Source organism: Halomonas eurihalina, from assembly GCF_008274785.1.
Classification (GTDB): domain Bacteria; phylum Pseudomonadota; class Gammaproteobacteria; order Pseudomonadales; family Halomonadaceae; genus Halomonas; species Halomonas eurihalina.
Genome location: NZ_VTPU01000009.1, coordinates 115344 through 166938 on the forward strand (window position 1 = coordinate 115344; position 51595 = coordinate 166938).

The 51595-nt window shown below is 64.4% G+C and carries 53 protein-coding genes, 1 tRNA gene and 2 riboswitches (1 of these 56 running past the window's edge); of the genes, 16 read left to right on the forward strand and 38 right to left on the reverse strand.

The window, feature by feature from the left end:
• Positions 1-780, reverse strand: partial view of an AAA family ATPase gene (locus tag FZZ93_RS10710; RefSeq protein ID WP_149322315.1) — the start only. Its footprint begins 975 nt before the window's first position; the window shows 780 of its 1755 coding nt (coding positions 1-780); its start codon is at positions 778-780; its stop codon lies off the left edge, out of view.
• A 124-nt stretch (positions 781-904) separates the two neighbouring features.
• Positions 905-1112, reverse strand: a riboswitch (cobalamin riboswitch).
• Positions 1113-1459: 347 nt separating this feature from the next.
• Between FZZ93_RS10710 and FZZ93_RS10715 the strand changes: the two genes are divergently transcribed.
• The 3 genes from FZZ93_RS10715 to FZZ93_RS10725 are packed head-to-tail and all read left to right on the forward strand — an operon-like array spanning position 1460 to position 4301.
• Positions 1460-2476 carry an ABC transporter substrate-binding protein gene (locus FZZ93_RS10715; protein WP_149322316.1) on the forward strand — a complete coding sequence of 339 codons (1017 nt, stop codon included), beginning with the start codon at positions 1460-1462 and terminating at the stop codon, positions 2474-2476.
• Complete coding sequence (locus FZZ93_RS10720) at positions 2473-3540, forward strand: FecCD family ABC transporter permease (protein WP_149322317.1); 1068 nt, start codon at positions 2473-2475, stop codon at positions 3538-3540. Before FZZ93_RS10715 ends, FZZ93_RS10720 begins: the two co-directional genes overlap by 4 nt.
• Entirely contained in the window at positions 3537-4301 is a 765-nt protein-coding gene (locus FZZ93_RS10725; RefSeq protein ID WP_149322318.1) for an ABC transporter ATP-binding protein, read from the forward strand. Before FZZ93_RS10720 ends, FZZ93_RS10725 begins: the two co-directional genes overlap by 4 nt.
• Before the next feature lie 25 nt (positions 4302-4326).
• Here the strand turns inward: FZZ93_RS10725 and FZZ93_RS10730 are convergent, their stop codons facing one another.
• The 12 genes from FZZ93_RS10730 to FZZ93_RS10785 form a co-directional block, all read right to left on the reverse strand.
• Positions 4327-5094: an ABC transporter ATP-binding protein gene (locus tag FZZ93_RS10730; protein ID WP_149322319.1), complete on the reverse strand. Its 768-nt coding sequence runs from the start codon at positions 5092-5094 to the stop codon at positions 4327-4329.
• Positions 5094-6089, reverse strand: coding sequence for a FecCD family ABC transporter permease (locus FZZ93_RS10735; RefSeq protein WP_187774511.1), 996 nt, complete (start codon positions 6087-6089; stop codon positions 5094-5096). The genes FZZ93_RS10730 and FZZ93_RS10735 overlap by 1 nt, the downstream gene beginning before the upstream one ends.
• Complete coding sequence (locus tag FZZ93_RS10740) at positions 6076-6957, reverse strand: cobalamin-binding protein (RefSeq protein ID WP_484103620.1); 882 nt, start codon at positions 6955-6957, stop codon at positions 6076-6078. Before FZZ93_RS10740 ends, FZZ93_RS10735 begins: the two co-directional genes overlap by 14 nt.
• A gap of 66 nt (positions 6958-7023) precedes the next feature.
• The gene (locus tag FZZ93_RS10745) at positions 7024-8847 is read right to left on the reverse strand and encodes a TonB-dependent receptor domain-containing protein (protein WP_149322321.1); all 1824 of its coding nucleotides are present in this window, start codon (positions 8845-8847) and stop codon (positions 7024-7026) included.
• Between the two features lie 122 nt (positions 8848-8969).
• A riboswitch (cobalamin riboswitch) is annotated at positions 8970-9333 on the reverse strand.
• A 20-nt stretch (positions 9334-9353) separates the two neighbouring features.
• Positions 9354-9797, reverse strand: coding sequence for a bifunctional adenosylcobinamide kinase/adenosylcobinamide-phosphate guanylyltransferase (locus tag FZZ93_RS10750; RefSeq protein WP_149322322.1), 444 nt, complete (start codon positions 9795-9797; stop codon positions 9354-9356).
• Positions 9749-10387, reverse strand: coding sequence for a histidine phosphatase family protein (locus FZZ93_RS10755; RefSeq protein ID WP_149322323.1), 639 nt, complete (start codon positions 10385-10387; stop codon positions 9749-9751). The genes FZZ93_RS10750 and FZZ93_RS10755 overlap by 49 nt, the downstream gene beginning before the upstream one ends.
• Positions 10339-11097, reverse strand: coding sequence for an adenosylcobinamide-GDP ribazoletransferase (cobS, locus tag FZZ93_RS10760; protein WP_149322324.1), 759 nt, complete (start codon positions 11095-11097; stop codon positions 10339-10341). Before cobS ends, FZZ93_RS10755 begins: the two co-directional genes overlap by 49 nt.
• The gene (locus FZZ93_RS10765) at positions 11094-11630 is read right to left on the reverse strand and encodes a bifunctional adenosylcobinamide kinase/adenosylcobinamide-phosphate guanylyltransferase (protein ID WP_149322325.1); all 537 of its coding nucleotides are present in this window, start codon (positions 11628-11630) and stop codon (positions 11094-11096) included. The genes cobS and FZZ93_RS10765 overlap by 4 nt, the downstream gene beginning before the upstream one ends.
• A complete protein-coding gene (cobD, locus tag FZZ93_RS10770; protein ID WP_149322326.1) occupies positions 11627-12712 on the reverse strand; it encodes a threonine-phosphate decarboxylase CobD in 1086 nt (361 codons plus the stop codon). Before cobD ends, FZZ93_RS10765 begins: the two co-directional genes overlap by 4 nt.
• Positions 12709-13716, reverse strand: coding sequence for an adenosylcobinamide-phosphate synthase CbiB (gene cbiB, locus FZZ93_RS10775; RefSeq protein WP_149322327.1), 1008 nt, complete (start codon positions 13714-13716; stop codon positions 12709-12711). Before cbiB ends, cobD begins: the two co-directional genes overlap by 4 nt.
• Positions 13679-14737: a nicotinate-nucleotide--dimethylbenzimidazole phosphoribosyltransferase gene (gene cobT / locus FZZ93_RS10780; RefSeq protein ID WP_187774512.1), complete on the reverse strand. Its 1059-nt coding sequence runs from the start codon at positions 14735-14737 to the stop codon at positions 13679-13681. The genes cbiB and cobT overlap by 38 nt, the downstream gene beginning before the upstream one ends.
• An 81-nt stretch (positions 14738-14818) precedes the next feature.
• Positions 14819-16429, reverse strand: coding sequence for an OpgD/OpgG family glucan biosynthesis protein (locus FZZ93_RS10785; RefSeq protein ID WP_149322329.1), 1611 nt, complete (start codon positions 16427-16429; stop codon positions 14819-14821).
• A 118-nt stretch (positions 16430-16547) separates the two neighbouring features.
• Between FZZ93_RS10785 and FZZ93_RS10790 the strand changes: the two genes are divergently transcribed.
• Positions 16548-17624 carry a PA0069 family radical SAM protein gene (locus tag FZZ93_RS10790; RefSeq protein WP_149322330.1) on the forward strand — a complete coding sequence of 359 codons (1077 nt, stop codon included), beginning with the start codon at positions 16548-16550 and terminating at the stop codon, positions 17622-17624.
• Between the two features lie 48 nt (positions 17625-17672).
• Here the strand turns inward: FZZ93_RS10790 and FZZ93_RS10795 are convergent, their stop codons facing one another.
• The 9 genes from FZZ93_RS10795 to FZZ93_RS10835 all read right to left on the reverse strand — a co-directional run bounded on the left by FZZ93_RS10795 (position 17673) and on the right by FZZ93_RS10835 (position 25066).
• On the reverse strand, positions 17673-18566 hold the full coding sequence (locus FZZ93_RS10795) for a hypothetical protein (RefSeq protein ID WP_149322331.1): 894 nt from the start codon (positions 18564-18566) through the stop codon (positions 17673-17675).
• Positions 18567-18596: 30 nt separating this feature from the next.
• Positions 18597-19283, reverse strand: a complete 687-nt coding sequence (locus FZZ93_RS10800) for a glutathione S-transferase family protein (protein WP_149322332.1) — start codon at positions 19281-19283, stop codon at positions 18597-18599.
• 55 nt (positions 19284-19338) lie between these two features.
• A complete protein-coding gene (locus tag FZZ93_RS10805) occupies positions 19339-20139 on the reverse strand; it encodes a DUF2797 domain-containing protein (protein WP_149322374.1) in 801 nt (266 codons plus the stop codon).
• 28 nt (positions 20140-20167) lie between these two features.
• Complete coding sequence (locus tag FZZ93_RS10810) at positions 20168-20452, reverse strand: YeaC family protein (RefSeq protein ID WP_149322333.1); 285 nt, start codon at positions 20450-20452, stop codon at positions 20168-20170.
• Positions 20453-20479: 27 nt separating this feature from the next.
• Positions 20480-21331, reverse strand: a complete 852-nt coding sequence (locus FZZ93_RS10815; RefSeq protein WP_149322334.1) for a rhomboid family intramembrane serine protease — start codon at positions 21329-21331, stop codon at positions 20480-20482.
• 177 nt (positions 21332-21508) lie between these two features.
• Positions 21509-22513, reverse strand: a complete 1005-nt coding sequence (locus tag FZZ93_RS10820) for a metallophosphoesterase (protein ID WP_149322335.1) — start codon at positions 22511-22513, stop codon at positions 21509-21511.
• A gap of 1 nt (position 22514) precedes the next feature.
• The gene (locus tag FZZ93_RS10825) at positions 22515-23396 is read right to left on the reverse strand and encodes an NAD(+) kinase (RefSeq protein WP_149322336.1); all 882 of its coding nucleotides are present in this window, start codon (positions 23394-23396) and stop codon (positions 22515-22517) included.
• 85 nt (positions 23397-23481) lie between these two features.
• Positions 23482-24348: a carboxylate/amino acid/amine transporter gene (locus tag FZZ93_RS10830; RefSeq protein ID WP_149322337.1), complete on the reverse strand. Its 867-nt coding sequence runs from the start codon at positions 24346-24348 to the stop codon at positions 23482-23484.
• A gap of 115 nt (positions 24349-24463) precedes the next feature.
• Complete coding sequence (locus FZZ93_RS10835; RefSeq protein WP_149322338.1) at positions 24464-25066, reverse strand: YqaE/Pmp3 family membrane protein; 603 nt, start codon at positions 25064-25066, stop codon at positions 24464-24466.
• Between the two features lie 240 nt (positions 25067-25306).
• Between FZZ93_RS10835 and FZZ93_RS10840 the strand changes: the two genes are divergently transcribed.
• The 6 genes from FZZ93_RS10840 (at position 25307) to putP (ending at position 32815) form a co-directional block, all read left to right on the forward strand.
• Entirely contained in the window at positions 25307-25714 is a 408-nt protein-coding gene (locus FZZ93_RS10840; protein WP_149322339.1) for a CBS domain-containing protein, read from the forward strand.
• A 276-nt stretch (positions 25715-25990) separates the two neighbouring features.
• Positions 25991-26064: transfer RNA gene (locus FZZ93_RS10845), tRNA-Gly, on the forward strand.
• Between the two features lie 40 nt (positions 26065-26104).
• Positions 26105-26476: a hypothetical protein gene (locus tag FZZ93_RS10850; RefSeq protein WP_149322340.1), complete on the forward strand. Its 372-nt coding sequence runs from the start codon at positions 26105-26107 to the stop codon at positions 26474-26476.
• Between the two features lie 66 nt (positions 26477-26542).
• Entirely contained in the window at positions 26543-27358 is an 816-nt protein-coding gene (locus FZZ93_RS10855; protein WP_149322341.1) for a helix-turn-helix domain-containing protein, read from the forward strand.
• Positions 27359-27545: 187 nt separating this feature from the next.
• Positions 27546-30737, forward strand: a complete 3192-nt coding sequence (gene putA / locus FZZ93_RS10860; RefSeq protein ID WP_149322342.1) for a bifunctional proline dehydrogenase/L-glutamate gamma-semialdehyde dehydrogenase PutA — start codon at positions 27546-27548, stop codon at positions 30735-30737.
• Positions 30738-31324: 587 nt separating this feature from the next.
• On the forward strand, positions 31325-32815 hold the full coding sequence (gene putP / locus FZZ93_RS10865) for a sodium/proline symporter PutP (protein ID WP_149322343.1): 1491 nt from the start codon (positions 31325-31327) through the stop codon (positions 32813-32815).
• A gap of 104 nt (positions 32816-32919) precedes the next feature.
• Here the strand turns inward: putP and FZZ93_RS10870 are convergent, their stop codons facing one another.
• Positions 32920-33213, reverse strand: a complete 294-nt coding sequence (locus tag FZZ93_RS10870) for a hypothetical protein (RefSeq protein ID WP_149322344.1) — start codon at positions 33211-33213, stop codon at positions 32920-32922.
• A 279-nt stretch (positions 33214-33492) separates the two neighbouring features.
• Here FZZ93_RS10870 and FZZ93_RS10875 point away from each other — a divergent pair, with 279 nt between their 5' ends.
• Positions 33493-34086 (forward strand): OmpW/AlkL family protein, encoded by a 594-nt coding sequence (locus FZZ93_RS10875; protein WP_149322345.1) that lies wholly within the window; start codon positions 33493-33495, stop codon positions 34084-34086.
• Positions 34087-34197: 111 nt separating this feature from the next.
• Here the strand turns inward: FZZ93_RS10875 and FZZ93_RS10880 are convergent, their stop codons facing one another.
• The 5 genes from FZZ93_RS10880 to FZZ93_RS10900 all read right to left on the reverse strand — a co-directional run bounded on the left by FZZ93_RS10880 (position 34198) and on the right by FZZ93_RS10900 (position 37386).
• Positions 34198-34698, reverse strand: a complete 501-nt coding sequence (locus tag FZZ93_RS10880; protein ID WP_149322346.1) for a gamma-glutamylcyclotransferase family protein — start codon at positions 34696-34698, stop codon at positions 34198-34200.
• Positions 34699-34761: 63 nt separating this feature from the next.
• A complete protein-coding gene (locus tag FZZ93_RS10885; RefSeq protein ID WP_149322347.1) occupies positions 34762-35094 on the reverse strand; it encodes a YqcC family protein in 333 nt (110 codons plus the stop codon).
• 67 nt (positions 35095-35161) lie between these two features.
• Entirely contained in the window at positions 35162-35920 is a 759-nt protein-coding gene (locus FZZ93_RS10890) for an amino acid ABC transporter ATP-binding protein (RefSeq protein WP_149322348.1), read from the reverse strand.
• A complete protein-coding gene (locus tag FZZ93_RS10895; RefSeq protein ID WP_149322349.1) occupies positions 35917-36591 on the reverse strand; it encodes an amino acid ABC transporter permease in 675 nt (224 codons plus the stop codon). The genes FZZ93_RS10890 and FZZ93_RS10895 overlap by 4 nt, the downstream gene beginning before the upstream one ends.
• An 18-nt stretch (positions 36592-36609) precedes the next feature.
• Positions 36610-37386 carry an amino acid ABC transporter substrate-binding protein gene (locus tag FZZ93_RS10900; protein WP_149322350.1) on the reverse strand — a complete coding sequence of 259 codons (777 nt, stop codon included), beginning with the start codon at positions 37384-37386 and terminating at the stop codon, positions 36610-36612.
• A 332-nt stretch (positions 37387-37718) separates the two neighbouring features.
• Between FZZ93_RS10900 and FZZ93_RS10905 the strand changes: the two genes are divergently transcribed.
• From FZZ93_RS10905 to FZZ93_RS10920, 4 genes are all read left to right on the forward strand, one after another.
• On the forward strand, positions 37719-38744 hold the full coding sequence (locus FZZ93_RS10905; RefSeq protein WP_149322351.1) for a DUF3549 family protein: 1026 nt from the start codon (positions 37719-37721) through the stop codon (positions 38742-38744).
• Between the two features lie 22 nt (positions 38745-38766).
• Complete coding sequence (locus FZZ93_RS10910; RefSeq protein ID WP_149322352.1) at positions 38767-39204, forward strand: ATP-dependent zinc protease family protein; 438 nt, start codon at positions 38767-38769, stop codon at positions 39202-39204.
• A 40-nt stretch (positions 39205-39244) separates the two neighbouring features.
• On the forward strand, positions 39245-40153 hold the full coding sequence (gene rimK, locus FZZ93_RS10915) for a 30S ribosomal protein S6--L-glutamate ligase (RefSeq protein WP_149322353.1): 909 nt from the start codon (positions 39245-39247) through the stop codon (positions 40151-40153).
• Positions 40154-40241: 88 nt separating this feature from the next.
• Positions 40242-40688: a hypothetical protein gene (locus FZZ93_RS10920; RefSeq protein ID WP_149322354.1), complete on the forward strand. Its 447-nt coding sequence runs from the start codon at positions 40242-40244 to the stop codon at positions 40686-40688.
• Here FZZ93_RS10920 and FZZ93_RS10925 read toward each other — a convergent pair.
• The 7 genes from FZZ93_RS10925 to FZZ93_RS10955 all read right to left on the reverse strand — a co-directional run bounded on the left by FZZ93_RS10925 (position 40609) and on the right by FZZ93_RS10955 (position 47623).
• On the reverse strand, positions 40609-41376 hold the full coding sequence (locus tag FZZ93_RS10925; RefSeq protein ID WP_149322355.1) for a SanA/YdcF family protein: 768 nt from the start codon (positions 41374-41376) through the stop codon (positions 40609-40611). The genes FZZ93_RS10920 and FZZ93_RS10925 overlap by 80 nt on opposite strands.
• Before the next feature lie 89 nt (positions 41377-41465).
• Positions 41466-42038: a putative Fe-S cluster assembly protein SufT gene (sufT, locus tag FZZ93_RS10930; RefSeq protein ID WP_149322356.1), complete on the reverse strand. Its 573-nt coding sequence runs from the start codon at positions 42036-42038 to the stop codon at positions 41466-41468.
• Between the two features lie 18 nt (positions 42039-42056).
• A complete protein-coding gene (locus FZZ93_RS10935) occupies positions 42057-43298 on the reverse strand; it encodes an aminotransferase class V-fold PLP-dependent enzyme (protein ID WP_149322357.1) in 1242 nt (413 codons plus the stop codon).
• Positions 43299-43301: 3 nt separating this feature from the next.
• The gene (sufD, locus tag FZZ93_RS10940) at positions 43302-44648 is read right to left on the reverse strand and encodes a Fe-S cluster assembly protein SufD (protein ID WP_149322358.1); all 1347 of its coding nucleotides are present in this window, start codon (positions 44646-44648) and stop codon (positions 43302-43304) included.
• A complete protein-coding gene (gene sufC, locus FZZ93_RS10945; protein WP_149322359.1) occupies positions 44645-45397 on the reverse strand; it encodes a Fe-S cluster assembly ATPase SufC in 753 nt (250 codons plus the stop codon). Before sufC ends, sufD begins: the two co-directional genes overlap by 4 nt.
• Positions 45398-45648: 251 nt before the next feature.
• On the reverse strand, positions 45649-47091 hold the full coding sequence (sufB, locus tag FZZ93_RS10950; protein WP_149322360.1) for a Fe-S cluster assembly protein SufB: 1443 nt from the start codon (positions 47089-47091) through the stop codon (positions 45649-45651).
• Between the two features lie 70 nt (positions 47092-47161).
• Positions 47162-47623: an SUF system Fe-S cluster assembly regulator gene (locus FZZ93_RS10955; protein ID WP_149322361.1), complete on the reverse strand. Its 462-nt coding sequence runs from the start codon at positions 47621-47623 to the stop codon at positions 47162-47164.
• 395 nt (positions 47624-48018) lie between these two features.
• Between FZZ93_RS10955 and FZZ93_RS10960 the strand changes: the two genes are divergently transcribed.
• The gene (locus FZZ93_RS10960; protein ID WP_149322362.1) at positions 48019-48537 is read left to right on the forward strand and encodes a gluconokinase; all 519 of its coding nucleotides are present in this window, start codon (positions 48019-48021) and stop codon (positions 48535-48537) included.
• 119 nt (positions 48538-48656) lie between these two features.
• Here FZZ93_RS10960 and FZZ93_RS10965 read toward each other — a convergent pair whose 3' ends face one another.
• The 3 genes from FZZ93_RS10965 to dgoD are packed head-to-tail and all read right to left on the reverse strand — an operon-like array spanning position 48657 to position 51393.
• The gene (locus FZZ93_RS10965) at positions 48657-49562 is read right to left on the reverse strand and encodes a 2-dehydro-3-deoxygalactonokinase (RefSeq protein ID WP_149322363.1); all 906 of its coding nucleotides are present in this window, start codon (positions 49560-49562) and stop codon (positions 48657-48659) included.
• The gene (locus FZZ93_RS10970; RefSeq protein WP_149322364.1) at positions 49559-50212 is read right to left on the reverse strand and encodes a 2-dehydro-3-deoxy-6-phosphogalactonate aldolase; all 654 of its coding nucleotides are present in this window, start codon (positions 50210-50212) and stop codon (positions 49559-49561) included. The genes FZZ93_RS10965 and FZZ93_RS10970 overlap by 4 nt, the downstream gene beginning before the upstream one ends.
• Before the next feature lie 32 nt (positions 50213-50244).
• A complete protein-coding gene (gene dgoD, locus FZZ93_RS10975; RefSeq protein ID WP_149322365.1) occupies positions 50245-51393 on the reverse strand; it encodes a galactonate dehydratase in 1149 nt (382 codons plus the stop codon).
• Between the last annotated feature and the right edge of the window lie 202 nt (positions 51394-51595).

Sequence of the window (51595 nt, forward strand, 5' to 3'; positions counted from 1 at the left end):
GGCCCGGGCCGCGCGGTGCCAGGTAACGTCGGCCCGCAGCCCCTCTACTCCGGCGGCCCGGCTGTGCGTGGCGATGTGCTCGTAGACCCAGGGTTCGACCGAGATCTCGGACAGCCGCTTGCGGGCCTCGACCAGACGCCGTGTCAGCGTCACCTGCTCGGCCTCGTGCGCCGCGGCAAAGGCTCGGGGGTCGCGGTCGAAGGCTTCGCACTGTCGCACGATGGCCACTCGCTCCGTCACGTCGGCCGCCACCTGCTGCTCGACGCAGAGGCCGAAACGATCAAGCAACTGGGGCCGCAGTTCGCCCTCGTCTGGATTCATGGTGCCGATCAGACCGAAATCCGCCGGGTGGGAATGGCTGATACCGTCACGCTCGACAAGATTGACGCCGCTGGCCGCCACGTCGAGCAGCAGGTCCACCAGCGAATCCGGCAGCAGGTTGACCTCATCGACGTACAGCAGGCCGCCGTGGGCCCTGGCCAGCAATCCCGGTTGGAAGCGCGTCTCACCCTCGGCCAGCACCCGTTGCAGATCCAGGCTGCCGGTCAGGCGCTCCTCGCTGGCACCCAGCGGCAAGGTGACCAGCGGCGGTCGACGGCCTTCGGCGTCGTCCGGCAGGATCGCCGCCAGCGCTCTGGCCAGGGTCGACTTGGCACTGCCCTTGGGGCCGCTGATCAGCACGCCACCGATGCGGGGATCGATGACGTTGAGCAACAGCGCGGTCTTGAGCGCCTGTTGGCCGACGACGGCGACGAAGGGGTACGCGGTCTCGTCGGTCATGTCGCCGCGATCCGCCGGGAGCGGACGGACGCAAGACAGGCACCACGGCGGACGCCCCGCCGGGATGGGAAATCGGAAATCGCAGGCATGTTGAATCCTCTCGGTGCCCACCGCACCGCCTTGGGATGACACGAAACGACGGGCCGGTCTCCGGGCTCGAAGGGGGCGTGTGCCAAAGCCTCACGCCTGACCTGCACCTTCCCGGCGGATGCCAGTGGTCTTCGCAGGTCGCTCTTCATTACCGTTGCGGGGGCAGCGATGGAATCGGCCGGGGCCTCACCATACTTCCCGATTATCCCCTAGTGTCAGGGGCACCCATCTTCGAATGAAGCATCGTAAAGTAACTGGTGTGACCGGCGCAAACGTCGACAAAAAGTCTCGCCTCGCCCGACGCTTCGAATCGCGCTTTCTCCGTCGGCAAGGTCGTATTCTCGGCCGGTGGCGGTCGTCATGGAACGATATGGGGACGACCATGGCCCTGCCGCGAGGGCTCATTTCCGGCAGCGATGGGCTTGCCATCCTTTAAAGTTATGATATAACATAACACAAAATTCCCGAACGCAAAACTCGGAATACAGGCGGTGGAAATCGGAGCAGAGGACGTGGAGAATGCAGCGAATTTCTCGACACTCCCGGGTGTCATCCAGCAGTTCCATACCTAACATCCGGACATAGGCGCATGAATTCCGTTCGCAAGGCACTGGCAACATTATCGCTCATCCCCGCCTCATTCGCCGTGGGTGATACCACAGAATATCCGCTGTCGATCACCAATTGCGGCCAAGAAATACCGTTCTCTTCCGCACCAAAACGCGCCGTCACCATTGGTCAGTCGGCCACCGAAATTCTCTATGCACTGGGGGTCGGCGACCGGCTCGAAGGCACATCGGTATGGTTCAATCCAGTGCTGCCGGAATTCCAGGAAATCAATGCGGGTGTCGAGCGTATCGCCGACAATGATCCCAGCTTCGAGGCCGTGGTTAACAAGCACCCCGATCTGGTTGCCGCCCAGTATGAATGGCATGTCGGCCCCACCGGCAGCGTGGCGACACGCGACCAGTTCCACGACCTGGGCATCGCCACCTATATCATGCCCGCCGATTGCGATACCAAGGAGAATGCGACCGGAGGAGATGGCACTCGAACCGCCGCCTTTTCCATCGATTCGATCTACAAGGGCATCACCGAACTGGCCACCATATTCGATGTAAAAGATGCTGGAAAAAGCCTGGTCACCGAGCTGGAATCACGTGAACAAAATGCCATCACTGAGGCTAAAAAGCTCGATCTTCCAGATGATCTTTCGGCGGTATTCTGGTTCTCGTCTCCCGATGGTTCAGCCGATCCCTATGTTGCCGGCCGGCTCGGCGCGCCGGGCTACATGATGGACAAGCTAGGTATCCGCAACGTGATCCAGTCCGATGAGGAATGGCCCGTCGTCGGCTGGGAATCGATCGCCCGTTCCGATCCCGACATCATCGTGGTGGCGCGCATGGATCGGCGCCGCTATGCGGCCGACAGTGTCGAGACCAAGCTGGAGTTTCTTCACCATGATCCCGTGGCCCGCGAAATGTCGGCGGTGAAGAACGACCGCATCATCGAGATGGATGCTCACGCGATGAGCGCCACGATGCGCACGATCTTCGGTCTCGAGACACTGGTCGATGCCCTGTCGACCCTGTCCTTCGAACGATGATACCAACCGTGGCAAGCGCCGCACCCGCGCGCTCGGGATGGCACTGGATATGGCTGACGCCGCTGGCGCTGTTCGTCGCGATAATGGCTGGCACTGCCATCGGCGAAACGTCGATCCCCATGGACACCATCCTCAAGGTACTGGCCAACCGGTTCGGGGGAATGTCATTCGCCGTCGACCGGATCGAGGCCGGCATCATCTGGGATTACCGGCTCAGCCGCGCGATTCTCGCGGCTTGCTGCGGTACCGGGCTGGCCCTTGCTGGCGTTGTTCTCCAGGCTCTGCTGCGCAACCCGCTCGCCGATCCCTTCCTGATGGGAATCTCCGCCGGTGCCTCGACCGGCGCCGTCACGGTCACCATTGCCGGTGTCGGCAGCGGCGTTTTGACGCTGTCGCTCGGGGCCTTCGCCGGCGCCGGCCTGGCCTTTGGCCTGGTCGTGGCTCTCTCCCATGCCGCCGGCAGCGGTACCGGCGGCGGTCGTGGCACCCAGGCGGCCGGGGCCATCATCCTCGCCGGCATTGCCGGATCTCAGCTCTTCAATGCCCTCACGGCCTTCATCATTGCCAAGTCGGCGAGTGCCGAGCAGGCCCGCGGCATCATGTTCTGGCTGATGGGCAACCTTTCCGGCGTGCGCTGGGAAGATGTCTTCCTGGGGTTGCCCGCCGCCTTGACGGGCCTGGTGATCTGCCTCTGGCACCGACGCGCACTGGATGCCTTTACCTTCGGCACCGACAGCGCCGCCTCGCTCGGCATTCCCGTGCGCCGGGTGCGAGGCGTGCTGATCGCTGCCATGGCGCTGGTGACCGCCGTGATGGTCTCCATGGTCGGCGCCATCGGCTTCGTGGGCCTGGTGATTCCCCACGCCATGCGTTTCCTCGTCGGCAGCCGCCACACCCGCCTGGTGCCGGCCTCGGCACTGGCGGGCGCGATCTTCCTGATCGCTTCGGACATCCTCTCGCGCACCCTGGTGCCGGGGCAGGTGCTGCCGATCGGCGTGGTCACGGCATTGATCGGGGCGCCGGCATTCGCCTTGATTCTGATTCGCGGAGCGAAGAGACGATGAGACTGACCGCCGAACACATCGACTGGAAGGTTCACGGGCACAGGCTACTGGACGACGTCAGCCTCACGGTGGAATCCGGCGAGACCTTCGGCCTGATCGGCCCCAATGGCTCCGGCAAGACCACCCTGCTGCGCATGCTTGCCGGACTGCGCAAGCCGAAGGCCGGTCGCGTGCTGGTCGACGGCCAGCCCATGAGCGCAATGCGGCGACCCGACATCGCCCGTGCCATCGCCTTCGTCGAGCAACAGGCGGACACCCTCGATCGGCTCGTGGCACGCGAGGCGGTCGCCCTGGGCCGGACGCCCTTTCTCTCCCCGTTGCGGCCATGGTCCGAGCAGGATGATGCCATCGTCTCCCGTGCCCTCGAGGATGTCGGCATGCGTCACCTGGAGAATCGCCTCTGGCATACGCTGTCCGGCGGCGAACGCCAGCGCGTGCACATCGCGCGGGCCCTGGCTCAGCAACCTCGCGCCCTGCTGCTCGACGAGCCCACCAACCACCTGGACGTGCGCCACCAGTTATCGATCCTGCAACTGGTCAAGCAACTACCGATCACGGTGGTCCTCGCCCTGCACGACCTCGGCCAAGCCATGGATTGCGACCGCATCGGCGTGATGGAAGGCGGACGCCTGATCGATATCGGCCCGCCCCGGCAGGTGCTGACCCTGGATCGACTGCGACATACCTTCAGTGTGCATGCCGACCTCATCGACGATCCGCAGGATGGTCGCACCATCCTGCGCTTTCGCCACGCGCTGTAGCTCTCCCACGGGTCCGGCCCCTCCCTTACCGCACGGGCACGAAGACCGGCGCGCCGTCGACGTCCACGGTGGTCAGGGCTTGATTATAGAGCCGTTCCAGGGCCTCGGGCACCAGCATGTCGCGAGCCGCCCCCCAGCAGGCCTCGCCATCGGGATACAGCAACAGCAGATGGCTGCACCAGCGCGCCGCCAGGTTGAGGTCATGCAGGCACATCACCACGCCGCATCCCTGCCGTGCCTGCTGCTCGAGCAACGCCATGGTCGCCACCTGATGGTGGAGATCGAGATGATTGGTCGGCTCATCGACGAGCCACCAGCACGGCGCCTGGGTCAGGACCGTGGCCAGGCTGACCCTCTGGCGTTCGCCGCCGGAGAGGCTCGACACCAGCCGGTCTTCCAGGTGCTCGAGTTCGAGATGCCGGAGCGCTTCCCGGGCTCGCGCGATATCCGTCTCCCCCTCCCGTTGCCAGGGCGACAGATAGGGATGCCGGCCGATCAACGCGGTTTCCAGCACGCTGGCGGGAAACTCATCGTGGCGTTCCTGGAACACCACGCCCAGCCGCCTGGCCACCTCCCGACGACGCCAGCGCGACAGCGCCCTCCCTTCGAGATGTACCTCCCCGCCGCGCGGCACCCTCAGGCCCGCCAGGGTATGCAGCAAGGTGGTCTTGCCGGCCCCATTGGGGCCCAGCACGCCCCATCGCTCGCCCGGCGCCATGCGCAGGTCGAGGGGACGCCCCGAGGCACGCCCCGGCACATCGACAATCAAGCCATGCGCTTCGAGGCTCGTCATCAGCGACTCCGATAGAGCAGGTAGAGAAAGCTCGGTACGCCCAGCAACGCAGTGATCACGCCCACCGGCAATTGCTGCGGCGCGATCAGGGTGCGTGCCAGAGTATCGGCGAGCGTCAGCAGGGTGCCGCCGGCCAGCAGGCTGGCCGGCAGGATCAGCCGTTGGTCGTTGCCCAGTTGCAGGCGCAGCATGTGCGGCACCATCAACCCCACGAAGCCGATGCTGCCGGCGGTGGTCACCGCCACGGCGGTGAGCAGGCTGGCGACCAGATACAGCGTCCACTCCAGGGGACGCACCGCCACGCCGAGGGCGGCGGCCTGCATCCCGCCTCGCGCCAGCACATTGAGGGTACGCCCCAGCGGCGCCATCACCACCAGGCTGAGCGCGGCCACGCCCAGCACCAGCCAGGGCGAGCCCGCATAGCTCAGGTCTCCCATCAGCCAGTAGAGCATGCCGGGCAACTGCTCGACCGGACTCACCGCCAGCAGAAAGCTGATCAGGGCACTCCAGCCGGCCGCCATCACTACGCCGGTGAGCAGCATGCGGGTCGGCGTCCAGCTCCCCGTGCCATGCGCCAGGCCGAAGACGATCAGCGTCGAAGCCAGGGCGCCGCCGAAGGCCGCCCCGGCGACCAGCCCCCCCCCCAGGCCGGCCAGCATGGCCAGCAGGGCACTCACCGAGGCGCCGCCGGAGAGTCCCAGCACATAGGGATCGGCCAGGGGGTTGCGCAGCAGCACCTGCATCAAGGCGCCGGCCAGGGCCAGCAGCGCGCCGGTACCGAAGGCCGCCAACGCCCGGGGAAGCCGCAGGTCGAGGACCAGGGTGCGATGCAGCGATTCGCCACCGCCCCCGAGCACGGCGAGCAGTGCGTCCGGCGACAGCGACACGCTGCCCAGCGCCAGGGCCAGCCCCTGTGACAGGAGTGCCGCCAGCGCCAGCAGCACCAGCGGCCAGGTACCCGTCGGTATCCCGCGCCGGGTTTCAGCGTCGCTCACGTACCACCTCCAGGTGATGGCAGATCTGGCGGGTTCCCTCCAGCAGCCTGGGGGTCGCGCGCTGCACCAGGTCCGGATTGACGAAGAAGAGGTTGTCGCGACGTACCGCCGTCATGTCCGGAAAATCGCGCCAGGCCTCGAGCCAGGTGGAATCGGCCTTGCCCATCCCGCCGGTGATGATCGCTTCCGGGTCTCGAGCCAGTACCGCCTCAACGCCGATGCGCGGCACCAGCGACGACTGCTCGGCGAAGAGATTGACGCCTCCGCACAATGCCAGCGTCTGACTGATCCAGTGCTCGCCGTTGATCGTCATCAGCGGTGATTCCCAGATCTGATAGAAGACATCGACCGGTGCGCTGTCGGCATGGCGTGCCCGCAGTTCAGCCACTTCCCCGCGCAGATGCTCGGCAGCCTCGTGCCCCTCGGCCTCGCTGCCGGCAAGCGCGGCGAGGCGCTCCAGGCTTGACGCGATGGCGTCGAAGTCGGCGGCATCGGAGAAGAACACCGGCGCACCGAGTTCCGGCAACCGCTCGAGCTGTTGCTCGGGATTGCCACCGGCCCAGGCCACCACCAGATCCGGCGACAAGGCCAGCAGCGCCTCGAGATCGAGGCGATCGTAGCTGCCCACCCGCGGCAGGTCGGCGGCCTCGGGAGGATAGTCGCTGAAGCTGACCGCCCCCACCAGCCGATCACCGGCACCCGCCGCGTAGAGCAGTTCGGTAACACCGGGCGAGAGCGCCACGATGCGCTCGGCCGGCGCCGGCAGGCAAACCTCGCGGCCCATATCATCGGTGACGCAGGGCACCGCCCACACGGGGCCGGCGAGTGCCAGCAGCCCGATGCCATACAGCAGGTATTTCAAGCGCACCTCGTCTCTTCGAACATGCGGACCAAGCTATCGGCAAGCCGCCGCTGGGCGTTTTGTCAGCTTCCCTTACTGTGCGCCGAAGCTCACGCTCAGAAAGGCCGCCCTTCCGGCGTCAATGTAATCGCGGCCCAGATAATCCCGGGCGGTGGCGTACTCGCGATCGAAGACGTTCTCCAGCGTCAGGCGTGCCGACCATTGCGGCGCGAAGCGCCAGCCGGCCCGCAGGTTGACGATGCCGTAACCGGACAGCCGCTGGTCATTGTCGGCGTCGCTGTAACGATGATCCTGGGCGATGACGGAACCGCCCAGCGTCCAGTCGCCCAGTTCGCGGTCGGCGTCGAAGCGCAGGCTCTTCGTGGCCTGACGCGCCAGCTGATTGCCGGTTTCGCGATCCTCGGGATCGGTATAGGTCAGGGCGGCACGCAGGCTCCAGTCCAGCACTTCCGCGCCGGTGGAGAGCTCTACGCCGCGAATGCGCGCTTCGTCGACGTTGTAGGGTGCGCTGACGCCATCGAAGACGGCATTGGCGATCATGTCCTCGATATCGGTCTGGTAGAGCGCCAGGTCCCAGAAGCCGCGTGCGAACTGGCCACGCAGGCCGAGCTCGACGGTTTCGGATGTCTCCGGATCGAGGTCGGGGTTGCCGTACCCGGGATAATAGAGTTCGTTGAAGGTCGGCGCGCGGAAGGCCGTGCCATAACTGGCGCGCAGGGTGTGATGGTCATCCAGTGCATAACCCAGTGCCAGGTTGCCGGTGACTTCTTCATCGAAGGCGTCGTTGTCGTCGTAGCGCAGGCCGGCCTGGACGGTCAGCGGTGAGAAATCGAGCAGCGCCTGGCTGAAGACGGCGACGTTGTCGCGGCTATCCTCATCGTAGGCAGTGGTGCTCGAGACCTCGTCGCGGCTGGCCTCGGCACCGGCGATCCACTCATGCGGCCCGACAGCCACGGTGTTCTCCCAGCGAGCGGTACGCGTACGGGTATCGAAGATGGAATCGCCGAAGCTTTCATGACTCTCGGCTTCGTCGCGCGCTTCGCTCAGCGTCAGTTGGCTGCGCCAGTCGTCGGTGACGGGCAGTTCGCCATAGACGCCGGCCACCTGCTGCACGAAGTTGGTGTCGCCACCGACGAACTCGGTATTGCCCCGGGCGCGCAAGGCCAGCAGGCCGACTTCCGCGCCTCCATCGAAGGTATGCGAAAGCCGCGCGAAACCGGTGGTGTTGTCGTAGCCCTTGTCGCCCTCGCCTTCGGTGATCTCGGCGCCATCGGTGCCGAAATGACTGGCCGAGACGGCATAGCGGGTGCCATCGGCGCCGCCGGTCAAGCTCGCGGCCACGCGTCGACTACCATGCGAGCCGCCGCCCAGGGTGACGCTGGGCTCGGGATCGCCAAGCTCGCCCTCCGGCGTGAACAGCTGAACCACGCCACCCACCGCATCGGCGCCATAGAGGGTACTTCGCGGGCCGCGAACCACTTCGACGCGCTCGAACATGCGCGGGTCGAGAAACTGCCAGGCAGGGCCGCCCACCGTCGCCGAACGCAGGCGGATGCCGTCGATCATCATCAGCGTCGATTCGCTGCCGGCACCACGCAGGTAGACACTGCTGTTCTTGCCGAAGCTGCCGTTGGAGGAAACATCCACGCCGGGCTGGGCGCGCAACACATCGGTGATGTCGGTGGGATCCTGGCGGCGCAGCGTCGCCTCGTCGATGACCGAGACAGAGGACAGCGATTGGCTGGCCGTGCGCGGCGCCAGGGTGGCGGTTACCACCATCGGGTCGAGCTGTTGCTCGGTATCGGCGTCGGTGTCGTTCGGGGCGGCGTTGGCCAGCGGCGTGGCGCCCAGGCAGAGGGAAGCCAGGCCCCAGCGGAAATAGCGAGAAGTCGTCATGATATTCGTCCCGGAGCCACACGCACCCGTGCGGCATGAACCCTTGAATGGTCGGACACGGGGCGGGTCGGGACACGGCATCTAGCGGTTGGCGGGCCCTGCCCATGGACCGCCCACCGCGTCCAGGCATGCGTTCCCAGGCCGGTCTCCGGGCTGACGAGCAAGCATTGATGCTTGGGCTGTGTCCGAAGAGTCGACGTGCAATGGTTAGACAAGGCAAAAATCCGTGAGATAGCGGAATTTACGCAAGGGTAAATGAGCATCTCGAGCTGATTTTTAACGCCGTATAACCGAGCGCAGACACGTTTCGGACATTGCCCAGGGTCGCCGCCTTCCCATGTCGGGCACAGTGGCTTATGGCGAACCCTCGACTCGATCACCGTTGCGGGGGCAGCGTCGGACTGGCTCCAGCCGGAGCGCACCGACTTCCCGTTTCATCCTGGCCCATCTGCGCGGGCCTCGGACACCTGAGAGTGCGCGTAAGCTAGCAACCGAACGTGGGGGCGTCAACGCGCCGAGCGGGCGGCACTGCGTCGTTTCAGGCAACTCGCCAGGCCATGACGCAGGTACCACACCTCATCGGCACGCGCCGCGGCGTCCTGGGCGAGCCAGCCGGCCAGATCGCGCAGACGCCGATCCCGCGGCTCGAGGGGCACGATGCCCCGCCCCATTTCGGGCAGGATCAGCACCCATTCGATGTCATGCGCAGCCTCGGCCTGGTAGAGCGCCTCGAGCCGCTCGCCGAACCGGGCCCGCAGCCGGTCGTCATCGCTCTCCGCCGCCAGGGCGGTCTCCAGCCAATGGCGCCAGCCGGTGATCACCCGCGTCCGCCCCGCCGGGCGCTCCTCGCGCCAGGGCTCTTCCTCGGCCGTCGACCAGACCGCCTCGGGAAAGCGCGAGGCTACGAGGTCGCGCTTGCCGGCGTGGGCACCGCCGATGAACAACTGCATTGCCATTCTCCTTCGCTGTACGCCAGCGACCAGCAACGCCCTTCGGCCTGGCCGACGCTGCCCTCCCAGAAATCGACGGTCTCGAAGCGCCGCCGCAGTTCGCGAATCACCCCGCCATGGGCCACCGCCAGTATCCGCCGGTGCCGCTCCGCCTCGGCCGTTGCCAGCGCCTCCGCCAGCCAGGCGGAGAGACGCTCGCGCATCGCCGCGGCGGACTCGCCGTCCGGGGGCGCCGACTCCCCCTGACTGTCGATCCAGGCACGGTAGCCGGCGAGGTCCTTGAGCTCGTCATAGGTGCGACCCTCGTAGGCACCGAAATCGAGCTCGCGCAACCGCGCATCGAAGCCCGGTACCGGCCACGTCCGCCCTTCGGACAGGTGGGCGAGTGTCTGCCGGCAGCGTGTCAGGTCGCTGGCGTAGACGGCGTCGAAGTCCTGATCCGCCAGATGGTGACGCAGGCGATCCATGGCCGGTACGGCATCCGGCATCAGCAACGGAATGTCGCGCCGGCCCTGGTAGCGGCGCTGCCGGTTCCAGGCCGTCAGACCATGACGTACGACCACCAGCTCCAGGCGATCAACAGCAACCATAATTCCCCTCCCTCGATGGCGGCGCCGACGATGTCGCCGTTGATGCCGCCGAAACTCCGGCGCATCGCGCCGCCATAGATCACGATGAACACGGCCATGGCCACGGCCAGCCAGATGCCTCCCGGCACCCAGGCCAGCACCGCGACGACCGGCAACGCCGCCAGCCATGCCTCGCGATGTCCGAGACTCCTCTGCCAGGCATGCGCCAGGCCTTCGTCGCGCGCCGCCGGCACGCCCACCAGCAGGGCGACGGCCCCCCAGCGCGCCAGGGCCGGAATCGCCACCAATGCCCAGAGGCTCGCGCCCTCGTCGAGCAGTACCCAGAGCAGCATGCCCTTCCAGGCCAGGTGAAGCACCAGGGCCAGTACCGCAAAGCTTCCGACGTGGGGGTCCTTCATGATCGCCCAGCGCCGTTCGCCGGACGACTGGCAGCCCAGGGCATCGGCCAGATCCATCAGGCCATCCAGGTGCAGGCCGCCGCTCAGCGCTACCCACCCGCTGAGCAGGGCCAGGGCGACGAGCGGCGCCGGCCAGGCATCGCGCAGCGCCATGCCGAGCAGCGCGAGCAGCACGCCGATCACGAGCCCCACCAGGGGATAACTGCGCGCCGCCCAGCGCCGGGTCGCCGGGGTCCATGGGCAGACAACCGGCACCGGCAAGCGGGTCAGGAACTGGAGCGCCAGCAACGCTCCATAGCCTGCGTCCTTCATCCGTCGCCTCCCTTCCAGTCGATGGCCTGCCCCGCCACCACCTCGATGACCCGGTCGGCTTCCCGGGCCAGGTCCCGGTGCAGCGCCTGCAGGAAGGCCAGGTAGCGACGGGCCACGGCATGCCGTGGCGGCACGTCTTCGTTGAGATCGTTGGACACCACCACCAGATCGAGGGCCCGACGTCTTGCCTCACCCAGCGTGCGCGCCAGCATCGCGCGCCCCTCCGACGCGTCCAATCCGGCCTCGAACATGGCCTGGCTGGCCCATAGGGTCAGACAGTCGAGCAGCACTGCGCTGCCCGGCGTCACCCGTTCGAGCGCACCGGGCAAATCCAGCGGCGCCTCGAGGGTGATCCAGCCCTCGCCACGCTCGCGTCGGTGGCGGTCGATGCGTCGTGCCATCTCGGCATCCCCGGCACGCGCCGTGGCCAGGTAATAGCAGGCGACACCACGGGCGCCTGACGTCACGCGAACCCGCTGCTCGGCCACTGCACTCTTGCCCGAACGGGCACCTCCGGAGACGAAGGTGATCATCGCCGCCCCCGCCAGTCGGCCAGGGCGTCGAGCAGCCGGGCGTTGTCGTCTTCCTCCCGGAGGGCCAGGCGCAACCAGCGCCCTTCCAGCCCCGGGAAGTTGTGCGTGTGGCGCGCCAGGATACCGCGCCGCAGCAGAAACTCGAACATGGCATCGGTGCCCGCCCCGCCATGCAGCAGGAAGAAGTTGGCATGCGTCTGCGGCACCGTGAAACCCAGCGCCCGAACATCCTCCGGGACCCGGCGCTGTCCGGCCAGCCAGCGCCGGGTGGCAGCGAGATAGTCGACATCATCGAGCAGCGGCTCGACCAGGGCCTCGGCCAGCGCACTGACGCTCCAGGGGGCTCGCCATCCGCGCAGACGATCCAGCATGTCGGGCGCGGCCAGCAGATAGCCGAGTCGCAGGCCAGGCACGTCGAACCACTTGGTCATCGAGCGCAGCAACCACAGGTTGTCGTACTCGGCCAGCAGCGGCGTCAGCCGGGCATCGCCATCGACGAAGTCGACGAAGGCTTCATCCACGACCAGCGTCGTTCGCGTCTCGCGACCGCGTGCCAGCAGGCGCTCGACCCGCTCGCGGGCGATCAGGCTCCCCGTGGGATTGTTCGGGCGACACAGGAAGAGCACTTCGGCATCCGCCATCGCCGCCTCCAGTTCGGCGATATCCGGCTCGAAATCCGCGCCGCGCGAGATCAGCGTTCGCACGTCCAGCCCGTGCCGCCGACACGCCATGGCGTACTCGCCGAAGGTCGGCGCCACGATCAGCGCCCGCCCACCGGCATGTGCGGCGGCGGCGAGTTCGATCGCCTCGATGCCGCCATGGGTCACCATGACCCGCTCGGGCGACACGTCCTCGTGCCTGGCGATGGCCCGGCGGGCCTGCGCGCCATCGGGATCCGGATAGCGCGTGAGGCTATCGACCGCCCCGGCTAGCCAGTCGCCGAGCCAGGCGGGAGGCCCCAGGGGGTTGAGATTGGCGCTGAAGTCCACCACCGGATGATCGGCCGGCAATCCGAAGCGTGCCAGCAAGGGCGCGATACGGCCGCCATGCGCCGGCCAGGCGTTATCTGCCGCGTTCTTCATGCCAGCAGCCCCCGCGCCATCACCAGCGCCGCCATCATGACCAGAAACATCGCCCATCCCCCGTGCATCAAGTGCAGGGCGCGCCCGATATGCCCGGCATTCAGGCCTTCCCGTGGCGTGCCCAGGGTCGCCCGGTGCGATACCCTGCCTGCATAGTGATTGATTCCCCCGAGCCGAACCCCCAGCAGGTTGGCTGCCATGGCCTCGGGCCAACCTCCATTGGGGCTCGGGTGGCGCGGTGCCTCATGCCAGGTGGCGGACAGGGCACCACGCCGCCGATAGCCGGGCAACCACCAGGTTGCGACCCACATCGCCAAGGCGGTCAGGCGTGCCGGAATCCAGTTGGCCATGTCGTCGAGACGCGCTGCCGCGCGCCCGAAATCCTGATAGCGCGGACTCCGATGACCGACCATCGAGTCCAGGGTGTTGACCGCCTTGTAGGCCAGCGCCAGCGGCGCGCCACCGAGCAGGGCGAAGAACAGTGGCGCGGTGATGCCATCGACGGTGTTCTCGGCCACGCTTTCCACTGCGCCCCGGGCGATCTCGGGCTCACCGAGCGAGGCGGTGTCGCGACCGACGATCATGCCCAGCGCCTGGCGTGCCTGACACGACTCGCCCCGCATCAGCGGCCGGGCTACGGCGCGGGCGGCCTCGTCGAGCCCCCGGGCGGCCAGGGTCGTGGCGAGCAGATACAGCTCCACCCCGCCGGCCAGCCAGGGATTCACCGACGCCAGTACGTGCAACAGCCCCCAGGCCAGCCCCCAGGTGCCGATCACCACCAGCAGCACGAGCCAGACGCCACGTCGGCGCCGCGCCCTGGGTGAGCCATGGTTCCAGGTGCGTTCCAGCCAGGCGATCACTCGACCGATCCCGACCACCGGATGAGGCAGCCACCGAGGGTCGCCCATCAGCAAGTCGAGCAACGCCGCCACCGCCACCAGGCCGAGCAGTGCCGGGGAAAATGGCTCAAACAGGGTCATGGTGCCTTCCCGTTCCAGCGTCATTGACGCCGGCTCCCTCGAAGGTCGCCATCTCCGCCAGCATGGCCGTGGCCGCCTCCAGCAGGGGAAAAGCCAGGGCGGCGCCGGAGCCCTCGCCCAGGCAGAGATCGAGATCCAGCAAGGGATCGGCCGACAGCGCTGCCAGGGCATGCGCGTGCCCCGGCTCCCGGGAACGGTGACCGAAGATCAGGCAGGAACGTACCCTCGGTTCCAAACGACAGGCGACCAGGGCCGCGACAGTGGCGATGAAACCATCCACCAACGCCGGCATGCGCTTCGCGGCCGCCTCGAGGTAGGCGCCGACCATGGCGGCGATTTCCAGCCCGCCCAGCTTGGCGAGCACGTCCAGTGGGTCATCGGGATCCGCTGCCCGAGCCACCAGCGCCGCCTCGATGACGTCTCGCTTGTGGACCAGCGCCGCCTGCGTCACGCCGGTCCCCTCGCCCACTAGATCCGCCACCGGCACGCCGCACAAGACCGCCAGCATGGCGCTGCTGGCGGTGGTGTTGGCGATGCCCATTTCGCCGACGATCAGGCAACGGCAATCGGCCGCCAGGGCACGCTCGGTGGCCCGACGACCCACGGCGATGGCCGCCTCGGCCTCGTCGCGGGACATGGCATCCTCGCGTCGCAGATTGCCGGTGGCCCGGCGAACCTTGTCGTGCACGATGCCCGCCGACGGCAACTCGCCCGCCACCCCGACATCGATCACCTCAAGGCGTGCACCGAGACGTCGCGCGAAGACATTGATCGCCGCGCCGCCCGTCACGAAGTTGGCCACCATCTGGGCCGTCACCGACGGCGGAAATGCCGATACGCCTTCGGCGGCCACGCCGTGGTCGGCGGCGAACACCACGATCCCCGGCGGGGTGACCGTGGGAAATTCCTCCCCGGTGATGCCGGCCAGGGATACCGCCAGGGCCTCCAGTCGTCCCAGACTGCCCGGCGGCTTGGTGAGGGTGTCGAGATAGCGCGCGGCACGCGCGGCGCAGACCTCGTCGAAGGCGGGGATCGGATCGTTCATGGCGTGGCTCCGGCAGGTCACGAGAGGCAACATGCTACCAGAGCCAGCACGCGACGACGCCAGCGAGCCGCGCCAAACGCCTTACTCGAGATGCCCGGGATTGTGCAGATCGCGCTCCTCCGCGGGCGGCGGCGTCCATTCGTAGAGCCAGGTCTCGGTCAGCGGCCGGTCGCCGCTTTTCAGATAGAGCCGCAGGGTGATGGGCTCGGTGCCTTCGTCGGGCGGCACCACGTCGAACATCGCGCGATAACCCTCGATGGCGTCCAGCGGCCGCGCCGAGGTGATCTCGACCCGACCGCGCGAGGCAGCGATGACGGGCTCGACCTCGACATCCTCGCCGAGCGGCATGGGGCCACCCGCGAAGTCGACCACGAAGCGCCAGCTGAAATATTCGCGTCGCTGACCGACCACGCCACCGAGTCCGGTGCGTGTCGCCACGCAGCGTGCCAGAGAAGGCTGAGCAGGCGAGGTATCGCACCAGTAGAGGCGGTAGCCGAACAGCAGTTCCTCGCCGGGCTTGGCAGGCTCGGCGGGATTCCAGAAGGCGACGATGTTGTCGAAGGTCTCGTCCAGGGTGGGCAGTTCGACAAGCTGTATCGATCCCTTGCCCCAGTCGCCCCTGGGCTCGACCCAGACGCCGGGACGACGCTCGTAGAAGACGCCATCGTCCTGGTAATGATCGAAGTCGCGGTCGCGTTGCAGCAGGCCGAAACCGTGCGGCGAACGCTCGCCGAAGGCATTGAAGCGCAATCGCTCCGGGTTGGTCAGCGGGCGCCAGATCCATTCACCGCTGTCGGCGTGGATCGACAGGCCGTCGGAGTCGTGAATCTCCGGCCGCCAGTCCCAATTCGCGTCCCGGTCGTTCTCGCCGACCATGTACATGCTGGTCAGCGGCGCCACCCCGAGCCGCTCGATGGGCCGACGCGGATAGAGGGCCGCATCGACGTCCATGACGACGCCTTCGGTATCGCTGATGACGAAGCGATAGGCGCCGGTGACGCTGGGCGACTCGAGCAGTGCATGGACGATGACGCTCGCCTCGTCATCCGGGGATCGCTCCAGCCAGAAGCGGGTGAAATCCGGAAACTCCTCCTCGCGCGACGCCGAGGCGGTATCGATCGCCAGGCCACGTGCCGACATGCCGTACTGCATGGAGTCGCTCACCGCGCGGAAATAACTGGCCCCCAGAAAGGCGGCGACATCGCGCTTCCAGTCATCGCGATGGTGGAGCCGAAAGCCCGCGTACCCCAGATCCTCGGGGAGCCGCTCGCCATCGACACCCGACTCGCCGAAGTCGAACCGGGAAGGATCATAGTCGAGCTCATGGGCACGGCCATCGACAACCTCGTAGATGCGCACCGGTGTTCTGTAGTGGAGCCCCAGGTGGAACAGCTGGGCGCGAAATGCCGAGCCGGGTTCATCGCGCCACACGGCGTGATCGGGCCGGTACTGGATCGCCTGGTAGGCATCCCAGTCGAGATTCCGGATCGGTTCGGGCAGCTCGATGGCATGCTCGCGCGGCGGCTGGGTGGACAGCTTGCGGGCCAGTCCCTTGAGCCAGGCATAGTCGAAGGGCTCGCCGGCCCCGCTCCCCGGCCCGGCATGTTCCGCCGCCGCCAACAGAGTGGAGATCGGCAACAGTCCGCTGCCGCCGAGCGCTCCCGTTATCTTCAAGAAATCGCGTCGCTTCATGTCGGCTTCCTTCTCGCATGGCGTCCCTGTGGAACGTCGGACGGCCGCTCGAGTTCCCGTTGGTCATCACGACATGACGCCCTATACTGTATATAAATACATTAAAAAGGATTTCGACATGGCCCCTCGAGTGCCCACGAGCCCCGGCGCGCGCCGGGGACGCGGCGCGACCTTCGACCCGCATAACCGCTTCGCGCCGACCCGCAGCGAGGCCATCGACGACGGCTGGTGGCAGGAGGCGGTTCCGGAGCGCCTCGCCACCCAGGTGATGACGGAGGCGTCGCGCAGCGCCCTGTCCTGGAACCGCTCGCCGGATCTCCCCTTCGACCGCTCCCTCAATCCCTATCGCGGCTGCGAGCATGGCTGCATCTACTGCTATGCCCGTCCCAGTCACGCCTACTGGGACCTCTCCCCCGGCCTCGACTTCGAGACCCGGCTGATCGCTCGCAGCGGTCTCGTCGAGCGTCTCGAGGAGGAAATCGCCAAGCCGGGCTACGTCTGTCGTCCGATCAACCTGTCCGGTAATACCGACTGCTATCAGCCCCTGGAGGCCGAGCGGGGGACGACACGCCGCGTGCTGGAAACCCTGCTCGAATACCGCCATCCGGTCACGCTGGGGACCAAGGGCGCGCTGATCCTGCGCGATCTCGACGTGCTGGAGGCACTGGCCGAGCGCCGCCTGGTGAGAGTGATGATCAGCCTGACTAGCCTGGATCGCGAACTGAAACGGACCCTGGAACCCCGCACGGCCTCGCCCGAAGCGCGGCTCAAGGTCATCCGGCGACTCGCCGAGGCCGGCGTGCCGGTCGGCACCCTGATCTCGCCGGTGATTCCCGGCCTCACCGACCATGAGATCGAGCACCTGCTGGAGGCGGCCCGCGAGGCCGGCGCCATCAGTGCCTCCTGGATGCTGCTGCGCCTGCCCCGCGAAGTCGCCCCACTGTTCGAGGACTGGTTGAGAGCCCACTATCCCCAGCGGGCCGACAAGGTGATGAGCCTGATTCGCCAGTGCCGGGGCGGCGCCGACTACGACGCCCGCTTCGGCCAGCGGATGCGCGGCGAGGGCGTATTCGCCGAGCTGCTCGCCCAGCGCTTCGCCAAGTGCCATCGCCGCCTGGGCTTTCCGGGCGATGTCAGCCTGGACACCTCGGCCTTCCGAGCGCCCGGCGCCCAGGGCGACCTGTTTGCGCCCTGATAGCGGCCCGGCAACGCCCCGGCGAAGATGACCAGGCGCAGGACGGACTCAGCCCGCCTCCACCACAAAGGCCACAGCGGTGGCATCGTCCTGCAGCTTGAGTCGCGGATGGGCACTGGCTTCGGGGTCGTTCGCCTCGGCGTCGCGCAGCCGAGCGAGAATGTCGCTCAACCCACTGTCGAAGGCGGCCTCGAAGAGCTGCTCGTCAGTGAAGAGATGATAGGTATCGACAGCCCGATAGAAGCCGTCGCTCATGGCCAGCATTCGGCGCCCCGGACGCGCGGGCATCAGCACCCGCTCCAGGTCGATGGCCAGATCGGCGATGGGTTCGACGACGTCGTAGCCGAAGCGCCGGTTGCGCTGTGCCTGGTTATCGAGAATATGCGGAATGGTCGCCTGAAGGGCCTCGCCGTGGCTCGCCCTGGTGCGCACCTTGGTCTCGCGCAGTGCTACCACTGCCTGCTGCTCGAGCGAGCTGACCGCACTGTGACCGAAACTGGCCAGCTTCCCCTCGTCGGTTTCGTAGAGCAGCACGCAGTCACCGGCGCTGGTGATTTCCAGGGTGTCATCGATCAGACGTGCGGCGCCAAAGCAGGCGAAAGGCAGGTCCGTTCGCACGACATCGTCGGCCGAGTCCAGAGCCTCATACTCCACCGCCAGGCGGCCCTGAATATCGATGACCAGTTCCCTGGTGCGCCACGCCGGGCCGACATTGACCAGGAAGTGGTCCACGAAACGCCGCACCAGCCAGGCGGCGTCACTAGGGTAGTCGCTGCGCGTGCGCCCGGCATTGACCGGCGCGGCACCATCCATCCACAGCACGCAATCCTCGGTAACACCGAGCCAGTCGGCGTTGGCATCGCCTTCCGGGTCCGTGAGTCGATCGACGACCCGGAAGCCGACCCCACCCACGACTCGATCCTCGACATTCGATAGCGTCATCCGACTGCCTCCCTGTCCAGCGTTTTGCCGTCAGCCGTTCTCGCGGCGGTCCTCCAGCAGGGTTCCGCGAGCCAGCAGGTCATCCTCGTGTCCCGGCTCCCGCCAGGGCTCGGCCACGGCGTCGGCATCCCATTGCCGCATCGCAGGCAAATCGAGGAGTGTGTCGACATAGACCCTCGAAGCCTCGCCAAGTTCGAGGCCAAAGCTGCGCACGCGAAACGCCACGGGCGCGAAGAAGGCATCCACCGCACTGAAGTCCGCGCCGGCGAGGAAGGGACCACCGAAGCGCGACAGCCCTTCCTGCCACAGCTCGTCGAGTCGCTCCAGTTCCTGCCCCAGGGCGGCCGAGGGCGACGACAGGCGCACCCGTGCGGCACAATTCATCGGGCATTCGTCACGCAGGGCGCCAAAGCCGGCATGCATCTCGGCGCTGGCCGAGCGCGCCCAGGCCCTCGCCGCCTCGTCCCGCGGCCAGACACCCGCGTGTCGCTCGGCCAGGTACTCGGCGATCGCCAGCGACTCCCAGATGCCACGCTCGCCATCCTCCAGGCAGGGCACCTTGCCGGTGGGCGAGAAGGCACGGAAACTCCGCCAGCTCGAACCGGTATCGAAGGCGGTGAGCTGCTCCTCGAAGGGAATCTCCAGATGGCGCATGAGCACCCAGGGGCGCAGCGACCAGGATGAGTAGTTCTTGTTGGCGATATGCAAGCGGTACATCGGTTCACCTTCCTTGTGACGTTGTGGCAAGGACCATCAACGCTGACACAAGCCGTCACGATTCTCCATGACTTACCGCCACCTCGTAGCCGGTGAACTTGCGCAGGTTGATCACGCCGCTGTCCAGCATCAGGTACTGGCCCTTGATGCCCATCAGCCGCCCCGCCACCTCGGCCTGCTTGTCGAAGTTGTGCGAGGCCACCTTGGTGGGATATTCGAGCACCGGGTACTCGAAGATGCGGGGCGCGGCGTCGAGTTCACGGATGGCCTCGGCGCCGAAACGCTCGCGCAGCTCGGCAAGCCCGGGGGCGAGACGCTCGAGCAGGCGGTCGCGCTCGCCGGGCAGGTCGAGTTCCGGTGCCTCGCCCTTGAGCATGGCACGCCAGTTGGTGCGATCCGAGACCTCGCCCTTGAAGAGCATCTCGACGAAGCCGGACTGCTGGCGGGAATCGACCTCGAGGATCGGCAACGCCTGGACGGCGCCCTGGTCGAGCCAGCGAGTCGGCACCTGGGTGGCGCGGGTGATGCCGACCTTGAGGCCAGAAGCATTGGCCAAGTAGACGACGTGTGGCTGGAAGCAGTGGCTCTCGCCCCACTCCGGCTCACGGCAGGTGCCCTGAAAATAGTGGCACAGCTCCGGCTTCATGATGCAGGTGTCGCAGCGAGCGAGCCGCTTGAAGCAGGGGTAGCAATGGCCCTGACCGAAGCTCTTGCGGGTCGCGCGACCGCAGTTCATGCAGGCAATGGCGCCGCTCCAGGCGAGTCGCAACGGCTCGCCCAGCAGCGGCCCGAGGGGCAGGCGGTCGTCGCCGGCACGCAATGTATAGCGAGCGGGGTCGCCGGGCTCGACGGCCATCTTGGCCAGACAGCCCCTCGCCAGGGTGTCAGTCACGGCCGACGTCCTGTCCCAAGCCGGCCAGTTCCGGGGAAACGTTGCCGCCGTCGCTGTCGGCGCCGCAGGTACGCCGCTCGAGGTAGCCGACACGCTGCTCTTCGGGCACGCCGTTCTCCACCTCGTAGCGCATCACCGCCTCGAGGCAGAGTTCGGTCTGCTCGGGGGTGAGGAAACGGCCATCCGGCCACTTGCGCAGCGACACCGCCTGTTTGAGGCTGGCATAGATGTCAGGCGTCATCTGCTGGATCATGCGCTCGAAGGTCATATCGCTCATCGGAAATCTCTCCAGGGGACGGCAGGCTCAGCGCTGGTGGCGCTTTTGCCTGGAATGATACCAGCCCAGCACCAGGCCCACGACCAGCCCGCCGAGATGCGCCTCATTGGCCACATTGCCAAAGCCCACCAGGGCGGCAACATCGGTCATGGTGAAAACCATCCAGGCCAGCATGAACACCACCAGCATCTGGGGCACGAAGAAGCCGCTGCCGGGACGCCGCCGCGACATCAGCCAGACATAGCCCAGCAGCGCGAAATCGACCCCGGACATGCCGCCGAACAGCACGATGCCGGTGGCATATTGCGCCAGGTTGCCGCCGATGCCCGACAGCAGCAGTAGCGTCAGCATCCTCCTACCGCCATGAATCGCCTCGATCTGGCGACCGAAGAACCACAGCCAGAGCATGTTGAAGATCAGGTGCATCCAGCCGAAATGCAGAAATATCGGTGACAACAACCGCCAGACCTGACCGCTGGCCAGTCCCTCGGCGAGGCTGCCCGTCACCGGCTGCCCATCGACGATACCCACCGGCACGATGGTCAGGGCGGCGATCACCAGATCACCGAACAGCCAGGTGGCAGCGAATACCAGCAGACACAGGCCCAGCGCCAGGGAGGTGACCGGTGCACAGCGAAACGGTGTCAGCCACTGAGAGCCACCGCCGCGGTTCGGCTTGCCGCCCGCGGGCATCAAGGGCTCGCCGCGCTGCCATTGCTCGAGCAACCCGCGCAGCGCCTCCAGTTGGGACGGGTCGACCAGCCACAGGACCTGGCCGTCGTCCTCTTCGGTGATGCGATGGCCGATGCGATGCGCCCAGAGCGCCTGACGCAGCTCGCGCAGGTCGGCATCGCGCGGCAACAGGATTACCCGATACATGACCCCTCCTGGGCACGACATACGGCAGCGCGAATACAAGAAAGACGCGCCAAAAGAAAAGTCCGGTGGAGGGGGCCACCGGACAAGAGCAAGGGATCATTCAAGGGAACACTTACTCTGATGGACGATGTGGAGTCGAGTTCAATCATGAGCCGAATTTTCGTGTAACAGAGTGTATCAGTCGAAATCGATTTCCTGAGGCATCGCACGTGCCCGCTCCTCATGGGGCACGTCGACCCACACGAAGCAATCGGCATCGAGCCGCGTCTCGCCACTCCAGCGATAGGCCACCAGGCGACCGAACTTGACGGCGCTGTAGTCCAGGCACGCGATATTCGGGGCGGGCAGCGCGGGAACGCCCTCGCACCAGTAATGACCGATGAACAAGGGCGGCTGATCCGGACCGTAATAGCTCAGTCGCGCACGATCCTCAGCGCTCAATTCGCGCGCTTCCAGTTCATCCGGCAGATTGTCCGGCTGAAAGACCACATCCCCCCAGGTGCGCGGCTGCCTGGCCCAGAAGTGGGCACGGAAACTGCTCCGGGTAAAGCCATCGCCGGAATGGATACGTATGCCCTCGGGCAAGGATAGATGGCTCCCCCGGGTCAGGCGGTCGAGAATCAGGGAAGCCCGCGTGCCGGGACGCATCGCCTCGGTGAGGAAATCCAGATCGATGCGCGTATCGGGACGCTGCCGGCGCAGCTCGTCGATCAATGCCTGATCCCAGCAGGCGTGCACCACCCGCAGCCCGTCGAGCTCCAGGCACAGCGGAATGTCCAGGAACCACGCCAGCGTCTGCTCCCACTCCTCGGAATGATCGCGATATTGCGCCAGGGTCTCCCTGACGATGCGATTGTGACGAGGGGTATGCTCGCGGAGCCATTCCCGGTCGGATTCGGCGGGCGCCCGGTGGCAATAGGCGAGCGCGTTGACCTCATGATTGCCGAGCACGATCAGCGCCTCGCCCGCCTCGACCATGCGACGCGCGATGGAGACCGCCAAGCGTATGCGCGGCCCCCGGTCAATGAGATCGCCGAGAAAGATCGCCTTGCGGCGCGGATGACGATAGACCCCTTCCCGCTGGTGGTAACCGAGACGCTCGAGCAGCGTGGCCAGGGTGGCGCCGCAACCATGCACGTCACCGATCAGGTCGTAGCCCTCGAGGGCACCTCGTTCGCTCACCTCAATCTCCCAGGTGGTTGCTCCAGCCCAGCTTGCTGCGCAGGACCTCATAGAAATTATGGCCCAGCGGATGCACCAACTGAACCCGCTGTGACTTGCGACGCACCACCAGGACATCGTCGGGCTTGGCCACGGCACGCGTCTGGCCATCGCAGCTGATGTGCGGGTATGTCTGATTGGTCTCGCCGATGTGAATGCGGATCTCGCTGGCCGCGTCGATGGCGATCGGCCGACTCGACAGGGTATGCGGAAACATCGGCACCAGAGTGATCACATCCAGCTTGGGGTGCATGATCGGGCCGCCGCCGGAAAGGGCGTAGGCGGTCGACCCGGTGGGCGTGGCAATGATCAGGCCATCGCTGCGCTGGCTGTACACGAACTGGTCATCGATGAACAGCTCGAACTCGATCATGCGCACCGCCTTGCCGGGATGCAGCACCACCTCGTTGAGGGCGTCACCATTGCCCATCAAGGTGCCATCACGGTAGAGCTCGGCATCGAGCAGGAAGCGCTCCTCGACCTCGTAGCGACCCTCGAGCACTTCTCCAACCCGTTCCTCGAGCTCATCGGGGGAGATATCGGTGAGAAACCCCAGGCGACCACGGTTCACGCCGAGCACCAGGGTGCCACTGTGGCACAGGGTACGCGCGGCGCCCAGCAGGCTGCCGTCGCCACCAACCACGATCACCAGGTCGCACAGCTCGCCGAGCAGGCGACGGCTGGCTTCCGGGTGGCCATGGTCGAGCAGTACCGTAGCGGTACGATCCTCGATGATGACGTGGTAGCCGGCGGCGTCGAGAAAGCGACTCAGCCGCTTCAGGGTCTCGACCACCTTGGCGCTGCCCAGCCGTCCGATCAGACCAATGTTCTTGAAGGCTTGCATGCGCGGGTCCCTCGCTTCGCGACGGACCATTATGGCGACACTGTCAACAGGGGGCAAACCACAACAGGAGGCAAACCGCCCAGGCTCAGGCGGTTTGCCATACGCGACGCTGCCACCAGTCATTGAGCGCCAGCGAGGCGATGATGATCACTCCCCCCAGCAGCAGGCGCGGCAGATCGGCATCCTGGTTCCAGATCAGCAGATTGACCAGCAGGCCGGCCGGCACCAGGGCATTGTTCATGATCGCCAGGGCGCCGGCATCGACCCGCACGGCACCGAGATTCCAGAGGAAGTAGCCAACCCCCGAGGCCACCAAACCCAGCCAGGCCAGCACACCCCACTGCACGCCCGTGGTCGGCAGCTCTGCCGCGTCACCCAGTATCAGGAAGGCCGGCACCGCCACCGCCAGCGCGCCCAGATAGAACCAGCCGAATACCGACAGCCTCGGCAGCGAATCGGGCAGGCCCGCCGACAGGCGACGATAACCGACCTGTCCCAGGGCAAAGCACAGGTTGGCACCCTGCACCACCAAAAATCCCAGCCAGTAATCGTCGGTCAGCCCCTCATAGCGAATCACCACGGCACCGCATACCGCCAACGCCGCCGTGAGCAGGTGGAAGGGCGTGAAACGCTTGAACAACGCATCGTCGAGCAAGGCGATATAGAGCGGCGTGAGAACGGTGAACAACAACATCTCGGGCACCGACAGCAACAGGAAAGCCTGGTAGGAGAAGATATACATCACGCCGAGTTGCACGGCGCCCAGGGCCATCAATGCCAGCCGCTGCCGCCCCCGCAGCAGGCGTGGGCGCAGAAGCGGCAGAAAGACCAGCGTTGCCAGGGTGATGCGGGTCATCACCGCGAAGTAACTGTCTACCTGGCCGGCCAGATAGACGCCGATCAACGAGAACGAAAAGGCCCACAGCGCGGTGACGCCAACGAGATAGCCCAACGGTCAACTCCTGTTTATATCGAGGGTTGACGAGGATTATACCCGTGTCCTTCGCGCTGCCAAGCTCGCCCGCTTGTCTGTGCTGTCTTGCCGATGCTTACCGATGTCACGCACGTTACCGAGCGTCGCCACCCTTTCGAGGCCGCAGGAGCCAGAACATCGCATAGGCAACCCCTGGCAACCAGCCCAGCAGCCACAGCACCAGCGACAGGAGGACTCGACGCCCCCCGGCACCGGCCAGGGCCAGAGCCAGAGGCGGTAACAGCACGGCCAGGATCATCACGGCGGCGAAAGGCTCGGGACGTGTGGATACCGAGGCCGAACGCTGGGAAGCGGGCACTTCTTCTGGCGCGGCAGCTCGAGCGGCGGGCGAGGCTTGTTCGGCCGCCCCGTTCGCCGGCGGCGTAAAATGGCCAACGCTGCCATCCGACTGGCCACCCTCCGCCTGCGCGCCTTCACGTTCCTGATGCTGGCGCTCATGATCGAGGGCCCGCTGATGCGCCTCGTGATCGATCTTCTGCTCCAGGGCGTCGGCCCCTTCGGCCAGCGTCTCGTGAAAGCGCTCCCAATCTTCCCAGTCGTGCGGAGTACCTGCCTTGGGACGATGGTCACCGGACTCCCGGGCACGGTACCAGGCCTTCTCCTCCAAGGTGTTGGGGCGCTCCTTGTCACGTTCTCCATCCAGGCCCTTGCGGGCCAGGTACTCACGGGCATCCATGGGGCATCTCCAACGATGATCAGGATCACGAACGATTCATGGAACCATTGTGCCATATTGGAGTGGGCTGGCCCGAGGCGGGTTCCCTGCCCAGCCCCTCATTCCGTGCGAGTCGTCTATGCTGAAATCGAGGCAGCCCCAAGGGCACCTGGGCCACCCGAACGCCCCGGCGAACGCCAGTCGTCTCGTCGAGTGCCTGCCCGGACGAGGCTCACCATTGTCGGCACAAGGAGAACCGCCATGCCCAAGAAGGCCCCCACCATCGTGCGCGAAATCATGTCCCGCGACTGCTACCGGGTATCCGGCAAGACCTCGGTGTCCACTCTGGCGGAAGGGCTTTCGCTGCACCGCCTACCCGGGGCGCCGGTGGTCGATGAGCACGATCATCTGATCGGATTCATTTCCGAGCAGGATGTCCTCGGCAAGGTGCTGGAAAGTGCCTATCTCAACGATGAACCGCCTCTGGTCAGGGAACTGATGCGCCATGAAGTGCTGTCCGTCACGCCCAACAAGAGCATCATCGACCTCGCCCAGGAAATGCTGGGCGCCAAGCCCAAGATCTACCCGGTCACCGAGCAGACTCGGCTGGTCGGTATCGTGACCCGCCGCGACGTGCTGAACGCCATCCTGCGCATGCGCCACAGCTAACGTTCCAGACACCATTGGCATCGCCCCGGGCGATGGAAGGCAAAAAAAAGCCGCCCCGAGGGATGGGGCGGTAAGGATCGATTATGCAAGCCAGAACAACATTGCTAGCGACTGCCATCGCGTGATGATGTTGTCTGTGCTTGGTAAGACAGCGCTGACGAAAAAAGTTCGTCGTGTTCGCAATTTTTTTCCGAGACCCGCCTCCATCCCCTCTCGCGCAGGCGGCCAGCCAACGGGGTTGTAATCATTAACCCTCTGGATATACTGGGAAACCTCGCGGGTGTAGCTCAATGGTAGAGCAGAAGCTTCCCAAGCTTAAGACGAGGGTTCGATTCCCTTCACCCGCTCCAGCTTCCAGCCCGTCGCGCCGCCTCCGGCCCCGAGCGTCCCATGGCCCTGTTCCTGACCGTCTTCGCCGTCTGCATGCTGATCTTCGGCAGCATGGTCGTCATCCTCTTGTTGTCCCATACCCCGCGCTATCGCACCGAACCCGAGCATCTGCTGACCCTGTTCGACAAGGCACTCGAGAATCGCGTCGGCGAGACCGAGTGGAATGCCCTCATCGGTTATCCGATCCGTCATGATGAGTATCTGGAGAGCGTACGCCGCCGCGCCCGACATCTGATGGATGAGCACGGTCGTCACGGGCGCGTGGCACGGGGCAAACCGCTGCTCGATACCGAAGGCCAGGAGGAACTCACCGCCCTGCGCGATCACCTGGCGGCCCACACGCGACTCAAGCGTGAGCGGGAACAGGAATGAGGGACAACGCAGAATCGGGTATCATGGCGCGAGCATCTCACGGACTCGTCTCGCCGGAGGCCCGCGATGACCAGCGCGATCCGCCAGATTCCCCTAGACACCGCCGTTCACCACCACGCCCATGACTTCCATCAGATCGTGATCGGATTGCGCGGCCAGGCGGAATTCGAGATCGAAGGATTGGGAGGCTCCATATCGGCGCTGTCCGGCTGCATCGTCCCGGCCAACCATGTTCATTATTACGCCGGTACCGGCGACAACCACCAGCTGATTCTCGACCTGCCGGAAAACACTCTCTCACTGACCGGCCACCAGCACGAACTGGTGCGGCTGTTCGATGCGCCCCGCTTCTTCTCTCTGGACGCGCCCCTGGAACGCTATCTCGACTTCGTGGTGCACGAGTTGGACCTGCTCTCCCGGCAAGGCCGTCTGAGCGCCTTGCAGCAGGAACGCCTGACCACGACACTGCTCGGCTCCCTGCATGCTCGCCTGGCCCAGGACACGCCTATCCGGAGACGCCAGCTCGACCTCACCGCCCTCGATCGTTTCATCGACCGCCATCTGGGAGCTCCCCTGCGAGTCGCCGACCTGGCTGCCGAGGCCTGCCTGAGCGAGACCCACTTCACCGCGCGCTTCCGCCAACAGACCGGCCTTTCCCCCTGGCAGTACGTATTGCGCCGCCGCCTCGATGCCTCCGAACGTTTGCTGCGCGAGAGCCACCTGCCTCTCTCGGAAATCGCCGCCCTGACCGGCTTCGCCAACCAGAGCGCCTTCTCCCGGTCTTTTCGTCGCGCCTTCGGCCAACCACCGAGCCAGGTTCGCGCGACCTCGACCCAATCCATCTCGGCCCAATCCCTTGGTGCTCCGGCACTCCAGCAATAGACCAAGGTCTAAGACCTTCTCCATATCCCATTAACAGCATTGAAATCGTCAAATCCATCCGTGGATTCGGCAAGCAGAGTTTGAGGATGCCCCCTACCCTCATAAGATGCCCTTGGTCCGCTGGCGGACCAATGCCAGTGGGACGCACCACATCCTGTGACGACGGGCTCTAGACCGGGGAATATTCATGCTCAATGCCAACGATATGCTGGATAACGCCACCTGGCGCCAGGAACTCGACACGCTTTTCGCCAATGTTAGTGACCACTATGTGGTCGATGAGAATGCCTATGTCGAAGAACTGATCAAGGCGCTCGGAACCGACGAGCGCGACTTCGCGCGCATCGCCGACAAGACGGCGGAACTGGTGCGCGAAATTCGCGAGATGGACACCGCGGTGGACACCATCGACGAGCTTCTCCAGCAATATAGCTTGGATACCCACGAAGGCCTGATGCTGATGTGCCTGGCGGAAGCCATGCTGCGCATTCCCGACAAGGCCACCGCCGATGCCTTGATCGAGGACAAGCTCGGTCCCGCCGACTGGAAATCCTATCTGGGCCAGAGTGAATCCTGGATGGTCAACGCCTCCACCTGGGGGCTGCTGATGACCGGCCGCGTGATCACCATGGACAAGCCCCAGGAAGGTCGCCCCTCCGGCTTCATCAACAAGATGGTCAACCGCATGGGCGAGCCGGTGATCCGCCGGGCCATGGTCGAGGCGATGAAGGTCATGGGCAAGCAGTTCGTGCTGGGCCGTGACGTCGACGAGGCACTCAAGCGCTCCAAGCCGTTGTTCGACCAGGGTTATACTTACTCCTACGACATGCTGGGCGAGGCCGCTCGCACCCGCGACGACGCCAAGCGCTATTTCGACGACTATGCCAATGCCATCGAGCGAGTCGGCAAGGCCAGCGCCCGGCTGTCGGACAAGACGCCGTCACCGTCGATCTCCATCAAGCTCTCCGCACTGCATCCACGCTACGAGTTCGGTCGTCGCGAACAGGTTCTCGAAGAGCTCGTCGCCACCACCCTCAAGCTCGTCACCATGGCCCGCGAACGCGATGTCGCCGTGACCATCGATGCCGAGGAAGTCGACCGCCTGGAGCTGTCCCTCGAGGTGTTCCGCGCCGTCTACGAGCACGATGTCTGCCGTGGCTGGGGCCATTTCGGCCTGGTCGTCCAGGCCTATGCCAAGCGCGCCCTGCCAGTGCTGCACTACATCAACCGCCTGGCCGAGACCCAGGGCGACGAGATTCCGCTGCGCCTGGTCAAGGGCGCCTACTGGGACACCGAGATCAAGGAGTCGCAACAGCTCGGCGTCGAGGGCTATCCGGTCTACACGCGCAAGGCAGCCACCGATGTTGCCTACCTGGTGTGCGCGCGCTTTTTGCTCTCGGACGCCACCCGGGGGCGGATCTTCCCGCAGTTCGCCACCCATAATGCCCACACCATCAGCACCATTCTCGAAGTGGCCAACGAGGCCGACCGTTCCTTCGAGTTCCAGCGCCTGCACGGCATGGGCGAGGCCCTCTACGCCTCCGCCCTCAAGCGTGCGCCCCAGGGCACCTACTGCCGCATCTATGCGCCAGTAGGCGCCCACAAGGACCTGTTGCCCTACCTGGTCCGTCGACTGCTCGAAAACGGGGCCAACTCGTCCTTCGTCCACCAACTGGTCGACCCCAAGGTGCCGGTGGAGTCCCTATGCGTGCATCCCGTGGAAACGCTTCGCCAGCACGACAGTCTGGCCAACTCGCTGATTCCCCTCCCACGGGATATCTACGGCGAGAATCGTCTCAACTCCCGAGGCGTCAACCTTAACATCCGCAGTCATTACGACCCGCTGATGCGAGCCATGCGCAAGTGCATGGAAACCACCTACGAGGCGCGCCCGCTGCTGGCCTTCGACGTCGCTACCGACCCGAGCCTGGTGCATGACGTTACCTGCCCTTATGACCGCCGCAAGACGGTCGGCAGCGTACTCTGGACCAGCAAGGAACAAGCCCAGCGCGCCGTGGACGCCGCCTGGTCGGCTTTCCCCCGCTGGGACGCCACGCCGGTCGCCGAGCGTGCCGCCATCCTGCGCCGCTTCGCCGAGCTGATGGAAGAGCACATGGCCGAACTGATGGCGCTGTGCTCCCGCGAAGGCGGCAAGCTACTGACCGACGGCGTCGATGAGATTCGAGAAGCCGTGGACTTTTGCCGCTATTACGCAGCCAAGGCCGAGGAAATCTTCGGCGAGCCGATCCAGTTGCCGGGGCCGACGGGCGAATCCAACGAGCTGGTGATGAGCGGCAAAGGCGTCTTCGCGGCGATCAGCCCCTGGAACTTCCCGGTGGCGATCTTCTGCGGCCAAATGGTGGCGGCAGCCGTGGCCGGCAACACCGTGCTGGCCAAGCCCGCCGAGCAGACCTCCATCATCGCCCACCGGGTCGTCGAACTCCTGCACCAGGCCGGCATGCCCCGTGACGTGGTCCAGTTGCTGCCCGGCGACGGCCCCACCGTGGGCAGCGTGCTGAGCGGCGATTCGCGCATCACCGGCGTGGTCTTCACCGGCGGCACCGACACCGCCCAGATCATCAACCGCTCCCTGGCCGAGCGCCAGAACGCGCCGCTGCCCACCCTGATAGCCGAAACCGGCGGCATGAACGCCATGATCGTCGACTCCACCGCCCTGCCCGAGCAGGTCGTCAACGACGTCATCCACTCGGCCTTCCAGAGTGCCGGTCAGCGCTGCTCTGCCCTGCGTGTGCTGTACCTGCAGGACGACGTGGCCGACCGCGTCATCGAGATCCTCAAGGGTGCCATGGATGAACTCCACGTCGGCGATCCACGCGACCTGGGTACCGACGTCGGACCGGTCATCGACGAGGAGGCCCGCGAGAACCTCCAGGCGCATATCGACAAGCTCAAGGGCGAGGGCCGCCTGATCGCGGAAACGAAACTCGACGCCGCTCATACCGCCGATGGCACCTTCATCGCCCCGACGGCCTTCCAGATCGATGGCATCGAGGCACTCGAACGCGAACAGTTCGGCCCCATCCTGCACATCGTGCGCTACAAGGCCCGCGAGCTGGACGCTGTCATCGACTCGATCAATGGCCGAGGCTATGGCCTGACCTTCGGCGTGCACAGCCGCAACGAATCTTTCGCCGAGGAAATCGCGCGTCGAATTCGCGTCGGCAACGTCTACGTCAATCGCGACATCATCGGCGCCGTGGTAGGCGTCCAGCCTTTCGGCGGTCAGGGTTACTCCGGCACCGGCCCCAAGGCCGGCGGCCCCAATTACCTGCCGAGATTCGCCACGGAAAAGACGGTGACCATCAACACTGCCGCCCTGGGCGGCAACGCGTCACTTCTCGCCATGGGCGACGACTGAACCGCAATTGCCATCAACAACAACAAGAGGCTTGGCACACGACATGGCAACACGCCATGCAACGTGCACCCAGGGAAGGCCAAGCGGCCTCCCTGGCTGCCGACTCCTTGGCCTCGGAGACGGTAATATGCTCTGCATCCCCTTGGCTTTCACCTGCTGGACGACGCCTGCTATCGGTATCCTCCATACCAGCCTGGCGAGCGCTCAGCCAGGGCAACCGATATGGAAAAAGCCAAGTGAAATGCCAATGGTGAACCTCGCATGGACCGGGAGGGCAACGATGCATATTCGATATTGACTTTGCTTTCAACCGTCCAGCAGGACTAGTCTCTACTGGACTGTTTTTCCTCGACTCCGTACGTCCATCTTGTCATTACGGAAGACAATGACTCCCTCCCGGATAGTCCCTGCCTTCCCTAGTGGCAACAACAAGACATAAGGAACCACTAATGATCGAAAACAATGCCACCACCGGCATGACATTCGCCCACTCCCTGATCGTGATGCTAGCTACCGGTATCCTGGCCTGCATGCGTACCAACAACCTGTCGGAGCGGCATCCGGCCTAATAAAGTGGAGGAGTTTTTATGGCTATCGGTGTTTGGATCAGTCTTTTTGCTTACTTTGCGCTCATGATTGCCATCGGCGTTTATGCCATGCGCAGGGCGACGTCCTCATCCGAGGACTACATGCTGGGTGGGCGAGCACTCAGTCCAAAGGTTGCGGCCCTGTCGGCCGGGGCTTCAGGCATGAGTGGCTGGTTGCTTCTTGGGTTGCCCGGGGCACTGTTTGCTTCGGGCCTGGGCTCGGCCTGGATCGGTATCGGCTTGCTTGTCGGTGCCTTCTTCAACTGGACTCTCGTAGCACCCCGGCTTCGTGAACAAACGGTTCACTACGGCAATGCCATTACCATCCCATCCTTCCTGGCGAATCGCTTCCCGACCCAGGCACTGTCGCTGAGAACGGTGTCGGCCGTCGTGATTGTCATCTTCTTCGCGGTCTACACGGCTTCTGGCCTGGTCGCGGGCGGCAAGCTGTTCGAAAGCGCGTTTGCCGGCATTTTCAACTTCGGTGGCCTGAGCGACTATGCGGCCGGCATCATCATCACGCTAGGCGTAGTACTTGTCTACACCGTGGTTGGCGGCTTCCTGGCCGTAAGCATGACGGACTTCGTGCAGGGCTGCATCATGATGCTGGCACTGGTCATCATGCCGGCGGTCGTGCTCTTCGGCGAAGGCGGCGGCGGTTTTTCCCAGGCATCACAGACCCTCAATGAAGTCGATCCCACGCTACTGTCGTGGACGGAAGGACTGACCTTCATCGGCTGGTTATCGGCGGTGACCTGGGGACTGGGATATTTCGGGCAGCCACATATCATCGTGCGCTTCATGGCCATCCGGAGCCTCAAGGATGTCCCGATTGCCCGTAATATCGGCATGAGCTGGATGCTCATCTCGCTGGTCGGGGCGGTCTCTCTGGGTGTGTTTGGCCGTGCCTACGCCATCCGCAATGGCCTGGATGTTCAAGACCCGGAAACCATTTTCATCATCCTTGCCAACCTGCTGTTCCACCCGTTGGTCACAGGCTTCCTCTATGCCGCGTTGCTGGCGGCGGTCATGAGCACCATTTCCAGTCAGTTGCTGGTGTCTTCTTCTTCACTGACAGAAGACTTCTATCGTCTGTTCCTGCGCAAGGAAGCAACCAGCAAGGAGTGCGTGACCGTCGGCCGAATCTGCGTCGTACTGGTCGGCCTGGTGGCTGCGGTTATCGCCTCCAATCCGGATTCTCAAGTCCTGGCACTGGTCAGTAACGCCTGGGCAGGCTTCGGTGCCGCCTTTGGCCCGCTGATCATTCTGTCGCTGATGTGGCCGCGCACCAATGGCGCCGGCGCCATTGCCGGCATGGTCGTGGGTGCCGCCACCGTCATGATCTGGATTTCACTGGGCTGGAACGCCGAGTTCATGGGTGGCCCCGGCGTCTACGAGATCATTCCTGGTTTCATCACTGCCTTTATTGCCATCATGGTAGTGAGCAGTGTCACTAAAGATGCTGGTGAATATCAGCATATCTCTCGCTAAAAACGTTCATGTAACGTACACATGCGACGTCATGAAAGGGCTCCTCCGGGAGCCCTTTCTGCTTGTCTGGCGAAGGTTCTCTACGTCGTATAACCGAGCAACGTCTAAACCAGCCAGGCACGCCCCAGCAGCAGCAGGGCGAACCCCCACAGCGCCCCCTGACTCCAGGGAGCCTTGACCAGCGCTTCCAGCCGGCCCATGCCCATTTCCTCGACCAATGGTCGCGCGAATGCCGCCCCCAGGGCCCAGACCCCCAAGGCAACCAGGGGAAGACGCAGGCCGAACGGCAGTCCTTGTATCAATTCAGGGCGCCACAGCAACCAGGCCGCCAGGATGGCCGCCAGCAGCAACGCGCCGATGTCGAGGTGCACTCGAGAGATCAGGGGCCGATCCGTCATGGTCGCCTCCGCCGCCGATGTCACGCTTTCAGTGAAGACGATTCCTGGCCAGCTGGCGAGCGATGATTCACAATGTGCAAATACTGTACAAGAACTGTCGCCTATTGCTGTCAGTAGCGAAAAGTTCCATTGAATCGCCCCATATATTGCTATCACCGCCATAGATTTTTTTTACAAGACGTTTAGAAACACTGTTTCCTATAATGCTTCCTGAAAGATGCGAACGGCGCTGCCGAGGTGACAGCACCGGCATCCGAAACACCACAGGGAGGATTCCCCATGAAAGCGACTCGACTGATTTCTGCCACTGCCTTCGCCGCAGCCACTCTTTTCGCCGCCCAGTCCGCCATGGCTTATCAGGCCGGCGACATCTATGTGCGCGGCGGTTACGCCAAGTCCGACGTGAAGAGCGACAACGGCAAGGTTGCCCACCAGGACGTCAACGTCTCCGATGAGAAGGGCATCGCCTATGGCCTTGGCTACCTGTTCACCGACAAGCTGGGCGTCGAGCTCAACGGTACAGAGGCCATGGAGCATGACATCACCGGCGGCAGCTTCGATCGTACCCCAGTCAACCTGATGCTCAACTACTACCCGATGGGCGGCACTGACTCACGCGTCCAGCCCTATGCGGGCGTCGGCCTCAACTACACTCATTTCTCCAATGAGTCAGTGAGTGGCATGGACCTCGACGACTCCTATGGCGCCGCCGGCCAGGTGGGTGTGGATCTGGCCCTGACCGACCACTTCCTGATCGGTGCCTTCGCCAACTACGCCGATGTGGACAGCGACGTGGACATGCACGGCCATGGCGCAGGCAAGGTCAAGCTCGACCCCCTCACCGTCGGTGGTGGCCTGACCTACCGCTTCTAAGCGCTTCCAGCGCCATCACTACGACGCCGGGCCATGGGCCCGGCGTCGCTGCTTCAGAATGAGGCCCTCCACATGGAGGGCCTCGTTTTGCCTGGCGATGGACTGGCTTCTTCAGCGCGGGCTGTGACGCGACAACCCCAGGGCTGCCAGAGTCCGGTCATCCAGTCCGGCGACTGCCGGCACGTCGGCCAACCAGGCATGATAATCGGCCGAGAGAAAGGACTGACCGCACAGCAAGTGCTCGAGATACTCGTGCGCAGGCTGCAACGCATCGGCGGTGGTCCCTGGCCTGGCGATGTATACCCAGGCCTCGATGGCGCCTTCGGCAGTCTCGATGGGCAGGCGGTGCCGACGATATTCATCGGGATGCCCCTCGAAGGGGTCCATGTCACGGATCTGTTCGGGAGACGCCAGTTCGAACAGCACCCCTTCGACACGCTTTCCTGGTCGTGGCGCCACATTGGCATGGCTGATACCGGGGACCTTCGAGGCCTTGTCGAACCTCAGCACATGATCGACCAGCACGCCCGCCACGGCACGACGCGTATCGCCGATGCGCGCTTCGACCCGCGCCGGATTCATGTTGCTGCCATAGGCGAAGTAATAGGGCATGGGCGCCTCAGAGGTTGTTTACCAGTGTGACGAGCGACGGCCCGGCAAGACGGAATCGGTCTTTCAATTTTCGGTGACCAGGGTGTCGATACGTTCGACAGCCTTGCCCATCAGGATCCGGTCGCTGTTGCGCGCCCCCTCCTGGGTCAGATAGGCCTCCACTGCCGGCGCCACGTCGCAACTCGAGGGCATGGCCCCCTCCGCCGCGACCAGCTCATCGAGCCTGGCGATGAACACGAAGCGCAGCCATTGCGGCAGGCTCATGGTATCGACGCAGAAGGGCTGGGCGCTGTTGAAGGCCGCTGGTTCAGGGCGCTCCAGACGCCACAGGTTGGCGACCCTCATGGTGGATTCGAGATCGCGCAGCGCGCTGTCGAGTTCCTCGTGAACGGTCATGGGATATTTCTCCAATCGTCAATTGGCGTCATTATCCCGCGTCATACCGCCCGGGGCCAACCCACGCTCATGGTGTCTGCGGCGCCGGTTGCCCGGCCAACACCTTGCGCAGGAAGTCGCGCGTACGCGGATCCTCGGGGGCATTGAACAGTTGCGAGGGTGGGCCCTGCTCGACGATGCGACCGCCTTCCATGAACACCACGCGATCGGCCACGTCCTGCGCAAAGCCCATCTCGTGGGTCACCACCAGCATGGTTTGCCGCTCGGAGGCCAGCTGCTTCATCAGCGCCAACACCTCTTCGACCCATTCCGGGTCGAGCGACGACGTCGGCTCGTCGAAGAGGATGACCTCGGCCTGGGCGGCCATGGCACGACCAATGCCCACACGTTGCTGCTGCCCCCCGGAAAGCGATGCCGGATAGGCATCCGCCTTGTCGGCCAGCCCGATGCGCTCGAGGATTTCCCTGGCCCGTGCATGCGCCTTTTCCTTGGGCCAGCGATTAACCACAATCAATCCCTCGGCGATGTTCTCCAGCGCCGTCTTGTTGGCGAACAACGCATAGTTCTGGAAGACGAAGGCCGTGCGCCTGCGCGCCGCCAGGATGTCCGCCCGACTGGCGCGGGTAACATCGATCTCCAGATCCGCCAGGGTCAGTTGTCCGGCATCCGGCCGCTCGAGAAAGTTCAGGCAGCGCAGCAGGGTCGACTTGCCGGTCCCCGATGGGCCAATCACTACGATAATCTCGCCACGCTCGATGGTGAGATCGATGCCGTCGAGCACCGGCGAGCCACCGAAACGCTTGACCAGGTTAGCTATCTTGATCATCTGCGATACGCCTTGTTGAGTCGCGTCTCCAGTCGGCGCTGGCCCCAGGCCAGCAACTCGACAATGACCCAGTAGACCACCGCCACGGTGACGAAGGCCTCGAAATACAGGAAGCTGCCGGCCGCCTCCTTCTGGGTCGCCCCCATCAGTTCGGTGACCCCCAGGGTAAAGGCCAGCGAAGTGGCCTTGATCATGTCGATGAAGTAATTCATCAGGGTGGGCACGGCCACCCGGGTCGCCTGGGGCAGCACGATGCGCCGCATCAATTGCCCATTGGTCATGCCGATGGACAGCGCCGCCTCGGTCTGGCTGCGGTCGACACCCACGATGGCGGCACGAATCGACTCCGCCATATAGGCCGAGAAGTGCAGCGTCAGCCCCATGATGGTGGCGGTGATTCCATTGATCTGAGTCAGGAAGTCCAGCAGTTGGGGCAAGCCGTAATAGAACAGGAAGAGCTGCACCAGCAACGGGGTACCGCGAAAGAAGGAGATGAACAGCATGGTCGCTGCATTCAGCCCCGGAATCTTCAGTACCCGGATGACCGCCAGGCCACAGGCCAGCACCAGGGCCAGGGCCATCCCGGCGGCCGCCATCTCGAGGGTCAGCGGTAGATAGCTCAGCAGGATGGGGACTAGCCCCAGCATGTAGTCGAAATCGAGAACGCTCATAACGGGTGCGCTACCGTATCAGGGACGCGTGATATCGGTACCGAACCAGCGCTCGGAAATGTCCGTCAGGGTGCCGTCCTCACGCAGTGCGGCGAGCGCCTGATCAACCTGATCACGCAGCGCGCGACCTTCCTTGGTATCGCGGAACGGCAGCGCATTGCGAATTTCCGAGAACGGCTTGCCGGCAAGCTCGAGCGGCAGGGGCTTCTCCTTGATGACCTGGCTGGCACTCACCCGGTCCATGACGAAGGCATCGACACGCCCCAGGGCGGTGTCCTGCTCGATGTTGCTCTCGTAGGTCCGGATGTCGATCTCGTCGGCATAGGCCAGCTCGCGCAGCAACTCCTCATAGTTGGACCCCAGGTTCACAGCCACGCTCTTGCCCTTCAGGTCCTCGACACCAGAAATAGTGTCATTGCCCTTCTTGACCACGACCTGAGCACCATCGTAGACATAAGGTTCGGTGAAGACATACTTGGCCTGACGCTCTTCGGTGATGGTGATCTGGTTGGCGATGGTATCGATGCGGCCTGATTCGAGCATGCCGAACAACCCGGAGAAGTTAGCGGTCTCGAACGCCACCTCGGTACCCATTTCGTCGGCCACGGCCTCCATCACGTCGACCTCGAACCCCTTGAGGGTGTCCTGCTCGACGAAGGTAAACGGGAAGTAACCGCCGGACATGCCGACCCTGAGGGGTTCGTCCTCCGCCTGGGCGATGCCAGTGAAGGCGATGGCACTGGCGGATAGCAGTGTCAGGGCGACGTTTCGTAAAAAGCCGGGGGAACGCAACATGAGGAGCCTCCTGTCATTACGCGACTCAAAGAGAGATAAGGAATAAGAAACCTTTTCTTATATTCCATTTTCACACAAACCGTAAGAAAAATCCTCCACGGCGGCCAATAAGCGTTGATTATGCCTGCCATAGCCTAGCTGCGCAGTGGCGTCATGCACAGAAGACTTGAACGGGCCTGTGGATAACCACTGAACAGGTCGCGCTAACCGTGGCTGCATGGGCGTTGCGAGTTATTGATCAATGAATGATCAATCCACCGTCCCTCGCCGCCGCGGAGGCTGACAGGATTCGGGTCTCGATGTAGAGTGCATGCTTCGAGCAGGGAGACCGCATGCAATCGATCGACAGCCTACATGACTTCTTCGTCCGTACCGGCGCCGAGGTAACGCTTTACCATATGGGCCGCCGCGTCGAACCCTGTCCGCTCGACGCCTTGCGTGAGCTGGAGCACGACGAGCAGTCCTGGCCAATCCCCTGGCAGGGACAGGCCCGGCTCGCCATGGTGTTTCGGGTGGGCGATCTCGGCGACCCGCTCATCTGGTTCCTGGCCCTGCCCCTGGATGAACAGGGCACGCTCGACCCGGCGCCACGCGACGCTTTCCTGCAGCGTCTACTGGAGACCCTGGGCCGCAACGTCCAGGGGCTCGGTCGTGAAGATAGCAGCGGGATCGATAACCTGATGAAGGACAATCCCCTCGCCTTCACGCCCTCGACACCTTTCCTGGCCATGCTGCACGCCCAGGCGAGCCGTGATCTCGACCGCCCGGCAAGCCAACATCTGGAGCCGGTGGAAGCCTATCTGGAAGGCCAGCAGGCGCTCGACTGGCGAGCTCTTGGCCTGCAGGGCCTGGCCGATTTCGTGTCGCGCATGGACGATGACCAGCAGCATCGGCTGGCTGATACGCTCGCCACCCTGCCCGATGAGGTCCTGGTATCGCTATGTTACTGTCTGGAGCATGTCGCCATTGGTGACGACCTCGCCGATGCCCTTCGCCTGCGCGGCGAGCGGGCCGCCGAGAGCGGCGACATCGAGCGCTTCTGTGCCTGCGTGCGCGCCGTCAGTGGCGCCGATGCCACCCGGGCAGGAAATTGGTACGACGCCCTGCTCGCCGATGGAACAGCCTGCGGCCCTGACCTGCTGGCCGCCATGGCGGGCCGGGGCTGGCGTCACCTGGAGGAAGCGGAACGACTTCCGCGCTTCTTGGCTCGCCTGGCGGACGAGCCCCGGGCCGACTTCATGGCCGTGGCCCGCGACCTGGCGCTGATCCCCCGCTTGCGTCTTCCCGTGTTGATGACGCTGCGCGACGCCGAGCCGACATCCGCCATCGGCCGCCGCCTGGCCGGCCTTTCCCGTTGATTCACAGGAGGCACCGAGCGTCATGAAGGAGTTGCCCTATCAGGCCAAGGCGGTCATCGGCCGCCGCGAGATGGTCACACTGCCGGCACTGAGCCTGACACTGTGCGCCAAGGCCGACACCGGCGCGCGAACTTCCGCGCTTCACGCCGAAAACATCGAGACCTTCGAACAGGATGGCCATCCCTGGGTACGATTCACCACCCGCGGCAGCGGCCCGTCGAGCCCGGCCCATGAGCAGTGCCTGCCACTCCATGACCGACGTCGCGTCACCAGTTCCAATGGCCAGGCCGAGTGGCGTTACGTCATCCGCACACTCATGCAACTCGGCGAGCTGGAATTCCCAGTCGAGCTGACCCTGACGGATCGGCGCGACATGCGTCATCCCATGCTGCTGGGCCGCCGCGCCCTGCGCCGGTTGCTGGTAGCACCCGGTGCCGGTTTCCTGCATGGTGAGCCCTGAGGCTCACCATCTCTCCGACCTCATCCACGGAGAATCCGCCATGCACATCGCGCTGCTCTCTCGCAACCGCAACCTCTATTCCACCCGCCGGCTGATGGAGGCCGCCGAGGCCCGTGGCCATAGCGCCCGGGTCGTCGATACCCTGCGGTGCTACATGAGCATCGCCTCACATCACCCCTCCATCCACTACAAGGGGCAGGAACTCGAGTCCTTCGACGCGGTGATTCCCCGTATCGGCGCCTCCATCACCTTCTATGGCTGCGCAGTACTGCGCCAGTTCGAGATGATGGGCACCCAAGTACTCAACGACAGCGTCTCGATCACTCGCTCCCGGGACAAGCTACGTTCGCTGCAGCTGCTTTCACGCAAAGGTATCGGCCTGCCGGTGACCGGCTTTGCACACTCGCCCGACGACATTCCGGACCTGATCACCATGGTGCGTGGCGCCCCGCTGGTCATCAAACTGCTGGAAGGAACCCAGGGAATCGGCGTGGTTCTGGCCGAAACCAACCAGGCCGCCGAATCGGTAATCCAGGCCTTCATGGGCATGAAGGCCAATATCATGGTTCAGGAATACATCAAGGAAGCCAAGGGCGCCGACATCCGCTGCCTGGTGATCGGCGACAAGGTCGTGGCCGCCATGAAACGCCAGGCCGCCGAAGGCGAATTCCGTTCCAACCTGCATCGTGGCGGCAGTGCCAGCATCATCCGCATCACTCCCGAGGAACGCTCCACGGCCATCCGTGCCGCCAAGGCCATGGGCCTGAAAGTGGCGGGCGTCGACCTGCTGCGCTCCAACCACGGGCCGGTGATCATGGAGGTAAATTCATCGCCGGGGCTGCGCGGCATCGAGGCCGCCACCGGCAAGGACATCGCCGGACAAATCATCGAGCATCTGGAAAAGAGCTCGGCGCCGAAACGCAAGACGCCCCCCAAGCCTAAAGGCTAATACCGAAACGACGATTTAATGGCGAATGGGGGTGGCAAAAGTACCGCGACACCCCCACAATCTGCGTCACCGGAGGAGGTGAACGCGCATGTTTCTTGATAATCGCCAGGTGGCGATGGACAGTGCCCTCGAAGCGCTGGCCGACAGCATCGACTATTTCCAGGACAACCTAGAGCGTCTGCGGCCGAGCCTGCGCGACGCGCTCAAGCCCCATTTCGAGGAACGTGGCCGGCTGATGCGCGAACTGCAGTCGCTGGCTCGTCGCCATCTCGACCTTCTCCCCCGTGATGCCGACGTCGAGCGCGACGACTACATGTGGCTATGGAGCCGGCTGAAGAGCTTCGTCGGCAACGACAGCCAGGTTCTGATCAACGAACTGCTCGAACAGGAGCGGGTGTTGATGCAGGCCCTCTCGACGCTGCTCACCCATCCGCTACCCGAGGCCATCGAACCGGTCATCGAGGAGTGCTGGCGGAACTGTCGTGCGCTGATTCGCGAGCTGTATCGTCTGCAGAAGCAGCGTCAGAAGCGCTGACCGGGTCTCGCCGCGGTGGCCGCGGGGTGATCTGCAGGGGCTCCAGAGGCCCCAGGAAGTGCGGCTCGCGTCCCCACAGATAGATATCGCCGAGCGTCGCCGCCCGTGCGATCCATTCCCTTGCCCTCAGCCGTAGGGTGCTGTCCGACGGCCGCTCCGGTGCCGCACAACCGCGCGCCTCGATGCCCAGTGCATCAGCGATGAACAATGCCCTTGGCAGATGCCAGGATTGGGTGACCAGCAAGGCGCGCTTCACCGCGAAGACATCCCGGGCTCGGGCAAGCGTATCGAAGGTGCTGAAGCCGGCATAGTCGAGAGTCATGGCCGTATCCGGGACCTCGCGGCTGCGTAGATCCCTCCACATGGTCACCGGCTCATTGTAGTAGCGCGTGCTGTTATCTCCCGACAACAGCAGATGCAGGACCCGCCCATCATGCACCAAGCTCGCCGCGGCCTGCATGCGCCCCTCGAAGTGCGGGTTGCGGGCACCGCTGCGGGTCCAGTGCGATGTGCCGAAGACGATGCCAACCCGCTCGGGCTGGCATTGCACCAGTTCGAGATCGATACGTCCGCGGGTACTGGTCAGTACCCACAGGTTGGCCGCCAGGAACAGCAATAGCGCCAGGAGGGTTCCCCCGCCAAGCCACATCAGCAGGATCCGAAAGGTTTTCCACGGTAGCGAGGGCATCGACTTCCCCGGTCATGGAGGCATCTTGGGCGTCGCCTCATCTCGCCGACAGGGCATTCGATGCAGCGCATGGGGACGACGCGACCTCTTCAGAACATGCCAAGCTCGAGCTTGGCCTCGTCGCTCATCATCTCGCGACTCCAGGGGGGATCGAAGACGATCTCGGTGTGCACCTTGCTGATCTGGGGCGCCCCCAGAATCTTGTTGCGGGCATCGGCGGCGATCACATCACCCATGCCACAGCCCGGAGCGGTCAGCGTCATACGAATGGTGACGAGTCGTTCGCCGGTAATCAAGCGCTCGATGCGACAACCGTAGACCAACCCCAGCTCGACGATGTTGACCGGAATCTCCGGATCGAAGCAGGTTCGCAGCTGATCCCAGACAAACGCCTCGATTTCCTCCTCCGATGCGTCCTCCGGCAGGGTCGGGCGCGGCAGTGGTTCAAGCCCCAGCGCATCCAGCTCACTCCCCTCGATCAGGTACATGCGCCCCTCGAGACCCACGCTGACCGTGCTCCCCTTGGCCTGCATGACCGTGACCTCGCTGTCTTCGGCCAGGGTCTCCGTCTTGCCGAAGGGAATGGAGATCGCCTCCACATCGCGCTGCAGGGGCAATATCTGTCCCTTGATCACGCCTGCCAGTGCGTCGATATCACTCATGGATTTCCTCGGTTTCCCTCAACGCAGCATGCTTACGACGCGCTCAAGCCCTTCGACGAAGACGTCGATTTCCTCGGGCGTGTTATAGGCGGCAAAGGAGGCACGGCAAGTGGCCTCGACCCCGAAGTACGACAGCAACGGCTGGGCGCAGTGATGCCCGGTGCGTATCGCCACGCCCAGTTGGTCGATCAGCAGTCCGATGTCCTGGGCATGGGCGCCATCGACGACGAAGGAAAGCACCGCGGCCTTGTCCGGCGAGGTGCCCAGAACGCGCAGACCCTCGATCGATGCCACGCCCTCGGTGGCGTGCTCGAGCAGGCGCGCCTCCCAGGCCTGGATCAGCTCCAGCCCGATCCCGTTCACCCACTCCAGGGCACGCCCCAGGGCGATCACCTCGGCGATCGCCGGCGTTCCTGCCTCGAACTTGTGAGGGATGTCGGCGAAGGTCGTGGGGGTCTCGAAGGAGACGGTCTTGATCATCTCGCCACCGCCCTGCCAGGGCGGCATGGCCTCGAGCAGCTCCGCCCGGCCGTAGAGGGCGCCGACGCCGGTGGGCCCGTAGACCTTGTGACCGGAGAAGGCGTAGAAATCGACCCCCAGGGCCTGAACGTCGATGGGCTGGTGCGGCGTGGCCTGGGCGCCGTCAACCATGATCAGCGCACCATGCTCGTGGGCCAGGCTCGCCATCTCGCCCACCGGATTGATCGTTCCCAGGGCATTGGAGACATGGTTGACCGCCACCAGCCGGGTGCGCTCGCCGAGCAGGTCACGATAGGCGGCCTGATCCAGCACACCGCGCTCGTCGACCGGAATCACCTTGATGGCAAAACCCAACTCGCCGGCCAGCAATTGCCAGGGCACGATATTGGAGTGATGCTCCAGACGCGAAATCAGCACCTCGTCACCGGGCCCGAGATTGGCACGGCCCCAGCTTCCGGCCACCAGGTTGATCGCCTCGGTGGTGCCGCGCGTGAAGACGATCTCCCGCGACTCGGCGGCTCCCAGATAGGCGCGCACCGTCTCGCGGGTGCCTTCGAAAGCCGCGGTGGCCTCGTCGGCCAGGGTGTGCAGGCCACGATGGATGTTGGCATTGTAGCGCCGGTAATAGTCGTCGAAGACCTCGATCACCTGGCGCGGGGTCTGGCAGGTCGCGGCGTTGTCGAGATAGACCAGCGGCTTGCCATGCACCTCGCGGTCCAGGATCGGAAAGTCACGGCGGACCCGGGCTACATCCAACTGGAGGTCACTGAAATCGGCCATGACTCACTCCTCGCTGAAGGCCGAGGCGGTTTCCACCAGTCCGGCCAGATTGAAACGCTCCGGCAACTTGCCGGCCACCGCCAGCTCGACCCGCTCGGATACCGCGTCCAGATCGACCCGGTCCATGACTTCGCCGGCAAAGGCCAGGGTCAGCAGGCCGCGCGCGGTCTGCTCGTCGATGCCTCGCGTGCGCAAAGCGTAGATGGCCTCTTCATCGAGCTGGCCGGTGGTCGCCCCGTGGGCGCACTTGACGTCATCGGCGTAGATCTCGAGTTCCGGCTTGGTGTCGATCTCGGCACGGTCGGAGAGCAGCAGGTTGGCGTTGCTCTGCTCGGCCTCGATCTGCTGGCTGTCGCGTTTGACGATCACCTTGCCGTTGAACACGCCATGGGCGCGGTCGTCGAGGATGCCCTTGTAGTTCTCCCGGGAGAAGGTGCGGGGCGCGTTGTGGTTGACCAAAGTGTGGTTGTCCACGTGCTGGCGTCCCTGGCCATAGAACAGGCCGTTGTAGATGGCCTCGGCGCCCTCCCCGTTGAGCTCGCTGACCAGGTCGTTGCGCACCAGGCCGCCTCCCAGGTTGAGGTTGAAGGAGACATAGCGGCTGTCGCGGGCCTGCTCGACGTGGATGCTGGCGATGTGGCGATCCTTGAGCGGCGCTTCCTGAAGCTTGTAGTGAGTCAGAATCGCGCCACGCTCGAGGATGATCTCTTCCACCAGGTTGGTGAAGTTGGCGGCTTCGGCCTCGCCCACGTGATGCTCGATCAGGGTAGCCTCGCTGCGTCCGCCGGCCTCGACCAGGATGCGCGGGTGGCTCATCACGTCCTGCTCGCCGGCCCGGGACAGAAATTGCAGCACGATCGGCTTGTCAACCACGGTGCGCGGCGCCAGCCGCACCACCGCGCCCTCTTCCATGAAGGCCGTGTTGAGTGCCGCGAAGGACGAGAAGTCAACGCCGGTGAGACGACCGAGCGGTCCGCCCACGGCCTCGTGGTTCTCCTCCAGGGCACGCGACAGCGGCAGCACCTGCACGCCCTCGGGCAGAGAGCCCAGGTCCGACAGCGCCGGCGCGAACACGCCATCGACGAATGTCAGGCGATGGGCGTCCAACGGCAGAGTCAGGGCCGCCGCCGTAGCCGGTGAGAAGTCGGCGTTTTCAGTCAGGACGAAATCGTTCCGGGCGATGTCGCGCACGTCGGTGTACTTCCACTCTTCGACGCGACGATGCGGAAAGCCGAGCGCCTCGAAGCGCGCGGCCCCGGCCTGGCGACGCGCGGCGATCCAGGTGGGTTCGTCCCCGCGCTGGGCGTTGCGTTCGGCCAGACGATCGAGAAAGCGCTGTTCGTCACTCATGCGGCGGAGTCCTCCACGACCCAGTCGTAGCCACGGGATTCGAGTTCACGCGCCAGATCGGCGTCGCCGCTCTTGACGATGCGTCCGTCGACCAGCACGTGGACATGGTCGGGCACGATGTAATCCAGCAGGCGCTGATAGTGCGTCACCAGCAGGATGCCCTTGTCCTCGCCACGCAAGGAGTTGACGCCATCGGCCACTACCTTCATGGCATCGATGTCGAGGCCGGAATCGATCTCGTCGAGCATGGCGAGCTTCGGCTGCAGGACCAGCATCTGCAGGATCTCGTTGCGCTTCTTCTCACCGCCGGAGAAGCCTTCGTTGACGGCACGCTGAAGGAAGCTGGCATCCATCTTCATGAAGCCCACCTTTTCCTTGACCAGCTTCATGAACTCCGGCGCCGGGATCTCGTCCTCGCCCCGCGCGGCACGCTGGGCATTGAGCGCGGCCTTGAGCAGATAGATGTTCTTCACGCCGGGGATCTCCACCGGGTACTGGAAGCCCAGCAGCAGGCCCGCCTGGGCACGCTCCTCGATTTCCATCTCCAGCACGTCCCGCCCCTCGAAGGTGATCGACCCACTGGTCACCTCATAGCCGTCCTTGCCGGCAATGACGGCCGAAAGCGTGGACTTGCCAGCGCCGTTGGGGCCCATGAGAGCGTGGACTTCGCCGGCACCGATGGTCAGGTTCAGGCCCTTGAGGATCTCGGACCCCTCGACCGTGACGTGCAGATCCTTGACTTCGAGCATGTTGACTACCTTTTGAGCTATCAGCCGCCGCAGCGGCTCGCATAAGTTGATTCGTTTCCAGCGCGCCCCGGGCGCGTCATGAGCCGCCGATGCGACTCCTCGAATGTTTTGACCTTGTTTCGCGAATCAGGAGAAACGCGCGAGCGGCGCCTGAACAAGGCGGAAGCAGGTGAGAGAAGCGGAGTTCACGACTGTAAATGAGCATTCTCGACCCTGCTTCCAACGCCGTGCAGGCGCCACGCAGCCGTTTCTTAACCCACTGCGCCTTCGAGCGTCACATTCAAGAGCGCCTCCGCCTCCACGGCAAACTCCATCGGCAGCTCCTGGAAGACGTCCTTGCAGAAGCCGTTGACGATCATATTGACCGCGTCTTCCTCGCCGATGCCGCGACTCTGGCAATAGAACAGCTGATCCTCACCGATCTTCGAGGTGGTCGCCTCATGCTCCACCTTGGCGGAACTGTTGCCGATTTCCTGATACGGGAAGGTATGAGCGCCGCAGGTATCGCCGATCAGCAGCGAGTCACACTGGGTGAAGTTGCGGGCGTTCTTGGCGCGCGGGCCGACCTTGACCAGGCCACGATAGGACTGGTCGGAGCGACCGGCGGCGATGCCCTTGGAGACGATAGTGGAACGCGTACCCTCACCGATGTGGACCATCTTGGTGCCGGTGTCGGCCTGCTGGCGGCCGTTGGTCACCGCCACCGAGTAGAACTCGCCGACGCTATCCTTGCCGCGCAGCATGCAGGACGGATACTTCCAGGTGATCGCCGAGCCGGTCTCGACCTGGGTCCAGCTGATGTGGGAGCGGTCGCCACGGCAGTCGCCACGCTTGGTAACGAAGTTGTAGATGCCGCCTTTACCGTCCTCGTCGCCGGGATACCAGTTCTGCACCGTGGAGTACTTGATCTTGGCGTCTTCCAGCGCCACCAGTTCCACCACGGCGGCGTGCAGCTGATTCTCGTCGCGCTGCGGCGCGGTGCAACCCTCGAGATACGAGACCTCGGCGCGGCTCTCGCAGACGATCAGCGTCCGCTCGAACTGGCCGGTGTTGGCGGCGTTGATGCGAAAATAGGTCGACAGCTCCATGGGGCAGGTCACGCCCTCGGGCACAAAGACGAAGGAGCCATCGGTGAACACCGCCGAGTTGAGGGCGGCGAAGTAATTGTCGCCCTGCGGCACCACGCTGCCCAGGTACTGCTGGACCAGCTCCGGGTAGTCGCGGATCGCCTCGGAGATGGAGCAGAAGATGACGCCCGCTTCATGGAGCTTTTCCTTGAAGGTCGTAGTCACCGAGACCGAGTCGAACACCGCGTCCACCGCCACGCCGGCCAGCGCAGCGCGTTCGTGAAGCGGAATGCCCAGCTTCTCGTAGGTTTCGAGCAGCTTGGGGTCGACCTCATCGAGACTCTGCGGGCGATCCTCGGGGCGCTTTGGCGCGCTGTAATAGGAGATCGCCTGATAGTCGATGGGCGGATAGTCCAGATGCGCCCAGGACGGCGAGGTCATCTTCAACCACTGGTGATAGGCCTTGAGGCGCCATTCCAGCATCCATTCCGGCTCGCCTTTCTTCTTCGAGATGAAGGCGATGGTGCCTTCGTCCAGACCCGGTGGTACCGTCTCGCTTTCGATGTCGGTCACGAACCCTTCCTTGTATTCGCGACGAACGAGCTCTTCCATTTCCTGACTTGCCATGATGTTGTCCCCTCCCGGGCTGGTTGGGTCGGCGAGTATGCCTCGCCTCGGGTAATGAAGTCGCAGGTGATCAGGCCTCGGCGGCCAAGCTCACGCTCTGTATGGGTAGCTGTACGGGCAGCTTGATCGGCGAAGTATCGGCCAGGTGTGCCAGGGTCACGCTGTCGAGCAGAGTGCGCACCGCCAGCGACACGCGCTGCCAGTTGTCCGACACGCCGCAAACCGACACCAGATCGCAGTCCCCTTCCGCCTGGCTGCACTCGGTCATCGCCACCGGCCCTTCGATGGCCGAGATGATGTCGCTGGCGGAAATGCGCGAGGCCGGACGCGCCAGCGAATAGCCTCCCTGAGCGCCTCGCCGGGACTCAAGCAGCCCGGCGCGAACCAGCATCTTCAGGGTCTTGCTGACCGTCGGATGCGGCAGCGACACTGCCTCGGCAAGCTCGGCAGCCGCATGCGGCTGCTCGGGATGTCGAGCGATCTGAGCCATCACCACCGCTGCATAATCGGTCAGTCTAGAAAGCTTCAACACTGGCTGACTCCCCGGGGCCACCCCCTCAGGTGATCGATTGCGGACCATTTTAGTCCTGTATGGTTTCGATGTGAAGCCTCCCCGGACGTTCCCGGGCAAAAACCGGTCGGTTCTCGACACGTTCACAGCCGATAGCATCAAAAACGCCAATCATTCTCATTACTAATTACTATCACCTCACCGCCTCTCGCCTCTCGCCTCTCGCCTCTCGCCTCTCGCCTCTCGCCTCTCGCCTCTCGCCTCTCGCCTCTCGCCTCTCGCCTCTCGCCTCTCGCCTCTCGCCTCTCCAACACAAGTGAAAACCATCTTCCAGACTCGGCAAATACTCCCATTGCCATCGAAATAAATGCTATCATCGAGCCAAATAGAAAGCTCAGAAACAAAGCGATTTCCGCATGAAAGCCAAGACAAAAAGCATTCTGGTAATGGGGGTTTCCGGCTCGGGAAAGTCACATATCGGCCGTCAGCTAGCCGCCGCTATGGATGCCATCTTCCTCGATGGTGACGACTATCATAGCCCGGAAAGCGTCGCCAAGATGTCACGCGGCCAGCCTCTCAATGATGGCGACCGAGAAACCTGGCTGGCGACTCTTTCCGACCTCTATCGCGAGTACCAGGCACGGGGCGTATCCTTGGTGATCGGCTGCTCGGCGTTGAAGCATCGTTACCGCGACCAGCTCCGCGCCGCGACGCCTCGGCTGGATATCCTCTACCTGCACGGCAACCGCGAAGTCCTGCTGGACAGGCTCGAGCGGCGAAGTGAGCACTTCTTCGCCGGCTCCCACATGCTGGACAGCCAACTCGCCACTCTGGAAGTTCCCTCCAGAGACGAGGCCTTCCGAGGCGATATTCGGGATACGCCCCGCGATATCGTCAGCACCTTTCTGGAGCACCTCGACACACCCTCGGACTGAACGCCTTCCGAGTCAGAATACTGTTTTCTCAATCAGCAAAAAGGCGACTCGAAAAGTCGCCTTTTTTAGTTTCGATCGCTGACGGAATTGTCACTAACTCTTCACATCTTAATCACCATCTAGCGACTCTCATCATGACGTTGCGCTAATGCACAAAGCCCCGCCAGGGTCGCGTCGTCACTCGATATTTCGACGACACTTCCTCCGGCCCATTCCAGAGCCATTCGGTACAAGGCATTCAAGTCCGTCGAGCCGACCAATGTCACCGCAGCATCCTGCCACTTCCGACGTTGCGACAGCACTTCGCTGCCGATCAGCACACCCGAGATGAAGCCCCCGACCGCCTCGGCAGCCAGGCTGGCATACAGGTGTCGACTGCGTGCCTCGAATAGCGCGTGTAGAGGGCCATCGGGATGCCGCGCAGCTTCCAGTCCCTGACGAAATCCTGACTCGTCGAATGCGGCGCGCTCCCGGGAAGGCTCGCCGGGCAGCGTGTGAAAGCGTACGGCGCGAAAGAGTTCACCGGTCATGGCTGTCGTGAAGTCGGTCAGGCGCTCCCGCTCCAGGCGTACCCACTTGCTGTGCGTGCCCGGCAGACAGCACAAGCCCGAGGTCGTGTCACACAGGGTCAGCGCGCCGAAGGCCTGCACTTCTTCGCCGCGCATCACATCGACGTGATCGTCGCGCACCACCTTGAGTCCCGGCACGATCCAGGCATTGGACAATCCCGGCGCCGCCATCACACCGGCAGCAAGCTCCGCGGCGGAGGCCGGCACATCCAGTTGAGGCGCCTCGCACCAGCCACGGGCCGAGCCAACCATGCCGGACAGATACACCGGCACCCGGCCTTCTTCCCGCCAGGCCCCAACCTGGGCCTGACAGTAATGCGGGAATTCCTCGCTGGACAACGACCGCAGGCCGGCGTCCGAGCGATGGCTGTCGAGGCATTCGCCAGTGGTGCGATCGACCAGGAAGGCGCGGAAATTGCTGGTGCCCCAGTCGATGGCGATCAGCCGCTCGCTCATCCCTCGCCTCCCTCGAGCCGACGCCACTCGGCGACCAGGTCAGCGGCGATCTCGGCGATATCGGCGGCATCGCGACCGGGCTTGTAGAGATTGCTGCCGAAACCGAAGCCACGAACGCCCACGGCATGCCACTCGGCCATGTTGCTGCGTTCGATGCCGCCCACGGCCAGAACCGGCAGAGAACCGGGCAGGATGGCATTGATATCCTTGAAATAGCCAGTCCCGAGCCGCGCTGCGGGAAACAACTTGAGCGCCCTGGCGCCGCTACGTGCCGCAGCCAGTGCCTCGCTGGGCGTCATGCAGCCGATCATCGGCGCCAGCCCGTGGTCAGCACCGGCCCGAACCACCTCGGGATCCGTGTTGGGGGTGACCATCAGAGGGGCACCGAGCCGCTCGAGTCGTTCGGCATCGGCGGCCTCCAGCACAGTGCCCGCGCCGATCAGCACCGATGCCGGGCAATGCGCCACCGCTCGCTCGATACTCTCCCAGGGGCGCGGTGAATTGAGCGGAATCTCGATCATCCGAAAACCAGCGCCGACCAGGGCGTCGCAGACGTCCTCCACTTCCTCGGGCGTGATACCGCGCAGGATCGCCACCAGCGGCAACGTCTCCAGGGCCTCGTCAAGCGTCTTGCGTTGCGTCTCGTTCATGACCTTTCCCTCTCCACAGCCATCTTCACGACTCACCACTCGGCAATCGAGCCGTCCTCATGGGTCCATACCGGATTGCGCCAGCGATGGCCGACCTTCGCTCGCTCCTCGACAAAGGCTTCATCGATCTCCACCCCCAGGCCGGGACCTTCGGGAATCGCGCAGAAGCCGTCCTTGATGGTCAGGGCCGACTTGTCGACCAGGTAATCGAGCACATCATTGTCACGGTTGTAGTGAATGCCCATGCTCTGTTCCTGGATGAAGGCATTGTGGTTCACCGCATCCACATGCAACGAGGCGGCCAGTGTCAGCGGCCCCAGCGGACAATGCGGCGCCAACGCCACATCATGGCAGGACGCCAGGCTGGCGATCTTCATGCCTTCGCTGATGCCACCGCAGTGCGATAGATCGGGCTGCACCACATCGATCATGCCCTGGGCCAGCAGGTCCCGGAACTCGAAGCGCGTGTGCAGGCGCTCGCCGGTGGCCAGCGGATAACCCAGCCCGCCGGCGATGTTCGCCAGGCAAGGCAGGTGCTCGGGCGCCACCGGCTCCTCGACGAACATCGGGTGATAGGGCTCCAGCTCACGCAGCAACGCCTTGGCCATCGGCCGATGGACACGACCATGGAAGTCGATTCCGATGCCCACATCGGGCCCGACGGCGTCCCGAGCCTCAGCCACCCGCGCCACGGCCTCGTCGACCTTGCGATGCGAATCGACGATCGCCATTTCGGGGGTGCCGTTCATCTTGAAGGCCGTGAAGCCCTGCTCGACCAGTGCCTTGGCTCCGGCCCCCACGTCCTGCGGACGGTCGCCGCCGGTCCAGGCATACATACGCATCCGATCGCGAACCCGGCCACCCAGCAATTGGTGGACAGGCACGCCAAGATCGCGGCCCTTGAGGTCCCACAGCGCCTGATCGATACCGGCAATGGCACTCATCAGGATCGGCCCGCCGCGATAGAAACCGGCACGGTACATAGTGTTCCACAGATGCTCGATGCGATGCGGGTCCTGGCCGACCAGGTAATCGGCCAGTTCATGCACCGCCGCCTCAACGGTGGCCGCCCGACCTTCTACCACGGGCTCCCCCCAGCCATAGACGCCTTCATCGGTCTCGATCTTGAGGAACAACCAGCGCGGCGGCACCTGCCAGGTCTTGAGTCGGGTAATTTTCATAGAACACTATCCATTCCATTATCACGTCGTTCACGTCGAAAAGCGGACCGATGCAATCGCTGCGAGCATCGGCGAGCAGAGCGAATGACGCCGTCATTCGCCTGCGCAGCCATGCCAATCATCCAACCAGCCACATCGCCAGGTTCGGCCAGAACAACAGCGCGAACAGCACACACAGCTGCAAGGCGATGAACGGCAACAG

Excerpts from the sequence above, each read along its gene's own strand:
- FZZ93_RS10715 (WP_149322316.1), top strand. The coding sequence starts at position 1,460 with ATGAATTCCGTTCGCAAGGCACTGGCAACATTATCGCTCATCCCCGCC.
- FZZ93_RS10720 (WP_149322317.1), top strand. The coding sequence starts at position 2,473 with ATGATACCAACCGTGGCAAGCGCCGCACCCGCGCGCTCGGGATGGCAC.
- FZZ93_RS10725 (WP_149322318.1), top strand. The coding sequence starts at position 3,537 with ATGAGACTGACCGCCGAACACATCGACTGGAAGGTTCACGGGCACAGG.
- FZZ93_RS10730 (WP_149322319.1), bottom strand. The coding sequence starts at position 5,094 with ATGACGAGCCTCGAAGCGCATGGCTTGATTGTCGATGTGCCGGGGCGT.
- FZZ93_RS10745 (WP_149322321.1), bottom strand. The coding sequence starts at position 8,847 with ATGACGACTTCTCGCTATTTCCGCTGGGGCCTGGCTTCCCTCTGCCTG.
- FZZ93_RS10750 (WP_149322322.1), bottom strand. The coding sequence starts at position 9,797 with ATGCAGTTGTTCATCGGCGGTGCCCACGCCGGCAAGCGCGACCTCGTA.
- FZZ93_RS10755 (WP_149322323.1), bottom strand. The coding sequence starts at position 10,387 with ATGGTTGCTGTTGATCGCCTGGAGCTGGTGGTCGTACGTCATGGTCTG.
- cobS (WP_149322324.1), bottom strand. The coding sequence starts at position 11,097 with ATGAAGGACGCAGGCTATGGAGCGTTGCTGGCGCTCCAGTTCCTGACC.
- FZZ93_RS10765 (WP_149322325.1), bottom strand. The coding sequence starts at position 11,630 with ATGATCACCTTCGTCTCCGGAGGTGCCCGTTCGGGCAAGAGTGCAGTG.
- cobD (WP_149322326.1), bottom strand. The coding sequence starts at position 12,712 with ATGAAGAACGCGGCAGATAACGCCTGGCCGGCGCATGGCGGCCGTATC.
- cbiB (WP_149322327.1), bottom strand. The coding sequence starts at position 13,716 with ATGACGCTGGAACGGGAAGGCACCATGACCCTGTTTGAGCCATTTTCC.
- cobT (WP_187774512.1), bottom strand. The coding sequence starts at position 14,737 with ATGAACGATCCGATCCCCGCCTTCGACGAGGTCTGCGCCGCGCGTGCC.
- FZZ93_RS10785 (WP_149322329.1), bottom strand. The coding sequence starts at position 16,429 with ATGAAGCGACGCGATTTCTTGAAGATAACGGGAGCGCTCGGCGGCAGC.
- FZZ93_RS10790 (WP_149322330.1), top strand. The coding sequence starts at position 16,548 with ATGGCCCCTCGAGTGCCCACGAGCCCCGGCGCGCGCCGGGGACGCGGC.
- FZZ93_RS10795 (WP_149322331.1), bottom strand. The coding sequence starts at position 18,566 with ATGACGCTATCGAATGTCGAGGATCGAGTCGTGGGTGGGGTCGGCTTC.
- FZZ93_RS10800 (WP_149322332.1), bottom strand. The coding sequence starts at position 19,283 with ATGTACCGCTTGCATATCGCCAACAAGAACTACTCATCCTGGTCGCTG.
- FZZ93_RS10805 (WP_149322374.1), bottom strand. The coding sequence starts at position 20,139 with ATGGCCGTCGAGCCCGGCGACCCCGCTCGCTATACATTGCGTGCCGGC.
- FZZ93_RS10810 (WP_149322333.1), bottom strand. The coding sequence starts at position 20,452 with ATGAGCGATATGACCTTCGAGCGCATGATCCAGCAGATGACGCCTGAC.
- FZZ93_RS10815 (WP_149322334.1), bottom strand. The coding sequence starts at position 21,331 with ATGTATCGGGTAATCCTGTTGCCGCGCGATGCCGACCTGCGCGAGCTG.
- FZZ93_RS10825 (WP_149322336.1), bottom strand. The coding sequence starts at position 23,396 with ATGCAAGCCTTCAAGAACATTGGTCTGATCGGACGGCTGGGCAGCGCC.
- FZZ93_RS10835 (WP_149322338.1), bottom strand. The coding sequence starts at position 25,066 with ATGGATGCCCGTGAGTACCTGGCCCGCAAGGGCCTGGATGGAGAACGT.
- FZZ93_RS10840 (WP_149322339.1), top strand. The coding sequence starts at position 25,307 with ATGCCCAAGAAGGCCCCCACCATCGTGCGCGAAATCATGTCCCGCGAC.
- FZZ93_RS10850 (WP_149322340.1), top strand. The coding sequence starts at position 26,105 with ATGGCCCTGTTCCTGACCGTCTTCGCCGTCTGCATGCTGATCTTCGGC.
- FZZ93_RS10855 (WP_149322341.1), top strand. The coding sequence starts at position 26,543 with ATGACCAGCGCGATCCGCCAGATTCCCCTAGACACCGCCGTTCACCAC.
- putA (WP_149322342.1), top strand. The coding sequence starts at position 27,546 with ATGCTCAATGCCAACGATATGCTGGATAACGCCACCTGGCGCCAGGAA.
- putP (WP_149322343.1), top strand. The coding sequence starts at position 31,325 with ATGGCTATCGGTGTTTGGATCAGTCTTTTTGCTTACTTTGCGCTCATG.
- FZZ93_RS10870 (WP_149322344.1), bottom strand. The coding sequence starts at position 33,213 with ATGACGGATCGGCCCCTGATCTCTCGAGTGCACCTCGACATCGGCGCG.
- FZZ93_RS10875 (WP_149322345.1), top strand. The coding sequence starts at position 33,493 with ATGAAAGCGACTCGACTGATTTCTGCCACTGCCTTCGCCGCAGCCACT.
- FZZ93_RS10880 (WP_149322346.1), bottom strand. The coding sequence starts at position 34,698 with ATGCCCTATTACTTCGCCTATGGCAGCAACATGAATCCGGCGCGGGTC.
- FZZ93_RS10885 (WP_149322347.1), bottom strand. The coding sequence starts at position 35,094 with ATGACCGTTCACGAGGAACTCGACAGCGCGCTGCGCGATCTCGAATCC.
- FZZ93_RS10890 (WP_149322348.1), bottom strand. The coding sequence starts at position 35,920 with ATGATCAAGATAGCTAACCTGGTCAAGCGTTTCGGTGGCTCGCCGGTG.
- FZZ93_RS10895 (WP_149322349.1), bottom strand. The coding sequence starts at position 36,591 with ATGAGCGTTCTCGATTTCGACTACATGCTGGGGCTAGTCCCCATCCTG.
- FZZ93_RS10900 (WP_149322350.1), bottom strand. The coding sequence starts at position 37,386 with ATGTTGCGTTCCCCCGGCTTTTTACGAAACGTCGCCCTGACACTGCTA.
- FZZ93_RS10905 (WP_149322351.1), top strand. The coding sequence starts at position 37,719 with ATGCAATCGATCGACAGCCTACATGACTTCTTCGTCCGTACCGGCGCC.
- FZZ93_RS10910 (WP_149322352.1), top strand. The coding sequence starts at position 38,767 with ATGAAGGAGTTGCCCTATCAGGCCAAGGCGGTCATCGGCCGCCGCGAG.
- rimK (WP_149322353.1), top strand. The coding sequence starts at position 39,245 with ATGCACATCGCGCTGCTCTCTCGCAACCGCAACCTCTATTCCACCCGC.
- FZZ93_RS10920 (WP_149322354.1), top strand. The coding sequence starts at position 40,242 with ATGTTTCTTGATAATCGCCAGGTGGCGATGGACAGTGCCCTCGAAGCG.
- FZZ93_RS10925 (WP_149322355.1), bottom strand. The coding sequence starts at position 41,376 with ATGCCCTCGCTACCGTGGAAAACCTTTCGGATCCTGCTGATGTGGCTT.
- sufT (WP_149322356.1), bottom strand. The coding sequence starts at position 42,038 with ATGAGTGATATCGACGCACTGGCAGGCGTGATCAAGGGACAGATATTG.
- FZZ93_RS10935 (WP_149322357.1), bottom strand. The coding sequence starts at position 43,298 with ATGGCCGATTTCAGTGACCTCCAGTTGGATGTAGCCCGGGTCCGCCGT.
- sufD (WP_149322358.1), bottom strand. The coding sequence starts at position 44,648 with ATGAGTGACGAACAGCGCTTTCTCGATCGTCTGGCCGAACGCAACGCC.
- sufC (WP_149322359.1), bottom strand. The coding sequence starts at position 45,397 with ATGCTCGAAGTCAAGGATCTGCACGTCACGGTCGAGGGGTCCGAGATC.
- sufB (WP_149322360.1), bottom strand. The coding sequence starts at position 47,091 with ATGGCAAGTCAGGAAATGGAAGAGCTCGTTCGTCGCGAATACAAGGAA.
- FZZ93_RS10960 (WP_149322362.1), top strand. The coding sequence starts at position 48,019 with ATGAAAGCCAAGACAAAAAGCATTCTGGTAATGGGGGTTTCCGGCTCG.
- FZZ93_RS10965 (WP_149322363.1), bottom strand. The coding sequence starts at position 49,562 with ATGAGCGAGCGGCTGATCGCCATCGACTGGGGCACCAGCAATTTCCGC.
- FZZ93_RS10970 (WP_149322364.1), bottom strand. The coding sequence starts at position 50,212 with ATGAACGAGACGCAACGCAAGACGCTTGACGAGGCCCTGGAGACGTTG.
- dgoD (WP_149322365.1), bottom strand. The coding sequence starts at position 51,393 with ATGAAAATTACCCGACTCAAGACCTGGCAGGTGCCGCCGCGCTGGTTG.